The 56607-nt window shown below is 69.0% G+C and carries 50 protein-coding genes and 6 pseudogenes (1 of these 56 only partly in view); 25 read left to right on the top strand and 31 right to left on the bottom strand.

The window, feature by feature from the left end; translation table 11 throughout:
- From AC5P09_RS31740 to AC5P09_RS31730, 3 genes and pseudogenes are all read left to right on the top strand, one after another.
- Positions 1-939, top strand: the final stretch of a protein-coding gene (locus AC5P09_RS31740) for a beta-xylosidase/alpha-l-arabinosidase (RefSeq protein WP_493877177.1). The gene continues 1392 nt to the left of window position 1, outside the view; only the last 939 of its 2331 coding nucleotides appear in the window; its start codon lies beyond the left edge, outside the window; the stop codon is at positions 937-939.
- Between the two features lie 149 nt (positions 940-1088).
- A pseudogene (locus AC5P09_RS31735) lies at positions 1089-1307 on the top strand (zinc-binding dehydrogenase); the annotation flags it as partial.
- A gap of 559 nt (positions 1308-1866) precedes the next feature.
- Positions 1867-2346: a hypothetical protein gene (locus AC5P09_RS31730; RefSeq protein WP_393426430.1), complete on the top strand. Its 480-nt coding sequence runs from the start codon at positions 1867-1869 to the stop codon at positions 2344-2346.
- 525 nt (positions 2347-2871) lie between these two features.
- Here AC5P09_RS31730 and AC5P09_RS31725 read toward each other — a convergent pair.
- The 3 genes from AC5P09_RS31725 to AC5P09_RS31715 all read right to left on the bottom strand — a co-directional run bounded on the left by AC5P09_RS31725 (position 2872) and on the right by AC5P09_RS31715 (position 5864).
- Positions 2872-4281 (bottom strand): ISL3 family transposase, encoded by a 1410-nt coding sequence (locus AC5P09_RS31725; protein WP_493877176.1) that lies wholly within the window; start codon positions 4279-4281, stop codon positions 2872-2874.
- A complete protein-coding gene (locus AC5P09_RS31720) occupies positions 4278-4493 on the bottom strand; it encodes a hypothetical protein (protein WP_493877175.1) in 216 nt (71 codons plus the stop codon). Before AC5P09_RS31720 ends, AC5P09_RS31725 begins: the two co-directional genes overlap by 4 nt.
- 399 nt (positions 4494-4892) lie before the next feature.
- Positions 4893-5864, bottom strand: coding sequence for an Lrp/AsnC family transcriptional regulator (locus tag AC5P09_RS31715; RefSeq protein ID WP_493877174.1), 972 nt, complete (start codon positions 5862-5864; stop codon positions 4893-4895).
- 177 nt (positions 5865-6041) lie between these two features.
- Here AC5P09_RS31715 and AC5P09_RS31710 point away from each other — a divergent pair, with 177 nt between their 5' ends.
- Positions 6042-7361: an MFS transporter gene (locus AC5P09_RS31710; protein WP_493877173.1), complete on the top strand. Its 1320-nt coding sequence runs from the start codon at positions 6042-6044 to the stop codon at positions 7359-7361.
- A gap of 75 nt (positions 7362-7436) precedes the next feature.
- Complete coding sequence (locus tag AC5P09_RS31705; protein WP_493877172.1) at positions 7437-8471, top strand: dihydrodipicolinate synthase family protein; 1035 nt, start codon at positions 7437-7439, stop codon at positions 8469-8471.
- A 198-nt stretch (positions 8472-8669) separates the two neighbouring features.
- Here AC5P09_RS31705 and AC5P09_RS31700 read toward each other — a convergent pair whose 3' ends face one another.
- The 3 genes and pseudogenes from AC5P09_RS31700 to AC5P09_RS31690 all read right to left on the bottom strand — a co-directional run bounded on the left by AC5P09_RS31700 (position 8670) and on the right by AC5P09_RS31690 (position 11869).
- Positions 8670-9242, bottom strand: a complete 573-nt coding sequence (locus tag AC5P09_RS31700; protein WP_493877188.1) for an AAA domain-containing protein — start codon at positions 9240-9242, stop codon at positions 8670-8672.
- 221 nt (positions 9243-9463) lie between these two features.
- On the bottom strand, positions 9464-10762 hold the full coding sequence (locus AC5P09_RS31695) for a glycoside hydrolase family 32 protein (protein WP_493877171.1): 1299 nt from the start codon (positions 10760-10762) through the stop codon (positions 9464-9466).
- A 9-nt stretch (positions 10763-10771) separates the two neighbouring features.
- A pseudogene (locus AC5P09_RS31690) lies at positions 10772-11869 on the bottom strand (integrase core domain-containing protein).
- A gap of 399 nt (positions 11870-12268) precedes the next feature.
- On the opposite strand from AC5P09_RS31690, the pseudogene AC5P09_RS31685 reads away from it, so the two are divergent.
- The 4 genes and pseudogenes from AC5P09_RS31685 to AC5P09_RS31670 all read left to right on the top strand — a co-directional run.
- A pseudogene (locus AC5P09_RS31685) lies at positions 12269-12457 on the top strand (MBL fold metallo-hydrolase); the annotation flags it as partial.
- Positions 12458-12812: 355 nt separating this feature from the next.
- Positions 12813-13697 carry an ABC transporter substrate-binding protein gene (locus AC5P09_RS31680; RefSeq protein WP_493877170.1) on the top strand — a complete coding sequence of 295 codons (885 nt, stop codon included), beginning with the start codon at positions 12813-12815 and terminating at the stop codon, positions 13695-13697.
- Positions 13694-14635, top strand: coding sequence for an amino acid ABC transporter permease (locus tag AC5P09_RS31675; RefSeq protein ID WP_411148851.1), 942 nt, complete (start codon positions 13694-13696; stop codon positions 14633-14635). The genes AC5P09_RS31680 and AC5P09_RS31675 overlap by 4 nt, the downstream gene beginning before the upstream one ends.
- Positions 14632-15384, top strand: coding sequence for an amino acid ABC transporter ATP-binding protein (locus tag AC5P09_RS31670; protein ID WP_493877169.1), 753 nt, complete (start codon positions 14632-14634; stop codon positions 15382-15384). The genes AC5P09_RS31675 and AC5P09_RS31670 overlap by 4 nt, the downstream gene beginning before the upstream one ends.
- A gap of 25 nt (positions 15385-15409) precedes the next feature.
- On the opposite strand, the gene aroQ is transcribed toward AC5P09_RS31670, so the two are convergent.
- Positions 15410-15883, bottom strand: a complete 474-nt coding sequence (gene aroQ / locus AC5P09_RS31665) for a type II 3-dehydroquinate dehydratase (protein ID WP_493877168.1) — start codon at positions 15881-15883, stop codon at positions 15410-15412.
- 102 nt (positions 15884-15985) lie between these two features.
- Between aroQ and AC5P09_RS31660 the strand changes: the two genes are divergently transcribed.
- Positions 15986-17032, top strand: coding sequence for a S66 family peptidase (locus tag AC5P09_RS31660; RefSeq protein ID WP_493877167.1), 1047 nt, complete (start codon positions 15986-15988; stop codon positions 17030-17032).
- Positions 17033-17092: 60 nt separating this feature from the next.
- Positions 17093-18397, top strand: a complete 1305-nt coding sequence (locus AC5P09_RS31655) for an MFS transporter (protein WP_493877166.1) — start codon at positions 17093-17095, stop codon at positions 18395-18397.
- An 82-nt stretch (positions 18398-18479) separates the two neighbouring features.
- Here the strand turns inward: AC5P09_RS31655 and AC5P09_RS31650 are convergent, their stop codons facing one another.
- From AC5P09_RS31650 to AC5P09_RS31625, 6 genes are all read right to left on the bottom strand, one after another.
- Entirely contained in the window at positions 18480-19580 is a 1101-nt protein-coding gene (locus tag AC5P09_RS31650; RefSeq protein WP_493877165.1) for a calcium:cation antiporter, read from the bottom strand.
- Positions 19581-19860: 280 nt separating this feature from the next.
- Positions 19861-20862 carry a TerC family protein gene (locus AC5P09_RS31645; RefSeq protein ID WP_493877164.1) on the bottom strand — a complete coding sequence of 334 codons (1002 nt, stop codon included), beginning with the start codon at positions 20860-20862 and terminating at the stop codon, positions 19861-19863.
- Positions 20863-21087: 225 nt separating this feature from the next.
- Positions 21088-23325 (bottom strand): TerD family protein, encoded by a 2238-nt coding sequence (locus AC5P09_RS31640; RefSeq protein ID WP_493877163.1) that lies wholly within the window; start codon positions 23323-23325, stop codon positions 21088-21090.
- Between the two features lie 49 nt (positions 23326-23374).
- Positions 23375-23941, bottom strand: a complete 567-nt coding sequence (locus tag AC5P09_RS31635) for a TerD family protein (RefSeq protein WP_266448652.1) — start codon at positions 23939-23941, stop codon at positions 23375-23377.
- A 182-nt stretch (positions 23942-24123) separates the two neighbouring features.
- Positions 24124-26253, bottom strand: a complete 2130-nt coding sequence (gene uvrB / locus AC5P09_RS31630; RefSeq protein ID WP_493877162.1) for an excinuclease ABC subunit UvrB — start codon at positions 26251-26253, stop codon at positions 24124-24126.
- 84 nt (positions 26254-26337) lie between these two features.
- Positions 26338-27207, bottom strand: a complete 870-nt coding sequence (locus AC5P09_RS31625) for an MHYT domain-containing protein (protein WP_493877161.1) — start codon at positions 27205-27207, stop codon at positions 26338-26340.
- Between the two features lie 280 nt (positions 27208-27487).
- On the opposite strand from AC5P09_RS31625, the gene AC5P09_RS31620 reads away from it, so the two are divergent.
- The 3 genes from AC5P09_RS31620 to fdhA all read left to right on the top strand — a co-directional run bounded on the left by AC5P09_RS31620 (position 27488) and on the right by fdhA (position 30355).
- Positions 27488-28363 carry a glycerophosphodiester phosphodiesterase gene (locus AC5P09_RS31620; protein ID WP_493877160.1) on the top strand — a complete coding sequence of 292 codons (876 nt, stop codon included), beginning with the start codon at positions 27488-27490 and terminating at the stop codon, positions 28361-28363.
- Between the two features lie 77 nt (positions 28364-28440).
- Entirely contained in the window at positions 28441-28995 is a 555-nt protein-coding gene (locus tag AC5P09_RS31615; RefSeq protein WP_493877159.1) for a methylated-DNA--[protein]-cysteine S-methyltransferase, read from the top strand.
- A gap of 133 nt (positions 28996-29128) precedes the next feature.
- The gene (fdhA, locus tag AC5P09_RS31610) at positions 29129-30355 is read left to right on the top strand and encodes a formaldehyde dehydrogenase, glutathione-independent (protein ID WP_493877158.1); all 1227 of its coding nucleotides are present in this window, start codon (positions 29129-29131) and stop codon (positions 30353-30355) included.
- A 47-nt stretch (positions 30356-30402) separates the two neighbouring features.
- Here the strand turns inward: fdhA and AC5P09_RS31605 are convergent, their stop codons facing one another.
- Positions 30403-30831: a VOC family protein gene (locus tag AC5P09_RS31605; protein WP_493877157.1), complete on the bottom strand. Its 429-nt coding sequence runs from the start codon at positions 30829-30831 to the stop codon at positions 30403-30405.
- Between the two features lie 100 nt (positions 30832-30931).
- Between AC5P09_RS31605 and AC5P09_RS31600 the strand changes: the two genes are divergently transcribed.
- Both AC5P09_RS31600 and AC5P09_RS31595 read left to right on the top strand, forming a co-directional pair.
- Positions 30932-31840: a pseudouridine-5'-phosphate glycosidase gene (locus AC5P09_RS31600; RefSeq protein ID WP_493877156.1), complete on the top strand. Its 909-nt coding sequence runs from the start codon at positions 30932-30934 to the stop codon at positions 31838-31840.
- 56 nt (positions 31841-31896) lie between these two features.
- The gene (locus tag AC5P09_RS31595) at positions 31897-32832 is read left to right on the top strand and encodes a carbohydrate kinase family protein (RefSeq protein ID WP_493877187.1); all 936 of its coding nucleotides are present in this window, start codon (positions 31897-31899) and stop codon (positions 32830-32832) included.
- A 134-nt stretch (positions 32833-32966) separates the two neighbouring features.
- On the opposite strand, the gene AC5P09_RS31590 is transcribed toward AC5P09_RS31595, so the two are convergent.
- Positions 32967-33761 carry a methyltransferase gene (locus tag AC5P09_RS31590; protein WP_493877155.1) on the bottom strand — a complete coding sequence of 265 codons (795 nt, stop codon included), beginning with the start codon at positions 33759-33761 and terminating at the stop codon, positions 32967-32969.
- 257 nt (positions 33762-34018) lie between these two features.
- Between AC5P09_RS31590 and AC5P09_RS31585 the strand changes: the two genes are divergently transcribed.
- A complete protein-coding gene (locus AC5P09_RS31585) occupies positions 34019-35146 on the top strand; it encodes a magnesium and cobalt transport protein CorA (protein WP_493877154.1) in 1128 nt (375 codons plus the stop codon).
- A gap of 27 nt (positions 35147-35173) precedes the next feature.
- On the opposite strand, the gene AC5P09_RS31580 is transcribed toward AC5P09_RS31585, so the two are convergent.
- Both AC5P09_RS31580 and AC5P09_RS31575 read right to left on the bottom strand, forming a co-directional pair.
- The gene (locus AC5P09_RS31580; RefSeq protein ID WP_266441353.1) at positions 35174-35605 is read right to left on the bottom strand and encodes a CBS domain-containing protein; all 432 of its coding nucleotides are present in this window, start codon (positions 35603-35605) and stop codon (positions 35174-35176) included.
- A 353-nt stretch (positions 35606-35958) separates the two neighbouring features.
- Positions 35959-36600, bottom strand: coding sequence for a nucleoside/nucleotide kinase family protein (locus tag AC5P09_RS31575; RefSeq protein ID WP_493877153.1), 642 nt, complete (start codon positions 36598-36600; stop codon positions 35959-35961).
- A 307-nt stretch (positions 36601-36907) separates the two neighbouring features.
- On the opposite strand from AC5P09_RS31575, the gene AC5P09_RS31570 reads away from it, so the two are divergent.
- From AC5P09_RS31570 to AC5P09_RS31560, 3 genes are all read left to right on the top strand, one after another.
- Positions 36908-37609, top strand: coding sequence for a DUF2293 domain-containing protein (locus AC5P09_RS31570; protein ID WP_493877152.1), 702 nt, complete (start codon positions 36908-36910; stop codon positions 37607-37609).
- Positions 37610-37925: 316 nt separating this feature from the next.
- Positions 37926-38405, top strand: a complete 480-nt coding sequence (locus AC5P09_RS31565; protein WP_493877151.1) for an anthrone oxygenase family protein — start codon at positions 37926-37928, stop codon at positions 38403-38405.
- A gap of 154 nt (positions 38406-38559) precedes the next feature.
- Positions 38560-40047, top strand: coding sequence for a glutamate synthase subunit beta (locus AC5P09_RS31560; protein WP_493877150.1), 1488 nt, complete (start codon positions 38560-38562; stop codon positions 40045-40047).
- Between the two features lie 12 nt (positions 40048-40059).
- Here AC5P09_RS31560 and AC5P09_RS31555 read toward each other — a convergent pair whose 3' ends face one another.
- Positions 40060-40626: a carboxymuconolactone decarboxylase family protein gene (locus AC5P09_RS31555; RefSeq protein ID WP_493877149.1), complete on the bottom strand. Its 567-nt coding sequence runs from the start codon at positions 40624-40626 to the stop codon at positions 40060-40062.
- Between the two features lie 47 nt (positions 40627-40673).
- Here AC5P09_RS31555 and AC5P09_RS31550 point away from each other — a divergent pair.
- Positions 40674-41573 (top strand): annotated as a pseudogene (locus AC5P09_RS31550) (aminotransferase-like domain-containing protein); the annotation flags it as partial.
- 1028 nt (positions 41574-42601) lie between these two features.
- Here the strand turns inward: AC5P09_RS31550 and AC5P09_RS31545 are convergent.
- From AC5P09_RS31545 to AC5P09_RS31515, 7 genes and pseudogenes are all read right to left on the bottom strand, one after another.
- Complete coding sequence (locus AC5P09_RS31545) at positions 42602-42946, bottom strand: hypothetical protein (protein ID WP_493877148.1); 345 nt, start codon at positions 42944-42946, stop codon at positions 42602-42604.
- 121 nt (positions 42947-43067) lie between these two features.
- Positions 43068-43946 (bottom strand): transcriptional regulator, encoded by an 879-nt coding sequence (locus AC5P09_RS31540; RefSeq protein ID WP_493877191.1) that lies wholly within the window; start codon positions 43944-43946, stop codon positions 43068-43070.
- A gap of 189 nt (positions 43947-44135) precedes the next feature.
- Positions 44136-44312, bottom strand: a pseudogene (locus tag AC5P09_RS31535) (helix-turn-helix transcriptional regulator); the annotation flags it as partial.
- 189 nt (positions 44313-44501) lie between these two features.
- Positions 44502-44774 carry a hypothetical protein gene (locus tag AC5P09_RS31530; protein ID WP_493877147.1) on the bottom strand — a complete coding sequence of 91 codons (273 nt, stop codon included), beginning with the start codon at positions 44772-44774 and terminating at the stop codon, positions 44502-44504.
- Positions 44762-45244, bottom strand: coding sequence for a phage terminase small subunit P27 family (locus AC5P09_RS31525; protein WP_493877146.1), 483 nt, complete (start codon positions 45242-45244; stop codon positions 44762-44764). The genes AC5P09_RS31530 and AC5P09_RS31525 overlap by 13 nt, the downstream gene beginning before the upstream one ends.
- 118 nt (positions 45245-45362) lie before the next feature.
- Positions 45363-45791, bottom strand: coding sequence for a DUF8602 domain-containing protein (locus AC5P09_RS31520; protein ID WP_493877145.1), 429 nt, complete (start codon positions 45789-45791; stop codon positions 45363-45365).
- Between the two features lie 10 nt (positions 45792-45801).
- Entirely contained in the window at positions 45802-46095 is a 294-nt protein-coding gene (locus AC5P09_RS31515; protein ID WP_493877144.1) for a hypothetical protein, read from the bottom strand.
- A 245-nt stretch (positions 46096-46340) separates the two neighbouring features.
- Between AC5P09_RS31515 and AC5P09_RS31510 the strand changes: the two genes are divergently transcribed.
- Positions 46341-46883, top strand: a complete 543-nt coding sequence (locus AC5P09_RS31510) for a hypothetical protein (RefSeq protein ID WP_493877143.1) — start codon at positions 46341-46343, stop codon at positions 46881-46883.
- A gap of 497 nt (positions 46884-47380) precedes the next feature.
- On the opposite strand, the gene AC5P09_RS31505 is transcribed toward AC5P09_RS31510, so the two are convergent.
- The 6 genes from AC5P09_RS31505 to AC5P09_RS31480 all read right to left on the bottom strand — a co-directional run bounded on the left by AC5P09_RS31505 (position 47381) and on the right by AC5P09_RS31480 (position 51900).
- Positions 47381-47860, bottom strand: coding sequence for a hypothetical protein (locus AC5P09_RS31505; RefSeq protein ID WP_493877142.1), 480 nt, complete (start codon positions 47858-47860; stop codon positions 47381-47383).
- Complete coding sequence (locus AC5P09_RS31500) at positions 47860-48078, bottom strand: hypothetical protein (RefSeq protein ID WP_493877141.1); 219 nt, start codon at positions 48076-48078, stop codon at positions 47860-47862. Before AC5P09_RS31500 ends, AC5P09_RS31505 begins: the two co-directional genes overlap by 1 nt.
- Before the next feature lie 46 nt (positions 48079-48124).
- Positions 48125-48403: a hypothetical protein gene (locus AC5P09_RS31495; protein WP_493877140.1), complete on the bottom strand. Its 279-nt coding sequence runs from the start codon at positions 48401-48403 to the stop codon at positions 48125-48127.
- 344 nt (positions 48404-48747) lie between these two features.
- Positions 48748-49260 (bottom strand): hypothetical protein, encoded by a 513-nt coding sequence (locus tag AC5P09_RS31490; RefSeq protein WP_493877139.1) that lies wholly within the window; start codon positions 49258-49260, stop codon positions 48748-48750.
- 780 nt (positions 49261-50040) lie between these two features.
- The gene (locus AC5P09_RS31485; protein ID WP_493877138.1) at positions 50041-50250 is read right to left on the bottom strand and encodes a hypothetical protein; all 210 of its coding nucleotides are present in this window, start codon (positions 50248-50250) and stop codon (positions 50041-50043) included.
- An 87-nt stretch (positions 50251-50337) separates the two neighbouring features.
- On the bottom strand, positions 50338-51900 hold the full coding sequence (locus AC5P09_RS31480) for a recombinase family protein (protein WP_493877137.1): 1563 nt from the start codon (positions 51898-51900) through the stop codon (positions 50338-50340).
- A 143-nt stretch (positions 51901-52043) separates the two neighbouring features.
- Between AC5P09_RS31480 and AC5P09_RS31475 the strand changes: the two are divergent.
- From AC5P09_RS31475 to AC5P09_RS31465, 3 genes and pseudogenes are all read left to right on the top strand, one after another.
- Positions 52044-52583: pseudogene (locus AC5P09_RS31475) on the top strand (aminotransferase class I/II-fold pyridoxal phosphate-dependent enzyme); the annotation flags it as partial.
- 349 nt (positions 52584-52932) lie between these two features.
- Positions 52933-55620 (top strand): PEP/pyruvate-binding domain-containing protein, encoded by a 2688-nt coding sequence (locus tag AC5P09_RS31470; protein WP_493877136.1) that lies wholly within the window; start codon positions 52933-52935, stop codon positions 55618-55620.
- Positions 55617-56543, top strand: coding sequence for a hypothetical protein (locus tag AC5P09_RS31465; protein ID WP_493877135.1), 927 nt, complete (start codon positions 55617-55619; stop codon positions 56541-56543). The genes AC5P09_RS31470 and AC5P09_RS31465 overlap by 4 nt, the downstream gene beginning before the upstream one ends.
- Positions 56544-56607: the final 64 nt, after the last annotated feature.

The following is a 56607-nucleotide window of genomic DNA, read 5'->3' as shown; positions in this document are numbered from 1 at the left end:
CCCGACGCCTTGGTGCACAACGAGACCGGCTGCCCGATCACCGGCGACGACCGCAGCGGCATCGAAACGGCCGCGGCGGCGGCCGCGGCGGCCGACCTGACCATCCTCGTCGTCGGCGACCGCTCCGGGATGTTCGGGGAGGGAACGTCGGGCGAGGGCTGCGACGTCGGCGCGCTGACGCTCCCCGGAGTGCAGGAGGAACTGGTCGAGGCCGTACTCGACGCGGCGAACCGGACCGTCCTCGTCGTCGTCTCCGGCCGCCCGTACGCGATCGGCCGGCACGCGCGGCGAGCGGACGCGACCCTCCAGGCGTTCTTCCCCGGAGAGGAGGGCGCGGCGGCGATCGCCGGCGTCCTGTCCGGACGAGTCGACCCCTCCGGGCGCCTGCCCGTCCAGATCCCCGGCGACACGGCCGGCCAGCCGGGCACCTACCTGGCGCCGCCGCTCGCCCTCAAGAGCGACGGCGTGAGCAACATAGACCCCACCCCCGCGTTCCCGTTCGGGCACGGCCTGTCCTACACCGCCTTCACCGTCGAGGCCGTACGTGCCGACGCGGAGACCATCGCGGCCGACGGCTCGGTAACCGTCCGGGCCACGGTCGCCAACACCGGTCCCCGGCCAGGCACTTACATCCCGCAGCTGTACCTCACCGACCCGGTCGCCTCCGTCACCCGGCCCGTCCGCCAGCTGATCGGCTTCACCCGCGTCGAGCTGGCCGCCGGCGAGACCCGCACCGTGGAGTTCGAGGTCCACGCGGACCTCACCAGCTTCACCGGGCAGGACCTGCGCCGCCGCGTCGAGCCCGGTCGGGTCGTGCTGACCGTCGCGCAGTCGGCGGGGGATCCCGGCCAGTCTGTGGAGGTGGAGTTGCGAGGTGAGACCCGCGTCGTCGACCACACCCGGACCATGACGACAGCCGTAAGGGTGCTCCCGAACTGAGCCGGTCCGCCGCTTTGTTCTTCCCCGTCTTCGCTTCACAGGAGCTGCGCCATGCCCGCCGCTCGAACCCACCCCTGCATGAGACCTGAAGGGACCATGATGACGACACTCGCCGTCCGCTACACCGCCGCCCGCACCCTGGACATGGCGTCCTCGGCGGCGGGCCGGTCGGCGTCCTCATCGCGCTGGTCGCGCGAGCGGCGGGGGCCGAGGTCCGCGTGGCGGAGCTGAGCGCCCACCGACGGCTGCTCGCCGAGGAGCTGGGCCTGACCGCCTGGGGCCCGGCAGCGGATGATGTGCCGGAGCTGGTACAGCAGTGGACCGGTGGCGCGGGCGCGGACGTCGCCTTCGAGGTGTCCGGCGCGGCGGCCTGGCTGGCGCTGGAACCGCTGAGCAACGGTGAACTGCGCCTGCCCTTCGGCACCCAGCGGTTCGCGCCCATCGCCGGTTACGACGTGGCGGAGCTGTGCGCGAGAGTCCTCGTCGACCCTGCTCCGCACATCTCGAAGACGTATGCGCTCACCGGTCCGGAACTGAAGGACATGCACGGGTTCGCGGAGGACTACGCGGCTGCGCTGGGACGCCAGGTCTCCTCGTGCTGTGACCGCATTAGGTTCGCCGGGTTGGTTGGTGCCGCTTTTCAACTTCAACGCGGCAGGTCAAGCGCGTGGTCCCCTGGCGCAGAAGTCACCGTTTCGCCAGGACGTTTCGGTAAAGGAGGTCCCGGACGGCGTGGTGTCCATAGGTGAGCGGTTGTCCACAGCCAGACAGGTCGACGATCACGGGCATGCCCGTCGTGGTCCGAGCGCCAGCAGTCACCAGTGCGGCCCGTCCGTCGGCCTGGCACTCGGCAAGAGGTCCATGATCACCATGCCGGAACGTGAGGGCCGCTGGTGTCGCAGCAGTAGTTGAGACAGCATGCGGAGCATGGACTGGATGCCTCTGCTCTCCACGCTGACAGGTGCTGCTATCGGCATCGCTGCCACCCTGATCGCCGATCGCAACAGGTGGCGGCGCGAGGAAGCACGACACGCTCTGGAAGTGCGGCGCGCCGTGTACACCGAGTACGCCTCCGCCCTCAAAGACGCGGGGGAAGAGATACGGGCTGTCGCCCTGGGCGATCACATGTCCGAGTCAGCGCGTGATACGGCGGTGCGCGAAGCCTTCCGTGGAACCGGCTTGCACACGGCCAGCGAACAGCTCTGGCTCGTGGGCCCGCCGCTCGTTGTTGCGGCCGGGAACGAGGCGTTTCACAGCCTGCGTCGGATGCGCGACGCCTATGCCCGCGGGGTTGCAGTCGGCTCCGCCGAGGACAGGGCCTTCATCCAACAGCGCCGCACGGCCATGGCTGAGATGCGCCGCCGCATGCGTGAGGATCTGGGCATCGGACCCCTCGGGATCGAATGACCACCGGCCGGAGAAGATGTCAGGAATTACGCCGACCGCGAGCAGTCACCAGTGCAGGCTGTCGGCCTGGCACTCGTCAAAGGCCTGTGATCGCCGCGCCGGAGGCTCAGAAGCAGGCTGTCAGGCTGCGGTTTCGAGGAGGCGTCCGCCCCAGCGGATGCCCTGCTTTCTTGATCGTGGGTTTCGAACTGGTCATTCGTAAGATCAGCGGGACCCAGGGGCTCTGGGTATGGCTGTCATGCGGTTAGCCGTCCGATGGCTGGAAAGGCTTGGCCGCCCGGAGCCCCGCGACGACTCGACCGCCAATTGAGCTGTGTGCATCATGAAAACCGCAGATCAAGTGGGCTGGTGTGCACGCGTTTTGCCGTGCTCGCGCTGGTAAGCGGCCGATGTCCACGGTGAAGATCGTCTGAACTCCTGCGCCAGCAGCCGGCAGGACGTACGGCCGTGCTTGTCGGCGGCGGCTGAACCTGGGTTCTGGATCACTTTCAGTGCCGGAGCCACGGAGGGTCACCACGACCGCGATCATGAACGGCCCCGCGCCGCGAGGAGGACCCGCTTGCGGAGCAGGTCGAAGTTGGCACGGCCGAACATCTGCCGCTTCAACATTTTGATCTTGTTGTTGTGGCCTTCGACGGCGCCGGAGCTGTAGCGGAGGCTGAGCCCGGCGACGATGGCGTCGAGGTCCTGACCGAGGCCGTTGACGAAGCTGTGCAGGGCGGGCAGGTCATCGGCCTCGACGCGCTCGATCCACTGGCCGAGGTGCCGGCCCTGTCGGTTGTTCATCAACTCGGCGAAGGCTCGCACGTGTTCAGCGGCCCGTGCGAGCTCGGGGCAGCGGGCGAGGATCTCCTTGAGCCGCTGGTTCCGATCATCATCGAGGCTGTCGGGGTGACGCGTGAGCCAGCCGGTCACGTCCCGGACGGATGGGTTGCGGGGCGGATCGTCGTGCGGGAAGGCTTCACGGAGCCGCTGCACGTACTTCTTCACTACGCTCTCGCCGCCCGGGTAACCGCGCTCGCGGAGTTCCTCGAACAGGCGGCGGGCGACGGTGCAGCCCTCGGCCCACCGCTGATGCAGGTGGGGTTTGTAGGGATCGAGGATGCTGGTGCTGCCCGTCCACCGTCCGATCAGCAACTCGTCCGCAGTGCCCGCGCGGGCCAGGCGGCGAACTGTGTTGCGGGCCAGCCCAAGCTGGCCGGCGATGGCTCGCAGCCCAACCCCCTTCTCGAGCAGGGCGTGAACAGCCGCGTGCTGTTCACGCACACGGTCAGACAGCCGTCCCGACTGCCGCGGCTCGGGCCCGGAGCCAGCGTTCAGCTCCTCGGTCAGCAGAGGCGCAACGGCGCGAACGGGGCCGGGGTTCTCCGGCTCACGCAGGAGGGCACGATGCTGGATGACCGTCTTCTCGACGGCCTCGGCGAGGTTCTTCCAGATGTGCCAGCGATCTGCGACATGGACCGCGTCCGGGGCGCCGAGCCGTCCCGCCTCGGCGTAGGCGACGGAGCGGTCCCGGCAGATCACCTCAACGCCGGGATGCTCGGCAAGCCACCGGGAGACCGTCGCGGTGGTCCGGTCAGGCAGCAGATCGACCGGCTGCCGTGTCTCGATGTCCACCAAGATCGTGCCGTAGTTGTGTCCCTTGCGCAGCGCGAAATCGTCCACCCCGAGCACGCGTGGCGTGTGGGTTTCGGGGTCGGGCAGGCGGCGTATCAGCCGCAGGAGAGTCGACCGGCTCACACCGGCCGCGAGCGCGTGCGTCAGGCGGGCGCCGGCACGGCCCGCCAGCATCACCGCCAGCCGTTCAAGTACCGCCTGCAGCCCGGCGCTTCGCCTCCCATGCCGGAAGGTCAGACCGTTGACCTGCTCAGCGAACGTCGCCTGCGAGCAGGCGCGTCCGCGGCAGCGGAACCGGCGGACCTGTAACTCGATCACCACGGGGCGCCCGCCGACCGCATCGGCGGAGCGAGCCGGCGCACGTACCTGCTGTGCACCCGGGTAGACAGCGCACCGCAGGCCGGGCAGCTGGCCCGCTCCGCCGATGCGCGGGCCCGGACGACGATCAACTCGCTGTCGACTACGACTCTTTCGAACAGGACACCATCGACCTGGTGGAACCACAGGTCCTGAAGGAGCACATCAACCATGGCCGTTCATGATCGCGGTCGTGGTGACCCTCCGTGGCTCCGGCACTGAAAGTGATCCAGAACCAGAATTCAGGCGTCGCCGAGAGTGCTCCGCCCGCTGCCCATACACCATCGGCCCGGGACCATCGGTAGCATCCCGCCGTGAGGTCCTTGAGGGTGGTGACCGGGCAGCGCAAGGCGTGATCAGCAGATTCTGCGGACCTCAGCGCGGTAGAGCGCCCGCAGCCGCAACCGGGTATGGACGCCGCACGGCGCGCGGATCGGGCCGCTGGCCCGGCCGTCCGCGCTGTTGTCCTTCGCCGCAGCCACCGACGTCGTGCTCGCGGCACACAGCCAGCTGACCGGGACGTCAACGGGCGCTTCCGGCTTGCTCTGAGCTGGTGGGCCGACGCGCGTTCGTCAGTCCGGCGAAGCGCGGGTCGCGCGGAGATCCGCGGCCAGAACGCCACTGCGTTTCAGCGCTGTGATCACCAGCGTGGTGTCGACTGCTCTGGCTCTCGAAAGGGCCGGGCTGCACGTGACGAACTCGTGCAGGGACTGTCTGCTGGCCAGGATGACGTCAGCGATCACCTGGTATTCGCCCATGATCGCCGCGGCATACCGGACGCTGGAATGGCGCAGGAGCGACTCACCGATCATGTCCACGTCCCCCGGGGCCGCCTTGATCCACAGTACGGCCTCGACCGGCAGGCCGAGCTGCTGTGGCTCGACGACGGCCCGGATGGTCAGGATGCCCGCCTGCCGCAATGCCTCCAAGCGGCGTCGGGCGGTGGCTTCCGAGACACCTACGGTGCGGCCCAGCTTGTCGTAGGGCATGCGCCCGTCCGTGGCCAGCGCCCGCACGATGGCCCGGTCGTCGCTGCTCAGCGACGAGGCGGGAGCATCGGGTGATTGCGGGGGTGGCTGGAATTCACGCAGGGCAGCAGCCTGCTCGGCGGAGATCAGATCGGGCTGCCACTGGAAACCGGTGCGGAAGTACCTCATGACCGGCAGCGTCGACATGCCCACCAGTCCGGGCGTCCCCGGCAGGTCGTCGTAGAGCAGGGCGGGCAGCGCACCGGCCGCGGTCCGGATCTCCGTCACGCAGTCCACCGGACCCGTCAAGGTGTAGGTGAACGTGGTGTCCGGTCGGCGGGCCAGGGCCGACGCCGCGATCTTCAGGGTCTGCGGTGTGCTCTGCACGCTGACGATGGAGGCCGCGCCCGGCGTGTGCCAGCCGGCGACCACGACGGCTCCCGAGTCGAGCAGCATGGCTCCCCGGCGACTGACCGTTCGCTCCGGTTCACCGAGCACTTCGGCGATGCGGCGCCATGGCGCGCGCCCGTCGACCTGCAAGGCGCCGACGATGCGGCGGTCCAAATCCTCTAGCATCGGCCAATTATATGGCCACATCCGTCACCTGCACGGGGGTCATTGCCTGATTTCTGCTCGGCACTGGACTCTTGGGCAACCCACCCGTCCCCTTCAATGGGCGCGACTCGAAAGAGGCGCTATGTGCTGCACCAGAACAACCCCGGCGCATTCCCGCTTTGGCCTTCGGAGGACCTCATGACGACGACCGAAGCAGATCAGGCGACCGCGACACGGCCCACGCCGCTCTCCCGGATGCAACGGCGCGTCCTCGCCGGTGGCAGCGTGGGTCAGTTCGTGGAGTTCTATGACTTCACTCTCTACGGACTCTCGGCCGTCACCCTGTCCAAACTGTTCTTCCCCGGCGAGAGTGCCCTCGCCGGCCTGCTCGTCACATTCGCCACCTACGGCGTCGCCTTCGCCGTGAGGCCGCTCGGCGGGCTCTTCTTCGGCGCCCTGGGCGACAGGGTCGGCCGCCGCAAGGTCCTCTACATGACCTTGCTGTCGATCGGCATCGCCACCGCAGCGATCGGAATGCTTCCCACGCACGCGTCCATCGGAGTGCTGGCCCCCTGCCTCCTGGTGCTGTGCCGGCTCGTCCAGGGCTTCTCCGCCGGCGGCGAGTCGGTGGGCGCGCCGACCTTCGTCTTCGAGCACGCCCCGGTCCACCGGCGTGGTCTCTGGCTGAACATCACGCTCGCCGCCACCGCCCTGCCCTCCGTGGTCGCCGGCACCCTCATTCTGGTGCTCAGCAAGTCCATGAGCGACGACGCCTTCATGTCCTGGGGCTGGCGCATCCCCTTCCTGCTGGCTCTGCCGGCGGCGTTCTTCGGCCTCTGGATCCGCATGCGCACCGAGGAGAGCGAGGTGTTCCAGCAGGCCCGGGCCGAGACGACCGGCCGCAAGCGCGGCCCGATCCGCCAGGCCTTCCGCGAGAACAAGGTCCGGATGCTTCAGGTCGTCTTCGTCCTGGGCCTGACCGCCATGGGCTTCTATTCGCTGGCCGGATACTTCGTCACCTACGTGCAGACCACCGGCGGCCTCAGCCGTGAGCAGTCGCTGCTGCTCAACGCGGCGGCCATGACGGCGTACACGGTGCTGCTGCCCATCGGCGGCATCATCGGAGACAGGGTGGGCCGCAAGCCGATGCTGATCGCGGGCTCGGCGGCACTCGCCGTGCTGTCCATCCCCTGCTTCATGCTCGTCACCAGCGGATCCTTCATGCTGGCAGGTCTGGGACAGCTGCTCTTCGTGGTCCCGCTGTGCATCTACGGCGGCGGCTGCTACGCGTTCTTCGTGGAGATCTTCACCACGGAGACCCGCTTCACCTCGGCCGCCATCAGCTACAACACCGCATACGCGGCCTTCGGCGGAACAGCTCCGCTGGTCGGTACCGCCCTGGTCGGGGCCACCGGAGTCGCCGCCTCTCCCGGCTACTACCTTGCGGGGGCCGCAGTCATTGTGCTCCTGCTGGTGACGCTGACCCGGGTCCCGGAGACCCGCGGCCGAATCGGCTGACCGGCCCCGGTCCGCCGGCCCCGGCATTCATCTGTGGTCTCTCTGCCCGCCGGACGAGACCAGTCCACCGCCCCGATGCCGACGGCACCCCGATGCCTGCGTTGTCCATGGTCTCCGTGGTGCCCGTCAACCAGCCAGCAGAAAGAGAGACCCACCGTGAAGTGCAGTTCGAGGACGGGTGTCGAACTCTGGGGAGCACTGCCGACCCCTTTTCTTCCGTCCGGGGAAGTCGATGAAGCCGGCCTTCGGCGCAATGTTCACCGATGCGTCGACGCGGGACTCGACGGCGTCTACTGCAACGGACTGATGGGTGAGGGATGGGCGCTCAGCCACGACGAGCGCAAGCACATCACCGAAACCATCGTCGGCGAGGCCGCCGGCCACCTTCTGGTCACCCCCGTCACATCGGCGCCCTCCCTCGGCGAATGCATCGAGCTCAGCGCCCACGCCAGGCGAGCAGGCGCCGCCTACGCCGTCCTGGAGGTGCCCGCTTCCGCAGCATCGGACCAGGAAGTGCTCGACTTCTTCGACTCGGTCTTCGCCGCGGTGGACATGCCCTTCGTGATCTTCAATCCGGGCCAGCCGGGCACCCGGGACAGCTCGCTGTCCCCGAAGGCGTTCTCCGCTCTGTGTGAGCGCTCCAACCTGCGCATCCTGAAGACCACCGCAGATCAGGACAGTAACAACCAGCTGCGGGACATCGCCAAGGGGACCCATGTGCGGGTGTCGGACCCACTTGAGGAGCACTTCTTCGAGAACCTGCTCGAACACGGTCAGGCGCTGCTCTACTGCGACCCGGAAGGCTACCTGTACCAGTCGGCGCACTACCGGCCGATCGAAGAGTACATACGGCTCTGTGGGGAGGGCCGCATCCAGGACGCGAGGCACATCTTCGAGTCCCTGGCCGCCGTCCGCAAGGTCTACCGAAAGTGGATCATCGGCCCCCTCGAGAACGGAGAGATGCCGAATGCCGCGCTGAAAGAGTGGTGTGAGCTGATCGGTATGGCCGGAGGGGCGGTCAGGTCTCCGTTGAAGGAGCTCACCGCCGCCCAGGCCACGGAGCTGGAGCACGACTTGAGGCAGGCGCTGGGAGCCCGGTACCCGGGCTGACCAGGTCAGCCAGACGCCCGCCCAAGTTCCCGCAGCGGCCACGCAACGCGGCCGCTGCGAGCCCCACCCTCCGCCTGTTTCACCATTGCTCAACCATCGCCGCCGGCAACACGATCGTCCTCAAGCCGTCCGAGAAGGACCCTTCGGCCGCAAACTTCCTGGCCGGGAAGTGACCGGTGCCGCGGTGTCGCCTCTGGGTCAGCCGGTGCTGGTGTCGTAGAGCCTCCACGCCGGGTATCGCACGGCCTGACCACCTTGTCCGCCGCCGTCCAGGAGTTGGCGGCGACGCAGCATCAGACGCAGGTGGCGTGCTTCGTCAACGCCGTCACCCGGGCCGGAATCGAGCAGGACCGCACGGGGACCGGCAGCGTCCGGGGGCCGTACCAGTACGTCGACGGGGTGCCCGTTGACGCTCTCGCCGAGCGCCACTCTCGTTCCCGGCTGTGCGGACATGACCTGGTAGAGGCGCCGAAGCTGGTCGTCTCCCTTACGTCCGTCGATGCGAGAATCGCTTGCGGTGGCGGCGTTCAGGAGCTCGGCGGCAACACCGCCCCGCTCACGCCACAGGTTCATGTCTCCGACCACGATGAGGTGGCTGCGGGCCCGAGTGATGGCGACGCTCCAGAGATTGAGCTGGTGGTGGACCCAGCCGACCGCGCCGGCGTGCATGCCCTCACCCGCGACGAGTGAGAAGACCATGACGTCGCGTTCGCCGCCCTGGAAGGTGTGCACGGTGCCGACGCGTACGCGTTGCTGGTCGTAGCGCCTCAGGTGGTCGCGGAGTTCGTCGGCTTGGGCTTGAAGGAGGTGACCACGCCGATGGTGGCCTCGGCGGGCAGCTGCTCCAGCAGGGTGCGTACGAAGCTGTCCACCTGCCGTCTCCGCCTCTTGCGGCGCGGATGCGTCAGAAGAACTGCCTATGTCGGCGTCGCCCGCCCACTGGACCAAGAGGAGAACGAGAGCAGACGATCGACTGTCACCGGAACCGTCGTTCACAGCTGCCGCGCGTACGTGTCCTGGTATGCCACTCTCCCTCCGAACACGTTGAGGCCGATGTGTCCATCCATGTACGTCGTGTCGGTCACGTCGATGATCCGCTTGCCGTCGAGGAACACCTGGATGCGGTCGCCCTCAGCCAGGATACGGACCGGGTAGGTCGTGCCGCGGCGGACCAGGGCCGGGACGCGGGCGAGGGCGGAGCTGTCGTCGAAGTAACCGTTGGCCTTGGCGACCAGGCGGATCACCCGCAGGTCGGGGTCGATATTGAGGCAGTAGGCGTCGGCGCCGTTGGAGGAGGCGCGCCAGAGGAGGGAGAGGGCGCCGCCCGTTGCCGGGTCGGGGCCGCCGAGGCGGACCAGGGTGGTGAGGTCCAGGTCCGTCGCCGTGCGCGCCGACATCGCGTTGGAGTCCTGGTCGAAGGTTCCCGCGCGGCCCGCACTGTCCGTCGACCAGTGGCCGGCGGGGGTGACCGTGAACTCGCCGCGGTCCGAGCGGAATTCGCCGCCGGTCGGGGCGGCCGCCAACGGTCTCACGCGGTCGACCAGGCGGTAGGTGCCCTCCAGCCGGTGAACCTTCAGCGACTCGATGTGCGCGGTGCCGCCCTTGGCGTAGAAGGCCATGGTGTCAGCCTCAGGGTCGGGGAAGATCAGGCTGGTCACCGCGGCCTGTCCATCCGCGACGAATGCCTCGACCGATGACGAGTCGACATACACGTGCAGGGTCACGCGGCCGTCGGTCGCTTTCATCGGCGCGGTCGTGCGGCCCGCGAAATACTGGGTGAAGTCGCTCAGGCCCGACGCCGACCGGTCCACGAACAGTTGGCTCGCCTCGGCGTCGTATCCAACCGTCGTGTGCCGGTTGTCGTCGGCCCGGAGCCGGAAGCCGATCTCGGTGGCGGTGCCGAGGGTGACCTCGGCCTCGATCTCGTAGGCGATGCCGGTGACGCCCGCGAGTAGGTTGGCGGAGTCGGTGCCGACGGGGAGGTCCTTGCGGGTTGTCGTGGATGTGCGTAGAGCGGTCAGCTCCGGGACGGGGCGCTGCACCAGGCGTGCGCCGTCGGCGGTGTCCGTGAGGGTCAGCTCGCGGGGGATGCTCAGCTGGCCGTTCCAGGAGCCGGTCGGGGCGCTGAACGGGTAGTCCCAGTTGCTCATCCAGCCGAGCCAGACGCGGCGCCCGTCGGGCAGGCCGCAGTAGGACATCGCGGCGTAGTAGTCGCGGCCGGAGTCGGCGCGCAGGACCGTGCCCGCCGTCTGGTCGGGGGTGAAGGACGTTGCCCTTGCCGGAAACCTCATCCGGCTTGGTCACGCAGCATGCTGGTACTCGTGAAGGAGGCCGCCGAGTCGGTCGGTTCGATGTATGTCGAGGCGGGCGATTTGGTCCGGATCGGTGATCGGTTCGGGGAGCGGGTGCAGCGGGCGGGCGTTCGCGATGCCCTGGTGCGGCCGGTGCGCGTTGTAGAACTGCTCGAACTCCCGCAGTGCGTGGAGGAGATGCCGCTGGTTCCAGATCAGGGTGCGGTCCAGCAGTTCACGGCGGCAGGTCTGCACCCATCTCTCCATGATGGAGTTCATGCGGGGGATCCGGATGCCGCTGAGCACGACCTCGATCCCCGCGTCGGCGAGGATCGTGTCGAACAGTTCGGGGAACTTCCCGTCCCGGTCCCGGATCAGGTAGCGGGCCTGGCAGCCGGCGTCCTGGAGGTCCATGACGAGATTCCTCGCCGCCTGCACGACCCAGGAGGTGGTCGGGTGCGCGGTCACACCCAGGATCCGGATGCGCCGGTCGGTGTGCTCGATGAGCGCGAACACCTACAGCCGCGCCCCGGACAGGGTGACGGTTTCGAAGAAGTCGCACGCGAGGAGCGCGTCCGCCTGGGAGCGCAGGAAGTCCGCCCAGGTACTGGACGTCCGCTCGGGTGCCGGCGGGATCCCGGCGTCCTTGAGGATCTCCCAGACCGTGGACGCCGCCACTTTCACGCCGAGGACGAGCAGTTCACCGTGCAGGCGCCGGTAGCCCCAGGTCGGGTTCTCGCGGGCCAGACGCAGGACCAGGGCGCGGATGGAGCGCACGGTGCGCGGTCGGCCCCCGCGTTTCGGCCGGGACCGGGCGGCGTGGCGGCGGGCGACCAGGTCGCGGTGCCAACGCAGCACGGTGTCGGGCCGCACCAGCAGCCGCATCCGACGCAGCACCTCGGGCGGCAGACCCTGGAGCAGCGCCGCCAGGAACGCCCGGTCGCCCGCGTCGAACCGCACCCACTGCCCGTTCAGCTGCCGCTCCAGCACCGCGATCTGATGGCGCAGAGCCAGGACCTCCACGTCCATGTCCCGATCGCTCATCGGCAGCAGCCGCAGCATCGCGAAGGCGCTCGCCATGCCCAGGTACACCAGTCGCAGCAGCATGGTCGGTCATCATGCCTGGGTGATCGCCAGTCGTGCCAGAGTGGTCGACGCCGGCGAAGCGGCCGACATCCCGCGAACCGTCGCGCACCGGCTCCAACCAGCGCGGATGACGTTATCGGCAAGGGCAGGGTTGCTGGGCCGCGGCGATGGCGGCCTCCATAAGCGCGTCGTACTTCGGGCGCTCGGTCCCTGAGTGGGCGCTGATGTCGTTCTCGATGTACTCGGCGCCGATCTTTCCCAGACGTTGTCTGCAGCGAAGGCTCGGAGGTCGTCCATCTGTCGGTTGACACCGCGCTTCAGGTCGCGGGGGTCCTCGCTGATACGGGCGTACAGAAACGCCACGGTGCGGGCGGGGGCAAGGTTGGCGGTCACATTTGCCGTGTTACCCGGTGAGCTTTGGTGTTCCCGGGCGGCGTGGGCAACACCCGCAAGGACCCGAAGGCGTTCGCCAGCCTGATCCACGACGTCGAGACAAAGATCTTCGACGTGCTCCCGGACGAGACCTGGGTGTATCCCGGGCACGGCAACGACACGAGCCTGGGCGCGGAGCGACCGCATCTGCCGGAGTGGCGCGCGCGGGGGTGGTGAGCACCGCCGAGCGGTGGTGAACAAGGGGCGCCCGCCGATGAGTGCGCGCCCCGCGCACAGTTTCCACCGCACGCGGGCGCGTACGCGCCCCGTGTGAACCCTTCACACACGCCGGTGCCACGCGCGCGCTCCCGGCGCACGTGGTTGCGCGGTCAACTGGCAGCAGCCCCGCAGCAGGATGACGGCTCCTGCGCGGTACGGGCCGCCGGCCTTTCGATCCCCGCCCTCGGCCGGCGGCCCCGGCGAACGGCGCGTCGCGGGACGCGTTCACAAGAATGCAACACCCGTTCCCACCATGCGGACGATTCATGCCGTGACCTCGACAAACGGGGCGGCGGACTGTCACTCTCCCGCCATGCATCTTGCCTCGCGCGCGCTGCACCGCGCCGTCGCCGCCGCGACCACAGCCCTGCTCGCCACCGCCGTCGGCTGCGCTCCGCAGCCGGAGGAGAAGGCCGCCGACACGCCGTCGGGGTCGGCCGGGACCACCTGCGCCAAGGGCAAGTTGGCCACCGAAACCTCCGGCAAGCTGACCATCGCCACCGACGAGCCCGCCTACGAGCCATGGTTCAAGGACGACGAGCCCACGAACGGCAAGGGCTTCGAGTCGGCGGTCGCGTACGCCGTGGCGAACGAGCTGGGCTACGACAAGAGTGCCGTCGTCTGGCAGAGCGTCCCCTTCAACAAGGCCTTCGCGCCCGGTGAGAAGACCTTCGACTTCGACATCAACCAGGTGTCGATCAGCGACGAGCGCAAGAAGGCCGTGGACTTCTCCTCCGGCTACTACGACGTGCGCCAGGCCGTCATCGCCCTCAAGGACAGCAAGGCCGCGAAGGCGACCAGCCTCGCCGACCTCAAGGGCCTCAAGCTGGGCGCCCAGGTCGGCACGACCAGCCTCAACTACATCAACGACGTGGTGAAGCCGACGCGGGATCCCGCCGCCTACGCCAAGAACGACCAGGCCAAGTCCGCGCTGAAGAACGGCCAGGTCGACGCCATCGTCGTCGACCTGCCGACCGCGTTCTACATCACGGCGGCCGAGGTGACGGACGCGACGATCGTGGGGCAGTTCGAGAACCAGGGCGGTACGCCGGAGCAGTTCGGGCTCGTGCTCGACAAGGGCAGCGCGCTCACCGCGTGCGTGACGGACGCCGTCGACACCCTCCGCGAGAACGGCACGCTGGCCAGGATCGAGCAGCAGTGGCTGTCCGACGCCGTCGACGCCCCGGTACTCAAGTGACGCTCACCAAGGACGAGTCCGGCCAGGAGGACGCGGACGGCAAGGGCGACCTGACCGGCTCCGGTGAGCCGGACCGCCCGGGAGCCGGCGAGGGGTACGTCCCCTCGCAGCGGCGGATCGACCGCGAGGCCTACAAGCGCGCCCGCTCCCGCCGTGCCACCGCGATCGCCGCCCTCTCGACCCTGGTCACGGGCGTCGTCCTCTACCTGGTCGTCGTCAACGCGCCCGGCTGGTCGCGCACCAAGGAGACATTCTTCAGCGCCGAGTACGCGCGCGAGGCGTTGCCCAAGGTCCTCGAAGGGCTCTGGCTCAACGTCCGGCTGCTGCTGATCTGCGGCGCTGCCGTCCTCGTCCTCGGGATGCTCATCGCCGTCGCGCGCACGCTGCGCGGCCCGGTGTTCTTCCCGCTGCGCGTGCTGGCCGCCGCGTACACGGACTTCTTCCGGGGCCTGCCGCTCATCATCAACCTGATGATCGTGGTCCTCGGCGTCCCCGCGCTGCGTCTGCAGGGCGTGACCGTCGACCCGGTGCTGCTGGGCGGTACGGCGCTGACGCTGACCTACTCGGCGTACGTCGCCGAGGTGTTCCGGGCCGGCATCGAGTCCGTCCACCCCTCGCAGCGCGCCGCGGCCCGCTCGCTGGGCCTCAACAACCGACAGGCGCTGCGGTACGTCGTCCTGCCCCAGGCGGTACGCCGCCAGGTGCCGCCCCTGCTCAACGACCTGGTGTCGCTCCAGAAGGACACCGGGCTGGTGTCGATCGGCGGCGCCGTGGACGCCGTACGGGCCGCCGACATCATCGTCGGCCGCAGCCTCAACTACACGCCGTACATCGTCGCGGGCCTGGTCTTCGTGGCGCTGACCATCCCCATGACACGGTTCACGGACTGGGTGACGGCCCGGATGGACCGTAAGCGGGCCCAGGGAGGATCCCTATGAACGACGCCCCCGTGCTGCGCATGGAGTCGGTCCGCAAGACCTTCGGTGAGTCGGTCGTGCTGCGGGACGTCGATCTGGAGGTCGCTCCGCACACGGTGACCGCGCTGATCGGGGCCTCCGGCTCCGGCAAGTCGACGTTGCTGCGGTGCGCGAACCTCCTGGAGGACATCGACGACGGCGCGATCTGGCTGGACGACGAGGAGATCACCGATCCGCGTGCCGACCAGGACGCGGTGCGCCGCCGTATCGGCGTGGTCTTCCAGGCGTACAACCTGTTTCCGCACATGACGGTCCTCGAGAACATCACCCTGGCCCCGCGCCGCGTGCACGGGGTGCCCCGTGCGGAGGCCGAGGCACGCGCGCGTGAACTGCTGGAGCGGCTCGGCCTCGGCGGCAGGGCGGGCGAGTACCCGGACCGGCTGAGCGGCGGACAGCAGCAGCGGGTCGCGATCGTGCGCGCCCTGGCCGTACGTCCCCGGCTGCTGCTGCTCGACGAGGTCACCGCCGCCCTCGACCCGGAGCTGGTGGGCGAGGTCCTGGCCGTCGTGCGCGATCTGAAGGACGACGGCATGACCATGGTGCTGGCCACGCACGAGATGAGCTTCGCCCGCGAGGTGGCCGACCAGGTGTGCTTCCTGGACGGCGGTGTGGTCCTGGAGCGCGGCAGCGCCGAGCAGATCTTCGGCGACCCGCAGCAGGAGCGCACACAGCGCTTTCTGCGGCGGATCGTGGAGGCGGGGCGGCTGTAAGGGGCGTCCGCCTGGACAGCGGGACTTACGCCTCGGCCTGCCCCGCCCCCACCAGCGCCGCGACCCGCTCCACCCCGAACACGTACCCCTGCACTCCGCACCCCGCGATGACCCCGTCGGCACGCAGCGAGACGTACGAGTGGTGCCGGAACGTCTCGCGCTGGTGGATGTTGGAGATGTGGACCTCCAACACCGGAAGGCCGTCACAGGTGTTGAGCGCATCCAGGATCGCCACCGAGGTGTGCGAGTAGGCACCGGGGTTGATCACAATCCCGCAGTGGTTCAGCCGCGCCTCGTGGATCCAGTCGACCAGCTCGCCCTCGTGGTTGGACTGGCGGAAGTCCACCGTGCTGCCGTGCGCGGCCGCCGCCTTGGCGCACAGGGCCTCGACGTCGGCGAGCGTGTCGGAGCCGTAGATCTCCGGCTGGCGCTGGCCGAGCAGGTTCAGGTTGGGGCCGTTGAGGATCATGATCGGGGCGTTGGCCAGGGTGCGGGGCACGGTTCCTCCGGTCCGTTCAGGGTGGGCGATCCTTTGAGGACCGCTGCTCGGACCCGGTTTATCACGGTGCGCGGCCGGACCCACGGCCCGTACCCTCCCCGCATGACGACGATCTCCTACCCGCCCAAGCCGTCGCCCGGCGACCGTATAGCCGTGATCTCGCCGTCGGCCGGTCTGCCCGGCCTGTTCCCGCGCCCCTACGAACTGGGTCTTGAGCGGCTGCGCAAGGAGTACGGGCTCGAACCGGTCGAGTATCCGGCGACGCGCACCATGGGCTCCACGCCGCGGGAGCGGGCCGCCGACATCCACGCCGCGTTCGCCGATCCGGACATCAAGGCGGTGATCGCGTCGATCGGCGGTGACGACCAGATCACCGTACTGCCGCTGCTGGACCGGGAGTTGATCGCCGCGAACCCGAAGCCCTTCTTCGGGATGAGCGACAACACCAACCTGCTCGCCTATCTGCGCAATGCCGGAATCGTGAGCTACCACGGTGCGTCCGTGATGTGCGAACTGGGCCGTCCCGGCGCCATGCACCCGCAGACCGCCGAGTCGCTGCGCGCGGCGCTGTTCACCTCGGGTGAGTACGAGTTGAGGCCCGCCGAGCGCTGGAACGACGTCAACCGCGACTGGGCGGACCCGGCGACCTTCGACACGGAGCCCGAGACCCGGCCCGGCACCGGATGGACCTGGGTGAACGCCGACCGGGTGGTCGAGGGCCGGAGTTGGGGCGGTTGCCTGGAGATCCTCGGCTGGCTGCTGATGGCCGACCGCGAAGTCGCGCACGACCTGACGGAGTACGACGGCGGAGTGCTGCTCCTGGAGACCTCGGAGGACATGCCGAGTGCCACGGAGGTCTTCTGGACCATGCGCAACATGGGCGAGCGCGGCCTGCTCCAGCGCTTCTCCGCACTGCTGATGGGCCGAGCGAAGACCTGGTCCTTCGAGCGCCCCAACAGCCCGCGGGAGGCCGCTCGTTACGCCGCCGGGCAGCGCGAGGCCGTGCTGCGCGCCATGGGGGCGTACGCCCCCGAGACCCCGATCGTCCTCGACGTCGACTTCGGGCACACCGACCCACAACTCGTCATCCCGTACGGCGGCACCGTCCGCGTCGACGGCCCTTCCCGGCGCATCACCGTCACGTACTGACGCGGGCCGCGCGCCCGCGCGCCCCCGTAACCGGCGATCACCGTGGGTAGTTGACGCGGCATGCACGACGTACGCACCGTAAGGGCCCCCTCCATGCTGCGGCTCGCGGCCGCCTCGCTCGCCGGGACGGCCATCGAGTTCTACGACTTCTTCGTCTACGGGACCGCGGCGGCGCTCGTCCTGGGGCCGTTGTTCTTCCCGACGTTCTCACCGGTGGCGGGGACGCTGGCCGCCTTCGGGACGTTCGGCGTGGGGTTCATCGCGCGGCCGCTGGGATCGGTGCTGTTCGGGCACATCGGCGACCGGCGCGGGCGCAGGCCGGTCCTGGTCGCCTCGCTGCTGCTGACCGGCGCCTCCACGGTCGCGGTCGGCTGTGTACCGACGTACGAGACCATCGGTGTCGCCGCTCCCGTACTGCTGCTCGTGCTGCGCTTTCTGCAGGGGCTCGGGCTCGGCGGGGAGTGGGGCGGGGCCGTCCTGCTGACCGCGGAGCACGCGCCCCCCGAACGGCGGGGCCTGTGGTCGAGCTTCCCGCAGGTCGGGCCCGCGCTGGGCTTCCTGCTCGCCAACGGCGTGGTGCTGGCACTGTCCGCGACGCTGACCGAGGCGCAGTTCGCGCAGTGGGGCTGGCGGGTGCCGTTCTGGGCGGCCGGGGTGCTGGCCGTGGTGGGGTTGTGGCTGCGTTCCTCGCTTGTCGAGAGCCCCAGTTTCCTCGAGATCGACGACCACGCGCGCGTGCCGCTCGCCGAGGTGGCGCGTGACCACTGGCGGCTCGTCCTGCTGACCGCGGGGGCGCTCGCCATCGGGTACGCGATCTTCTACGCCGTGACGACCTGGTCCCTCGCGTACGCCACGGAGCGGCTCGGAGTGAGCCGTACCGTCATGCTGACCTGCATCATGGCCGCGGTGCTGGTGAAGGGCTCGCTGACGCCGGTGGCGGCGCTGCTCGGTGACCGTTACGGGCGGCGGCCGTTGTGCCTGGCCGGGTGTGCGGGCGCCGCCGTGTGGATGTTCCCGATGGTCGCGCTCCTCGCCACGGGCGAGCCGTTGCTGATGTTCCTCGGCTTCCTGGGGGCGATGCTCGCGTTCATCACCATGTTCGCCGTGATCGCCGCGTATCTGCCGGAGCTGTACGAGCCCCGGGTGCGCTGCACGGGCGCCGCGGTCGGCTACAACCTCGGCGGGGTTGTCGGGGGCGCGCTCACGCCCCTCGTGGCGACCGCGCTCGTCGAGCAGGGCGGCCGGGTGCCGTGGGGTGTGGGCGCGTATCTGACCGGGATCGCGCTGCTCAGCCTGGGGTGTTTCGCGTTGTTGCCCGAGACGCGGCCGGTGCCGGTGGTGGCGGCGGAGCCGGCCACTGGCTGAACCCGCGGTGCGTAAGCGCTCGCGCAAGCGTTTACGCACCGTCTGGGGATCATCCCGCTGGGGATTCCGGTAGGGATTCCCGCTAGGGATTGATCGCCAGCTCCAGATACGCCGCGAACACCACCAGGTGGAGTCCTCCCTGGAGCGGCGTGGCCCGCCCCGGCACCACCGTCAGGGAGCTCACCACCACAGTCAGCGCGAGCAGCACCATGTGGGTGGAGCCGAGGCCGAGGACAAGCGGGCCGGAGAGCCAGATCGAGGCCAGGGCGACCGCCGGGATGGTGAGGCCGATGCTGGCCATCGCGGAGCCGAGCGCGAGGTTGAGGCTGGTCTGCACCCGGTCGCGGCGCGCGGAGCGCAGTGCGGCGATGGTCTCGGGCAGCAGCACCAGAAGGGCGATGATCACGCCGACGACCGCGTGCGGCAGGTCGGCCGCCTCCACACCGGACTCAATGGTCGGCGACACGCCTTTGGCCAGGCCGACCACGCCGATCAGGGCCAGGCCCAGCAGTCCGAGGCTGACCAGGGCGGTGCGCGCGGACGGCACGCCGGCGTGTTCTTCGACGGTGATCACCTCGCCCTGGCGGGTGATCGGGAGGAAGTAGTCGCGGTGCCGCACGGTCTGGGTCGCCACGAACAGGCCGTACAGGACCAGCGAGGAGATCGCCGCAAAGGTCAGCTGCACGCCCGAGAACTCCGGTCCCGGCTTGCTCGTGGTGAACGTCGGCAGCACCAGGCTGAGCGTGGCCAGGGTGGCGACGGTCGCGAGGGCGGCGCCGGTGCCCTCGGGGTTGAAGACCGCCGTGCCGTGGCGGAGGGAGGCGACCAGGAGACTCAGGCCGACGATGCCGTTGCAGGTGATCATCACGGCCGCGAAGACCGTGTCCCTGGCCAGCGTCGAGCTCTTGTCGCCGCCGTCGGCCATCAGGGTGACGATCAGGGCGACCTCGATGATCGTGACGGCGACGGCCAGGACGAGGGAGCCGAAGGGTTCCCCGACCCGGTGGGCGACCACCTCCGCGTGGTGCACGGCCGCCAGGACGGCCCCGGCGAGGATCACCGTCACCAGCGCGACGACCGCGCCGGGCAGGTCTCGACCCCACGTGAACAGCAGCATGACGATCGCGAGCACCGGTACCGCAGACGTCCACTGTGTCGTGAGCGACCCGACCCGAGCGATCATGCAGTGATCGTCGCAGAGGCGAACGGGCCCCGCACTCCAGGAGTACGGGGCCCGTCGGCGTCACGTGGACTCGGTCATGTCCAGCACGTCGCAGTCGGTGAAGGACGGCGGCCTGGTACACAACGCGGCCATCTGTTCCGCGAACCTGGTGGGCGCCTCCCACCCGGACCCGGGGCGTCCCCGGGCGGGGAACGCTCGGTCCCAACGAAGCACCGGGAGCGGTGGTCGGCAATTCGCCGACCACCGCTCCCGGGGGGTGGTTGTCCTACGTCCGAGGTGGTCAGGCCTCGATGCTGTCCTTCGGAGCGCCTTCGTTCGGCTCCTGCGCCGCCTCGGCCGCCGCCTGCTTCTTGGACGCCCGCAGGCTGGTGATCGTGGTGACGATCAGGACCGAGCAGATCACGCCGAGGGAGACCGGGATGCTGATCTCCGGGACGTGGACCCCGGACTCGTGCAGCGCGTGCAGCACCAGCTTGACGCCGATGAAGCCCAGGATGATCGACAGGCCGTAGCTGAGGTGGACCAGCCTCCTGAGCAGGCCGCCGATCAGGAAGTACAGCTGCCTCAGGCCCATCAGCGCGAACGCGTTGGCCGTGAAGACGATGTACGGGTCCTGGGTCAGGCCGAAGATCGCCGGGATCGAGTCGAGCGCGAACAGGACGTCTGTCGAACCGATCGCGAGCATCACGACCAGCATCGGGGTCATGACCCGCTTGCCGTTCTCCTCGATCCACAGCTTGGTGCCGTGGTAGCGGTCGGCCACGCCGAAGCGGCGCTCGACAGCCTTGAGCAGCTTGTTCTCCTCGAACTCCTCGTCCTCCTGGTCGGCCCGGGCCTCCTGGATGAGCTTCCAGGCGGTCCAGATCAGGAAGGCGCCGAAGAGGTAGAAGACCCACGCGAAGCTCGCGAGGATCGCGGCGCCCGCTGCGATGAAGATCGCGCGCAGGACGAGGGCTATCAGCACACCGATGAGCAGCACCCGCTGCTGGTACTGCGAGGGCACCGCGAACTTCGCCATGATCAGGACGAAGACGAAGAGGTTGTCGACGCTCAGGGACTTCTCGGTGATGAAGCCCGCGAAGAACTCGCCGGAGGGCTGGCCGCCGGCGAAGACGAGCAGGCCGAGTCCGAAGAGTCCGGCCAGGACGATCCAGACGATCGTCCAGATTCCGGCTTCCTTGATGGACACGTCGTGCGGCTTGCGGCCGATGAAGAAGTCGACCGCGATGAGGGCGGCAAGGCCCACGATCGTCAGGACCCACAGGGTCAGGGAAACATCCACTGCGCCTCCGGCAGTACGTAACGGCAAGTAACCAGCGTCGTCGCGCTGCCGGAGGTCTCTTCCACCCAGGATGGGCCGACGCCCCGGGATCTGGCCAGATCCGTATTGACGGGTACGCCGCAGTCGACAGGGAGTACTCCCCTCCGTGGGAACAACCGTACCCAATCACCAAGGAAAGGTAAAGCGCTTGGCAAAAGAAGGGTCAAAACACCTGGTCGGGCGGCTTTACGTGTACTTGGTGCGGGCCCTCGCGACCTGGCTGAGCACCTGCTGGAGCACCTCGCTGCCGGGCGGCACGAGCGAGGGCTCGTACGTCCAGGCATGCCCGACCCACGGGTCGGCGAGGTGGTCGTCGGGCACCGGGGTGAGGCGCAGCAACGAACGCCACAGCGGGTCGAGCAACGGGCCGTAGCCGGCGGCCTCCTCACGGTCCGCGACCATCATCAGGTGGACGCCGACGGCCGGGCCCTCGTCCGCGAGGTAGCGGAGCTGGGTCACGGCGCGGTCGTCGAAGCCGTGCGGGAAGTCGTTCACGATCAGCAGTTGCTCGGCGGTGTCGAGGCCGGGCGGCAGCGAGTCGGCCGCACCCGCGCGCACCGCCATCTGCACCAGGTCGACGCGCTCGGTGAGCCGCGCCAGGACGTCCGCCACCCCTGCCGCCCCTACGGCGGGCGGGGCGGCGAGCACTCCCGTCCGCACCAGTGGGGTGAGCGCCTGCGCCGCCGAACCGGCGGGGTCGATGACGTGCACGGTGAACTCGCCCGCCGGGTGGACGGCGAGCAGCCGCGCCGCGTGCGCCACCGCCGTCTCCATCGCGAGGCGTCCCAGGTCGTGGGAGTCGGTGAACGAGCCGTCGAGTGATCCGGCGCGCCCGCTGTCGATCCACAGACCGCGCTCCAGCGGCAGGCGGACCAGCAACGGTATGCGCAGCTCGGGGGCCTCCGGCAGGTGAAGATCGCCCATGCGCAGGGCCATCGGCACCTCCATCGGCACGCGGTAGCCGTGCCACACGGGGTTCTCCCAGCGCGCGTACGCCGGCGGCAGCGCGGGCTCGACGACCTCGGCCTCGGCGGTGAGCTGGGCGAGGTCCCGGTCGAGGACCGCTCTGGCCTGGTCGACGAGCTGGGCGTACTTGGCCCGGGCGGCCTCCCGCGCGGCGTCGCCCTGTCCGCCGAGCCGGCTGCGCGGGTCGGAGAGGACCTGGTCGAGTTCCTTCTCCATCCGCGAGTCGGCGAAGTCGACGGCACTGCGGTACGCGGCCATGGTGCGGGCCAGGTCCTCGAACATGCCCCACACCTGGTTGTAGAGCCGCTCGTCCATGGACCACCCGGCGGCGTCCCCCGCGACCGGTGGCTTGGCCTGCCCGGGCGGGGGCGGCTGCGGAGCCGCGCTCTGACGACGCGGGTGGGCGTAGTCGATGGGGGCGCCGGGCGGCTGGGCGGCGGAGGTGGAGTCCGCGGGTACGGCCCCCTGGGGCTGGCCGGGCTGCGGTGTGGAGGCGGCCGGGGTGCTCTGCGCGTCGTAGGGGGAGATGGCGTGTCGCGGTGTGCCGGTCGCGGGGGTGCCCGGTGTGCCGTGGGGCGGGGTGGGCGGCTGGGGAGCACCGGCCGCCGGCGTGCCCTGCGGTTCGTACGGAGAGGCGGGTTGCGGCGAGACACCCGGAGCCTGCGCACCGTACGGAGACGTGGGCTGCGGCGAGACACCTGGAGCCTGCGCACCGTACGGAGACGTGGGCTGCGGCGGGACGCCCGGAGCCTGGGCGCCGTACGGGGGTACCGGCTGGGGGGGTACGGCGCCGGAGGCGCCCTGGGTCGCGGGGCCGCCCTGGTCGCCGCCGAGGGCCGGTGCGGCCGGTCGGCGGGAGCGGTCGGGGTCGGTGGGGCGTGACGGGGCCGGGAGCGAGCGGGCCAGGCCCTGGGCCACCGCCTCGTTGATGCTGGTCGCCAGGTGATGGGCCTCGGGCAGGCCCTGGTCGGTGAGGAGCTCGGCGAGTCCGCCCCCGTACCCCTGGCCGACCGCACGCACCTTCCAGGCGCCCTGGCGGCGGTAGAACTCCAGGGCGACGACGGCCGACTCGGCGTCCAGACCGGTGATCGTGTAGCTGGCGAGCTCGGTGCCGTCGAGGTCGGTGACCGCGACGAACGGGGCGGCGACGGCGCCGAAGCTCGCCGGTCCTCCCCCGCCCGCCGCGGGCAGGGCGAGCAGCACATCGACCCGGTGCACGGCCTCCGGAACGGCGCCGAGGTCGACCGCGAGGCGGTGGTCGGCGGCCGCCTGACGGGAGACCTCGAGCCCCGGCAGCGTGGGGGCGCCCGGGTGAGCGACCCACTCGACGCCGGGCACCTTGCCGTGCTCGTCGCCGAGCGTGGCCCCCACCACGATCGGCGTGCCGGCCGCGATCCGAACCTCGAGACGGGCCTGGGAGAGCGGGTGATTCTGCCCTCGCACCAGCTCGGCCGTCATCGCCTTCTCCCCCTGTGTCGATGTGTCGCGTGCTGCCCGCCGCGCTGTCCTACAGGTGCGGCAGGATCGCCGGCATCAGGTCCTGGAAGGTGCGACCGTTGGCCGGAGTGCCGAGGGCCGTCATCGTCCAGCCCGGGCCCGTGCGGTGCACCTTGGCCATGATCTGAGCCGTGTACGCGCCGCCGCCCGCGAGTGTGTAGCGGGCGAGTTCCTGGCCGTTGGTCTCGTCGACCAGGCGGCAGAACGCGTTCTGCACCTCCTGGAAGGTCTGGCCCGTGAAGGAGTTCACGGTGAAGACGATCTGGTCGATGTGGACCGGCACCCGCCCCAGGTCGACGAGGATCGACTCGTCGTCGCCGCCCTGGCCCACGCCGCCGACCAGGTTGTCGCCGGTGTGGCGCACCGAGCCGTCGTCGCTCACCAGGTGGCGGAAGAAGACGACGTCGACCGGCTGCTTGTCCGCGAACAGTACGGCCGAGGCATCGAGGTCGACCTCCCGGGTGCGCGAGCCGAACAGGCCGCGCCGGGGGGCCGCCTGCCAGCCGAGACCCATGCGCACCGCCGTCAGCGTGCCGCCGTCACGCTTCTGCAGACTGATGGCCTGACCCTTGGTCAGATTGACGCCGCCGCCGGGCGCGCCGCCCTTGGATACGTCCACCACGGGCTGGTCCCCTCTCGTATTTCCCCTGTTGCCGCGGGATCCGCGGATGACCAGAACCCTACGCACGGCCACTGACAGTGCCGTACCCCGGTCCGCCCTTTGTGTCGGTCTTGCAACACAGCGCGTATGCGCGGGCGTCAGGCCAGTCCGGCCTCCTTCATCTGGCGGAGTTCCTTCTTCATTTCGGAGACCTCGTCGCGCAGTCGGGCCGCGATCTCGAACTGGAGGTCGGCGGCGGCTGCGCGCATCCGCTCGGTCATCTCCTCGATCTGCTCGGCGAGCTCGGCCGCGGGGCGGTCGGTCGGCACCGTCTCCTTGGTCTTGCCCTTGACGGCCTTGGCCGCCTTGCTGCCGAGGGCGGGCACGGGAGCCTTGGCACCCTTGCCCTCCTTCAACTTGCGGTAGCCGGAACCGAGCAGCTGCTCGGTGTCGACGTCCTCGCGGGCGATCTGCGCGACGATGTCGTTGATCTTCTTGCGGAGCGGCTGGGGGTCGATGCCCCGCTCCGTGTTGTACGCGACCTGCTTCTCCCGGCGGCGGTTGGTCTCCTCGATGGCCTTCTCCATCGCCGGGGTGATCTTGTCGGCGTACATGTGGACCTGGCCGGAGACATTGCGCGCCGCGCGGCCGATGGTCTGGATGAGGGAGGTGCCCGAGCGCAGGAAGCCCTCCTTGTCGGCGTCGAGGATCGCCACCAGGGACACCTCGGGCAGGTCGAGGCCCTCGCGGAGGAGGTTGATGCCGACCAGGACGTCGAACTCGCCGGACCGCAGCTCGCGCAGCAGCTCGACCCGGCGCAGGGTGTCGACGTCGCTGTGCAGGTAGCGCACCTGGATGCCGAGCTCCAGGAAGTAGTCGGTGAGGTCCTCGGACATCTTCTTGGTGAGGGTGGTGACCAGGACGCGCTCGTCCTTCTCGGTGCGCTTGCGGATCTCGTGCACCAGGTCGTCGATCTGGCCCTCGGTGGGCTTGACGATGACCTCGGGGTCGATCAGACCGGTGGGGCGGATGATCTGTTCGACGGCGCCGTCGCCGCGCGAGAGCTCGTACTTGCCCGGGGTCGCGGACAGGTAGACGGTCTGGCCGATGCGCTTCTGGAACTCCTCCCACTTCAGCGGGCGGTTGTCCAGCGCGGAGGGCAGCCGGAAGCCGTGGTCGACGAGGGTGCGCTTGCGGGCGGCGTCGCCCTCGTACATGGCGCCGATCTGCGGGACGGTGACATGGGACTCGTCGATGACGAGCAGGAAGTCGTCCGGGAAGTAGTCCAGCAGGGTGTTCGGCGGGGAGCCGGGCTCGCGGCCGTCGAAGTGCATCGAGTAGTTCTCGACTCCGGAGCAGGAGCCGATCTGGCGGAGCATCTCGAGGTCGTACGTCGTGCGCATGCGCAGCCGCTGGGCCTCCAGGAGCTTGCCCTGCTTCTCCAGTTCGGCCAGGCGCTCGCCGAGCTCCTTCTCGATGTCGTTGACGGCCCGCTCCAGGCGCTCGGGGCCCGCGATGTAGTGGGAGGCCGGGAAGACGTACAGCTGCTCGTCGTCGCTGATGATCTCGCCGGTGAGCGGGTGGAGGGTGGACAGTGCCTCGATCTCGTCGCCGAACATCTCGATGCGGACGGCGAGCTCCTCGTAGACCGGGAAGATCTCGATGGTGTCGCCGCGGACGCGGAAGGTGCCGCGGGTGAACGCCATGTCGTTGCGCGTGTACTGGATGTCCACGAAGCGGCGCAGCAGCTGGTCGCGGTCGATCTCCTCGCCGACCTTGAGGGGGACCATGCGGTCCACGTACTCCTGCGGAGTACCGAGGCCGTAGATGCAGGAGACCGAGGCGACCACGACGACGTCGCGGCGGGTGAGGAGCGAGTTGGTCGCGGAGTGGCGCAGTCGCTCGACCTCCTCGTTGACCGAGGAGTCCTTCTCGATGTAGGTGTCCGACTGCGGGACGTACGCCTCGGGCTGGTAGTAGTCGTAGTACGAGACGAAGTACTCGACGGCGTTGTTCGGCAGCAGCTCCCGGAACTCGTTGGCCAGCTGGGCGGCCAGCGTCTTGTTCGGCGCCATCACGAGGGTGGGGCGCTGGAGCTTCTCGATCATCCACGCGGTGGTGGCGGACTTGCCGGTGCCGGTCGCGCCGAGCAGAACGACGTCCTTCTCACCGGCCTCGATGCGCCGGGCGAGCTCGGCGATGGCCGCGGGCTGGTCGCCGCTGGGCTGGTACGGGCTGACGACCTCGAAGGGCGCCACCGTGCGTTCGATGTGGGAAACGGGCCGCATGCCATCAACCGTACGACCCCCCACTGACAACGGGGCCCGATCAGCGGTTTTGCAGGGTGCGAGGCCCCGGTGGCCAGGGGCGGATCAGCGGTTCTGCGGGGTGCGGGAGTCCCGGTGGGCCGGATTCCGGCGGGTGCGGAGGGAGGGGCGGCGGGCGGCGGGGTGGGAGACCAGCTCCCGAGCGGGGACACCCGGCTTGTTCTCGACCGGGGTCCAGACCGGCTTCCCCATGACCATCAACGGGTCGAACATCACGACGACTGCCGCGAGGAGCAGGAAGGCGAGCGGGCCGATCATCATGGGCGCCAGCAGGGAGGCTGCCGAGTCGCCCCCGGTGGGGGCCGTGGACCTGTGCAGATGGACACTGAGGGCGGCCATGCCCGTGTAGTGCATACCGGTCACGGCGAGCCCCATGACGAGGCTCGCGCCCACGCTCCACAGGAAGCCCCGCACCTGTCCGGCGGCCCACAGGGCGACGGTGGCGGCGACGACGGCTATGACGACGGAGGCGGCCACGGTGAGGGTGTTGTACTCCAGCTTGCCGTTGAGACGCATGCCGGCCATGCCCAGGTAGTGCATCGAGGCGATGCCCAGGCCGGTGATGGCACCACCGGTCATCAGGGCCGTTCCCTTAGCCCCCCGGTAGCCGACGATGAAGATCCCGATGCCCACCATGACGATGGCGACGCCCAGACTCGCGAACGTCATCGCCCGGTCGTAGTGGATCGGTGCCTGCTCGACCTTGAAGCCCATCATCGCGATGAAGTGCATGGTCCAGATGCCCGAACCGATCGCGGCCGCGCCGAGGGCGAGCCAGCCGGGCCGCCAGGAGTTGCTGACCAGCATGGATCTGGTGGTGCAGCGCAGGCCGAGGGCCCCGCCCAGGCAGGCCATGAGGTAGGCCACCAGCGGTGTGACGAGTCCGTAGCTGAATCCGTCGACCGTGCCTTGCATGCGCGGCTACCCTTCCGCCCTCTTGCTTCCCGGAATTCCCTGATGTGCGCCCCTTCCCAGGACCGCCCGAGCGGTCAGGGTTGACGCAGAGAGTATGACTCCCACCGGAATGGTCGAACGATTTTCCGGCAAAGAAACACGGCCTTGCCCCAGTTGTGCGGCATCAGTGAGCGGACTCGGGACAACCTCATTCAACTTGTGGCCATTCTGCACCCGCCTGCTGTTGACCCTCTGCTGTCACAGTTGTGCTGTCCGTGATCGCTCGACGCGAGGAGTACGCATGCACGCGCGCGCACTTGCCGCCACGACCACCGCACTCCTGGGAACCGCCGCCTTCCTGCTTCCCCCTTCCGACGTCCGGGCCGACGAGGACGGCAAGCAGCCCACGGTCATCGCCCATCGGGGCGCCTCCGCCTACGCGCCCGAGAACACCCTGGCAGCCGTCGACAAGGCGGCCGAGCTGGGCATCGACTGGGTCGAGAACGACGTCCAGCGCACCAAGGACGGCGAGCTCGTCATCCTTCACGACGACAATCTGCGGCGCACCACCGACGTCGAGGAGGTCTTCCCCGACCGGGCGCCATGGAAGGTGCGGGACTTCACCTCCGCCGAGATCGCGCGGCTCGACGCGGGGAGCTGGTTCGGCCACGCGTACGCGGACGCGCGCGTGCCCACGCTCAAGCAGTACGTGCGCCGCGTCGAGGTCCACCACCAGAAGGTGCTCCTGGAGATCAAGAACCCGGACCTGTACCCGGGCATCGAGGGCCAGACCCTCAAGGTCCTCGGCAACGAGGGCTGGCTCGACCGGCAACACCTCGCGGGTCGGCTGATCGTGCAGAGCTTCAATGCCGCCAGCGTGCGCGCGGTCCACGAACTGAAGCCCGGCGTCAAGACCGGCTTCCTCGGTACGCCGCCGGTGGCGGACCTGTCCGGGTACGCGGCCTTCGCCGACCAGATCAACCCCTCGTACGGCTCTCTCTCCAAGGGATACGTCTCCGCCGTCCACGCCTTCACAGGTCCGCATGGCAGGCCGCTGGAGGTCTTCACCTGGACCGTGGACACCGCGGCCACGGCCCGTCTGGTCGCCGGGTACGGCGTCGACGGGGTCATCACCAACAAGCCGGACGTGGTGCGCGCCGCGCTGCGCGGGTTCTGAACCCCGGCCGGCCGAGGGCCTCGGATCCCCGGCCACTTCCCCGGGCGTTGTCAGTGGCGGGTCGTACGGTGGGTCGCATGAACAGCCATGGGCAGGACGAGCAGCAGGTCGTGTGGTCCGTCGTCGCCACCGACATCGGTCCGCTGCTGCTGGCCGCGACCCGCGAGGGTCTGGTCAACGTGGTGTTCCACGCCACGGACGCGGTGCGCGACAAGGCGCTGGACCGGCTCGCGTCCCGGCTGGGCGGCGAGCCCGTCGAGGCGCCCGGCTCCCCGCTGCTGGCGGAGGCGATACGCCAGGTGGAGGCGTACTTCGCGGGTGAGCGACACGACTTCGAGCTGCCGCTGGACTGGTCGCTGATCTCGGGCTTCAACCGGCAGGTGCTGCGCGAGCTGGCCTCCGGCGTCCCGTTCGGCAAGGTGGTCGGGTACGGCGATCTGGCCGGGCGCGTGGGTCAGCCGGGCGCTGCCCAGGCGGTGGGCGTGGCGATGGGCTCCAATCCGCTGCCGGTCGTCGTGCCCTGTCACCGGGTCGTGGAGAGCGACGGCGGTATCGGCGGGTTCGGGGGCGGCCTGGAGACCAAGCGGAAGCTGCTGGCACTGGAGGGCGTGCTGCCCGAACCGCTGTTCTGAGCAGTCGGGCGGCACGGCCCGCGCGCGACGGCTGGCCGGAAGGCCGAGGCGGTAGCAGACTCCGCCATGCGCACAGCCGCTGGCATCCGACTGGCATCCGCAAGACGCGGAGCCGAAGGGACGGCGATCACGCATGAGCGGAAACAGGGCAGTCGCATATCTCAAGCCGGGCGCGGTGGAAGTAAGGACCATCGACCACCCGACGCTGGAACTCCAGGACGGGCCGGGAGTCGCCACCGAGAACGTCGGTCGAAAGTGCCGACACGGGGTGATCCTCAAGGTGCTCGCCAGCAACATCTGCGGAAGCGACCAGCACATGGTGCGCGGGCGGACGACCGCGCCGGAGGGGCTGGTCCTCGGACACGAGATCACCGGAGAGGTCGTCGAACGGGGGCCGGACGTCGAGTTCATCGAGGTCCGCGACATCGTCTCCGTACCGTTCAACATCGCCTGCGGGCGCTGCCGCAACTGCAAGGAACGCAAGACCGGCATCTGTCTGAACGTCAACCCCGCCCGTCCGGGGGCGGCTTATGGCTATGTCGACATGGGCGGCTGGGTCGGCGGTCAGGCCGAGTACGCGCTGATCCCGTACGCGGACTTCAACCTGCTGAAGTTCCCCGACCGGGACGAGGCGCGCGAGAAGCTGCTCGACCTGACCATGCTGTCGGACATCTTCCCGACCGGCTTCCACGGCGCGGTCACCGCCGGCGCGGGCGTCGGCTCGACGGTGTACGTCGCCGGGGCCGGACCGGTCGGCCTGGCCGCTGCCGCGTCGGCGCAGCTCCTGGGCGCCGCCGTGGTCATCGTGGGTGACCTCAACGCCGAGCGTCTCGCCCAGGCGCGCAGCTTCGGCTGCGAGACCGTCGACGTGTCGCGCGGAAGCGTGGAGGAGCAGATCGCCGAGATCCTCGGAGAGCCCGAGGTGGATGCCGCGGTCGACGCGGTCGGCTTCGAGGCACGGGCCCACGGCAAGGACGCCCCTGAGGCGCCCGCGACCGTCCTGAACTCGCTGATGGGCCTCACGCGCGCGGGTGGCGCCCTGGGCATCCCCGGGTTGTACGTCACGGACGACCCGGGAGGCGTCGACGAGGACGCGAGGAGCGGCACGTTGAAGGTGCGGTTGGGGCTCGGCTGGGCCAAGAGCCACCGCTTCACCACCGGACAGTGCCCGGTGATGACGTACAACCGGAGCCTGATGATGGCGATCCTGCACGGCCGCGTGCACATCGCCAAGGCCGTCAACGCGACCGTCATCGGGATGGAGGACGCCCCGCGCGGCTACGCCGAGTTCGACCAGGGCGCGAGCCGCAAGTACGTGCTGAATCCGCACGGCGCGCTGGACGGCGTACGGCCGGTCTGACGTCGCTCAGGGGGGCCACGGCCACGCGCGCGTGGCCCCCGTGCACGCTAGTCGTAGTGCCGCGCCTCGAAGACGTTCCCGTCCGGGTCGCGGAAGTAGAAGCTCCGCCGGGCCATTCCACGGGCGCCGAAGGAGTCGTACGAGAAGTCCGAGACGGGAACCGACCGTTCCTCCAGGCGGGCGCGCAGTGTCTCGAAGTCGTCGCCGGGCAGGGCCAGGCAGACGTGGTTGACCGGGTGGCCCGCGCTGTCGGCGGAGCCGGGCAGCATCTTCATGCGCTCCGCCATGGAGAGCGGCATGAGGTCGAAGATGGTCTCGTCGTTGAGCCGTACGGAGGGAAAGGGCTCCGTCCCCGCGGCGAATTCGGTGAGCCTCAGGGGGGCCATGCCGAGTGCCTTCTCGTAGAAGTCGGCCGCCGCCACCGGGTCCCGCACCCAGAGAACGACATGATCGAGACGTGTCGTGTTGTCCGTCATGCACCCCAGGCTGGTGTCCTCCCCCACAGGCCGCAAGTGTTTGACCGGCCGTGCGGCCCGCCAGACATGAGGGAAGACCGAACCGACAGGAGGCAGGCCCGTGGTGCTGGTGGTGTCCGAGGAAGTGCGCGAGGCGATCGACGCGCGTCGACCCGTGGTGGCCCTGGAGTCCACGATCATCGCGCACGGGCTGCCGCGCCCGCGCAATCTGCAGGTGGGGCTGGAGCTGGAGGACGTCGTACGGCAGGAGGGTGCCGTGCCCGCGACGATCGCCGTGCTGGACGGGCGGCTCCATGTCGGCCTGGACAAGCAGCAGTTGGAGCGGGTCGCGAACGAGGACGGGATCCGCAAGCTGGGCCACCGCGACCTGCCGCTCGCGGTGGCCTCCGGGGCGAGCGGGGCGACCACGGTGTCGGCGACCGCGCTGCTGGCGGCCCTCGCAGGGGTACGCGTGTTCGCCACAGGTGGGCTCGGCGGGGTGCACCGGGAGTGGACGGTGACGCAGGACGAGTCGGCCGACATCGGTCTGCTGGCCCGGACCCGGATCACCGTGGTGTGCGCGGGCGTGAAGTCGATCCTGGACGTGCCGGCGACCCTGCAGCGGCTGGAGACGCTGGGCGTCGCGGTGGCCGGCTACGGCACGGATCGCTTCCCCGGCTTCTACCTGTCCGACTCGGGACACCCCGTGGACTGGACGCTGGACAGCCCCGGGCAGGTGGCGGACGTCATGCGGGCGCAGGACGCGGTCGGCGGGCCCGAGTCGGCGCTGATCGTCGCCAACCCCGTGCCCGAGGAGAAGCAGCTGGATCCCGAGCTGCACGCGCGCGTGCTCGCCGACGCGCTGTACGCGTGCGGGGAGGCGGGGGTCACGGGGCAGGGCGTCACGCCGTTCCTGCTGAACTACCTGGTGCAGCACACCGACGGCGCCTCGCTGACCGCCAATCTCGCGGCGGTCCGCGGCAACGTACGGCTGGCGGCGCGGATCGCGGCGGCCTGGGCCGGGGCGTGACGCCCCCACGGCCTGGGCTCGGTGCGGCCGCCGAGGCGGAGCACCGGCACGGCGGAGTGCGCCCGGACGGCGCGCTGCTGGTCGTCGGGGACGTCATCACGGACGTCGTGGCCCGGCACCGGGGGCCGCTCGCGGCGGGTACGGACACGGCGGCGACCATCCGGATGGTGCCTGGCGGCGCGGGCGCCAATGTGGCCTGCTGGGCCGCTCAACGGAGTGGCACGGAGGTGCGGTTGCTCGGACGGGTGGGCTCGGACTCGGCTGCCTGGCACGAGCGGGAGCTGGTCGCGTGCGGCGTACGGCCCCGGCTGGTCGTCGACCCCGAGGCGCCGACCGGGACGGTGATCTGCCTCGTCGACACGGGTGCGGCTGCCGAGCGGACGTTCCTCACGGACAGCGGCGCGGCGCTGCGGTTCGCGCCCGAGGACTGGTCGGACGCGCTGCTCGACGGGGTCGCGCGGCTGCATCTGTCGGGCTACCTGCTGTTCTCCGAGCCGAGCCGCGCGCTGGTGGCGGTCGCGCTGGCGGCGGCACGCGCGCGTGGAGTGCCGGTGAGCATGGACCCGGCGTCGGCCGGTTTCCTCGTGGAGCTGGGCGTCGACCGTTTCCTGGCGCTCGTCGAGGGCGTGGACATTCTTCTGCCCAGCCGTGACGAGGCCTGCCTGCTCACGGGGTTGCCCGATGCGGCGGACGCGGCGGACGCGGCGGACGCGGCGGACGCGGCGGCCAAGCTGAGCCGCCACGTCCCGCTGGTGGTCGCCAAGCAGGGCGCGGAGGGCGCGCTGGTCGCCCGCTCCGGCACCGTGGTCGCCCACGTCCCCGCGGTACCCGCCACTCCCCGTGACACCACCGGAGCCGGCGACGCCTTCACGGGCGCCTTCCTCGCCGCCCTCCTCACGGGCACCGGTCCCGTGGCCGCGGCGGCGGAAGGGTGCCGGGCGGGGGCGGCGGCGGTGGAGCGGGTGGGGGGCCGACCGCCGGTGGAGCGCTGACAGGGGGGTCGGCCCCGGGTCGACCCGGGGTGAGCGGCTGACGGCGGCCGGCGGTGTCGGATCGCCGTGCTGCCCAGGCGGGCCCCTACCGCCGCGCCGGGCGCCCGCGTCAACTCCCCCTCTCGTCCCATGACTTACGCCTTACGTCCCCACGCCGAGATCATGGGTGCCGTGGCGAGGTCCATGCCGCCGGAGGCGACGTTCGCGAGGTGGCGGTCGATGTCCTGGTCCGTGGCGAGGCCCGCGGTGACGAGCTGGTCGCGGATCTGGCGGATCGTGGCGGATTCCAGGGCGGCGCAGGCGGGCGAGGTGACCGGGAAGTACGCGTCGGCCTCCACCCGGCGCAGGCCGGCCTCGCGGAGCAGGCGCGGCAGCCTGCGGCCGTAGGCGAGGTCGGCGCCGCGGTCGGCGAGCAGTTGACGGAAGCCCTGCCGCAGCCGGTTGGCCAGCTGCTGTTCGGGGCCGTGGTCGTCGGGACAGAGCAGGGGCTGCAGGGCGGGATCGGCGTCCTCGACCAGGATCCGTCCGCCGGGCCGCAGGGCCTTGACCATCGATCGCAACGCCCTTTCCCGGTCTGGCACATGAACGAGTACGAGCCGGGCGTGGACCAGGTCGAAGCCGTCCCCGGGCGGCTCCTGGGCGGCCACGTCGTGGACGCGTACCTGGACCGGCGGGCGGGCGGCCGCGGCGAGGCGCGAGGTCTCGATGTCGGTCGCGACGACCCGTCCGGTCGGGCCGACCTTCTTGGCCAGCCAGGACACCACGGAGGTTCCGCCGGCACCGACCTCCCAGCAGCGCCAGCCGGGTCCGACGCCGAACCGTTCGAGGTGCCGGAACGTCGTGGGGTCGAAGAGGGTGGCGAAGGCGTCGAAACGCTCCGCCGCCTCGGTCCGCCGGTTGTCGAGGAGATACCCGTCACTTCGCGTCATGCCGCGATCATCCCAGTTGTCTCCCTTGTCCGGAGCGGTTGACGCGGCGCCTACGACGAGATGGCGCACTCCCGCCCGGCGGATCCCCGCGTCCACGGCCGCATCCGTTGTCCACAGCGGCATCCGTTGTCCACAGCCGGGAACAAAGCGGAACGGCCTGTTCCCACAGGCTTGCACGACTCTCACCGCGAACTGGCAAACTGGCTCGCCAGGGCGCGGAAACGCGGCGCGAGGGAGATCCACGCAAGGAGATCCAGATGTCCATGGCAGGGAATCTGCGGAAGGTCACGAGCCTCAGCAGGGTCGGCGGCCTCCGCAAGGTGGCACGGCTGGCACGGCGGCGCCCGCGCGTCGACCTGAGCCACCCGGCCCGGTCCCCGCTGGGCTCCTCGGTGGTGAACTGCGTGACGTACCGCGACGGCGTCCGGCTCCCGGCCGGTGTCGACCTGGTCGACTCCGTGGAACGGGTGCGCAAGAACCGCGACGGCTTCGTCTGGCTCGGCCTCCATGAGCCGACCGACCAGGAGTTCTCGGGGATCGCTGAGCTCTTCGACCTGCATCCGCTGGCGGTCGAGGACGCGGTCGAGGCCCACCAGCGTCCGAAACTGGAGCACTACGGCGAGACGCTGTTCGCGGTGTTCAAGACGGTCTGCTACGTCGAGCACGAGGAACTCACGGCAACCAGTGAGGTGGTCAACACCGGCGAGATCATGGTGTTCGTCGGCCACGACTTCGTGATCACGGTACGACACGGGCGGCACGGCTCACTGGGCCCGCTGCGCGAGGAGCTGGAGGCCGCTCCCCAGCAACTGGCCAAGGGACCGGCCGCGGTGCTGCACGCGATCGCGGACCATGTGGTCGACGACTATCTGAACGTCACCGACGCCGTGCAGGCGGACATCGACCTGGTCGAGATGGCCGTGTTCGCTGACAACGGCGCGCGGGTCGACGCGGGACGCATCTACCAGCTCAAGCGTGAACTCCTGGAGCTGAAGCGAGCCCTGGTCCCGCTCGGCCGACCGCTCGAGGAACTCGCCACCCGGCCGATCCGGGTGGTCGATCCGGAGATACAGGCCTACTTCCGTGACGTCTCCGACCATCTGCTGCGGGCCAAGGAACAGCTCGCCGCGTTCGACGAGCTGCTCAACTCGATTCTGCAGGCGCACCTCGCGCAGGTGACGGTCGCTCAGAACGAGGACATGCGGAAGATCACGGCGTGGGCCGCGATAGTGGCGGTACCGACGATGGTCTGCGGGGTGTACGGCATGAACTTCGACCACATGCCGGAGCTGCACTGGCGGTACGGCTACGGCATGGTGATCGCGGTGATATCCGTCGCGTGTCTGGCGCTGCACCGCGGCTTCCGGCGCAACGGCTGGCTCTGAGGTCCGAGGCCGCCGGGTTCGACGGGGTCAGTGGCGGCCCGGGGTCCTGGCGTAGACGCTCTCGGCCCAGGTCCCGATCTGGTCCTCCGGCAGGTGCTGGGCCAGGTCTGCCTCGCTGATCATGCCGACCAGGCGCTTGTTCTCGATGACGGGGAGCCGGCGGATCTGGTGTTCCTGCATCTCGTGGAGCACCTCGCTGACATCGGCGTTCGCGTCGATCCAGCGGGGGGTGCCGTGGGCCATCTCGCCCGCGGTGACCTTGGCCGGGTCGTGGCCCAGGGCCACACAGCCGACGACGATGTCGCGGTCGGTGAGAATGCCGCAGAGCCGCTCGTTCTCGTCACTGATGGGCAGGGCTCCGACGTTGAGCTCGCGCATCAGCTGGGCGGCGCGGTCCAGGGTCTCGTGGGCGGGGATCCACTGGGCGCCCCGGTGCATGATGTCTCCGGCGGTGGTCATAAGTGCCTCCCGGTGCCGGGCGGCCGGCGCGGCGCGAGGAAGAGCACCGCAAGTCCCGGCGCCCTACATTCTCGCCGCGCGGCCGTACGCACGCACCCCGGGCTCGGAGCCTGTCCGGCGGATCACGCCGAGAAGCCCACGATCTTCCGCGGGCCGACGTGGATGATCATGCGGACCTCGTCGCCCCTTCTCCCCCGGCGGGTCGAGGCCGAGGTACTTGTGCGAGTGGCCGTCCGGGAGCCGCTTGGCCTTGTCGGGCTCTTGTCGGGCTCTTCTCGGGGAGGATCTCGGCGGTGCCGCGGACCTCGACCGAGGTACAGCGGTTTGGCGGATCACTCGGACGCCGGTTCGGATCAGCCGTTCCACGCCGGGTGGCGGGGATCGTCGGCGCGTACCAGGACGTCGGCCGTGCCGGCCGGGTCGGTCTCGTCCTCGTAGCGTTCGAAGGCGGGGAGGGTCCAGTGCTCGGCCTCGGGGGTGCGGCGGCGCAGGGCGCCGGGTGAGAGGAGGACGTGGACGGTCAGGTCGAAGGGGAACCAGTGGCGCAGCAGGAGAGGGCCGTGCAGCAACAGGAAGCCGCCGGGCGGGAGTTGGACGTAGGGGCTGCGGGTGGCGCGGTCGGTGGTGGGGTCCCAGAGGTCGGGCAGGACGCGGCCGTCGCCGCCGGGTTCGAGGGGGCCGAAGACCTCGCGCCAGAGGGAACCGGTGTCGAACCAGCCGTCGTAGTAGGCCTCCACGTCCTGATGGCCGTACTCGAGTCGGAGCGAGGCGGCGCGCAGGAAGCCGTCCGTGCCGACGACCAGCGAGGGGCGGCCGCGTATGCGCAGGGCCTCGGAGACCCGGTCGGCGAGGTCGCCCGGGCGGGCGGCCGGGGCGCCGTCGAAGGCGATGCGCGGCCAGGGGCTGCCGTCGGCCGGCTTCAGGTCGAGCAGTCGCTCGGCAAGGAGGTCGCCGAGCCGGTCCCAGGTGATCGCTTCGAGTCGCACACGGCCCATGATGCGTCAGGCCCGGGTCAAGCCGCGTTCCGCTCGTGGGCACGGCGGGCGGCGAGCAGATCGGGAAGGTGGGTTTCGCTCCAGGCGCGGGCGGCTTCGAGGAGGGGGAAGGGGCATCAGGGTGCGGCCGAGAGGGGTGAGGGCGTATTCGACGCGGGCGGGTTCTCGTCGTACGCGGTGCGGGTGAGGAGGCCGTCGCGTTCCATCGCGCGCAGGGTCTCGGTGGTCGCTGCCGGCGGTGCGGGCGGGTTGGCCCAGAGGCCGGAAGGCGGAGTTCGGGCATGTCGGCAGCGGGAATGAACCCCGTATGGCGTCGCTCGCAACTCCCCCGCTCCGGACCGGACTTCTCGTCATCCAGCCGCTGCGGCGACGGCACTGCGCCGAGTGCTGCGGCGGGCCGTTGTCGCTGCTCGTGCTGGAGGACGGTGCGCCGCGGTGCCTCGACTGCGCGGATCTCGGGCACCTGGTGTTCCTGCCGCGCGGCGACACGGCGCTGACGCGCCGGTCGCGGGAGGAGAGCGCGTTGTCGGCGGTGGTCGTGCGGTTCAACCGACGCAGGGGCCGTTACGAGCGGCAGGGCGTCCTCGTCGAGGAGGCGGGGCTCTCCCGGGCCGAGGCGCGGTGCCTCGTGGACGCGGAGGTGCGCCGGCGGCGCCGGGTGCGGGACGCGGCGCGGCGGGCGGCTCAGGACATGCGGTTCGCCGATGCCTTCGCGGCGGAGATACGGCGGCTCTTCCCCGGGTGCCCGGCGGACCGGGCACGGGCGATCGCCGAGCATGCCTCGGTGCGGGGCAGCGGACGGGTGGGGCGGAGCGCGGCGGGGCGGGCGCTGTCCGAGGGGGCGGTGATCTCGGCGGTCGTGGCCTCCGTACGGCATGTGGACACGCGATACGACCAGTTGCTGATGAGCGGGGTGGCACGGCACGAGGCGCGACGGCGGATCTCGGCCGGGGTGGAGACGGTGCTGCGGGGATGGCGGGCGGAGGGGGCGGAAGCGGAGGCCGGCTGAGGGCGGTTGTTCGACGCCACCGGGCTACCGAGCTGCCGACCTGCCGGGCCGCACCCTCATGGTGAGGTGAGGCACCGAGCAAGCGAACCGGCACGCGGCGTTCGCACCCGGCGTTCGCACGCACCACCCGCACTCGCCTCGACGTCACGCGTCCCCCGTCCCCGTCCCGGGGCCCCGCCCCTCACCCCGGCCGACCTGGACGCTCACGTATGCCCCCGCGCGGTTCGGGCATGGTTCGAAGGGCTGGGCGGGGATTCACTTGGGGTGACGGTGGAGCCGGGTGGGAGCTCGGCCGGATGCGGGAGTGGGTGTCGGGATGATCGAGGGACCGTATTTTGTGCTGACCGTGCTGGGTGTGCTGGGGACCGGGCTGGTGGCCGGGGTCTTCTGCGGCTTCTCGACCTTCGTGATGCAGGGGCTCGCCGCGTTGCCGCCCGCGCAGGGCGTCGCCGCGATGAACGCGATCAATGTGAGCGCGGTGCGGCCGGCGTTCATGCTCGTGTTCGCCGGGCAGGCGGTGCTGAGCGCGGTGATCGCGGTGGTGACGTTCGTGCTGTGGCCGGACGAGGGGACGGTGGAGCTGCTGGTCGGCAGCGGGCTGTACCTGTTCGGCGTGTTCGGGCTCACCATGATGGCGAACGTGCCGCGCAACGACGCGCTGGCGAGGCTGGATCCGGGCACCCGGGAGGCGGCCGCCTATTGGCCGACGTACGTGCGCGAGTGGACGCTGTGGAACCACGTCCGCACGGTCGCCTCGGCCGCCGCGGCGGTGACGTACCTCCTGGCCCTCACCTAACGGAATCGGGCCGCTGAGAAAGCGCTGTCCGACGCTCTGCGCGAGTGACCGACGGGACGTATCGTGGCCGGAAGGAGTTCGCAAGAGTGCCGCCCGATGACGCACGGCCACGTCGGACGCGCAAGCGTCGCACGCGTAAGCAAGGAAGACGCCCATGGCCGATCCCAAGGGATTCATGACCACGCCTCGCCAGGACTGGCCGCGCAGGCCGGTCGAGGAGCGGGTCCGGGACTGGGACGAGGTGTACGTCCCCGGGGCGCTGCTGCCGATCATCAGCAAGCAGGCCGACCGTTGCATGGACTGCGGCATCCCCTTCTGCCACGAGGCCTGTCCGCTCGGCAACCTGATCCCCGAGTGGAACGACCTGGTGTCCCGGGAGGACTGGCGTGCGGCCGCCGACCGGTTGCACGCCACCAACAACTTCCCCGAGTACACCGGCCGGTTGTGCCCGGCACCCTGCGAGTCGGGGTGTGTGCTGGCCATCAACCAGCCCGCGGTGACCATCAAGAACGTCGAGGTCGCCATCGCCGACCGAGCGTGGGAACTCGGGTTCACGCCGCCACGGCCGCCGGATCGGCTGTCCGGGCGGACGGTCGCGGTGATCGGATCGGGGCCCACCGGGCTTGCGGCAGCACAGCAGTTGACCCGCGCGGGGCACACGGTCGCCGTGTACGAGAAGGACGACCGGCTCGGCGGGCTGATGCGGTACGGGATCCCCGAGTTCAAGATGGAGAAGCACCATCTGGAGCGGCGGATCGAGCAGATGCGGGCCGAGGGCACCAAGTTCCGGACGTCGACCGCGGTCGGGCGGGACATCGGTGCCGCCGAGCTGCGTTCGCGCTACGACGCCGTCGTGATCGCCACCGGAGCTACGGCGTGGCGTGAACTGGACGTATCGGGGCGGGAGTTGACCGGCATCCACCAGGCGATGGAGTACCTGCCGCTGGCCAACCGGGTGTGCGAGGGGGACCTGGCGGTCTCGCCGCTGTCCGCCGCCGGGAAGCACGTCGTCATCGTCGGCGGCGGTGACACCGGGGCCGACTGTCTGGGCACGGCGGTACGGGAAGGCGCCGCGTCCGTGACGCAGTTGGACATCTACGCGCAGCCGGGTGGCGAGCGGGACGAGGACGTCGATCCCTGGCCGACGTACCCGAAGATCTACCGGCTGTCGGCCGCGCACGAGGAGGCCGGCGAGCTGCGGACGGCCCCGGCGGCGAACGCCGACGCCCGGCTGTTCGCGGCGTCCACGCTCCGCTTCACCGGGGACGCCGACGGGCACGTACGGTCGCTGCACCTCGTCGAGGTGGACGCGCAGCGACGGCCCGTGCCGGACACCGGGCGGACGCTGCCCGCCGACCTCGTGCTGCTCGCCCTCGGCTTCTCGGGCCCAGACAAGGAGGACGGGCTCATCGACCAGCTGGGACTGGAGCTGGAGCCCCGCGGGACGCTCACTCGGGACGCCCGCTTCGCGACGAACGTCCCCGGCGTGTTCGCCGCCGGGGACGCCGCGCGCGGTCAGTCACTGATCGTGTGGGCCATCGCCGAGGGGCGGGCGGTGGCGGCGGCCGTCGACCGCCATCTGACGGGGAGTTCACGACTGCCCGCGCCGATCGGGCCGTACGACCGCCCCATGGCCGTATAGGCCACCAGCGGACTAGCGGCGCTCGTCAGTCCCCGCCACCTTGCCCGTCGCCAGTGCCACCCGGTTCCACGTGTTGATCGTGAGGATCAGGGCGAGGACGTGAGCCAGTTCCGCCTCGTCGAAGTGGGCCGCGGCGCGGGCGTAGACCTCGTCGGGAACCCCGTCGTCGGCCACCAGGGTCACCGCCTCCGTGAGGGCGAGGGCCGCCTGCTCCTTCTCGGTGAAGAAGTGGCGGGCCTCGCGCCACACGGCGACCAGGTGCAGCCGGTCCTCGCTCTCGCCGGCCTTGCGCGCGTCGTTCGTGTGCATGTGCAGGCAGTACGCGCAGTGGTTGAGGTGCGAGGCGCGGATCTGGATCAGCTCGACGAGGGCGGGGTCGAGGCCCTCGCGGGCGGCGGCGTCGAAGCCGACGATGGCGCGGAAGACCTTCGGGGCGGACTTCGCGAAGTCCAGGCGGGTCCGTCGGGCCTCCGCCTCGGCGATCGTGGCGGCGGGGTCAACGGTCGTGGCGCCGGCGGTCGGGGCGGCAAGGGGCGTCGTGGTGTCGGTCGTGTTCGTCGTCAGGTGCGTCGTCGTCATGTGCATCAACCTACGAGCCGGATAGACCCTCTGTAGGGTGCATTTTTGTGGATGAATCGTGGGTCAATTACGCGGAGCGGATCGGTGCCGACCTGCATCTGGAACTGTCCGGCCCCGGCGGGCGACGGGCCGCGCTGATCCGGTCGCTGCGTGAGGCCGTGCGGGGTGGGCGGCTCGCTCCCGGTACCCGGCTGCCGCCGTACCGCTCGCTCGCCGCCGACCTCGGCGTGGCCCGCAACACGGTGGCCGACGCGTACGCGGAGCTGGTCGCGGAGGGCTGGCTCACCGCCCGGCAGGGCTCGGGCACGCGCGTCGCGGAGAGGGCCGAGCCGCTGCGACACGCCGCGCGGGTGCCTCGTAAGGCACCTCCACGCGCGCGTGGACCACGGCACGACCTGCGGCAGGGCACCCCGGACGCGTCGTCGTTCCCGCGCGTGGCATGGCTCGCCTCCTACCGGCGGGCGCTCCAGCAGGCGCCCAACGAGGTGTTCGGGCCGGGCGATCCCGCAGGCCGCGTCGAGCTGCGGGAGGCGCTGACCGAATACCTGGCACGCGCGCGTGGCGTACGTACCGAGCCGGGCCGGATCGTGATCTGCTCCGGCTTCGCGCACGCGCTGCGGCTGCTGTTCGGCCAGGACGGCGGCGGGGGCGGCGGGGTGCTGCGCGGTCCGCTGGCGGTGGAGGCGTACGGGCTGGGATTCCACCGGGAGCTGCTCGTCGCCGCCGGTGTGCGGACCGTGCCGCTCCCCCTGGACGAACAGGGCGCGCGGATCGAGCGGTTGGGGCGCGAGCGGGCCGTGCTGCTCACGCCCGCGCACCAGTTCCCGACCGGCGGTCCGCTGGATGCCGCGCGCCGGGCCGCGGTGGTCGACTGGGCACGCGCGCGTGGAGGTGTGATCGTCGAGGACGACTACGACGGGGAGTTCCGCTACGACCGCAAGCCGGTAGACCCTACACCCTGGGAACTCAGAAAGACCACAGGTCAGCGGGCATGCGGAAGCCCCCGCCATGTGTCACAGCGACGCACGACGGGGGCTGTCTGGTGTCTGCTCAAGGTCTATGCGCCCACCTCCGCTGAGGCGAACGCAGAGCCGGGGAACGGGGCACCCTCGTACGTGTAGGGGTAGTCAATGCCCACGGTGGCAAGTGCGGCAGCCCGGCGACGCTGGCGAGTCAAGTTGAGTTCCATGGTCGTATCGGCTTGCTGCCGGAACAGCTCTTGAGCCTGCGCTTTGGTCGGTCCGGTCCACGGTTGGGACCACGGACTGACAGGGACGGGATCGATGCACTCAGCGAGGAATGCGGCGGAATGGCGTCCGGGGTTGCTCCGGCGGGTCCATGGCAGTACGGAGAGCACCCAGAGAAGGGCGCAGGCGATAGCATCGCGCATGGTCGTTCAGCTCCTATGCAAGCTGTTCGGCAAGCCCCGATGGACCGGGCCTAATCGGTCTGTCGGGGCGCTTCAGTGGTTCGGGATTACGGGGAAGACATGGAAGCCCCGCCCATGCGCCACGGGGGTAGCACACGGACGGGGCTCGTTGGCTAGCTCTCACCGCATGCGGATTGCGGCACCCCAGCTAAGGGGCGGACCGGGGCGAGAGGGACACGTCTGTCTCTCGGGGCTTGTCCGGTCGGGAGCGTCGCCACCCGGAGCGCTGAACGTCGGCATCCAGCATTCCGGAGCTTTAACCCCAGCGGATTAGTTCTGCGTTTCCGCCGACGCACGTGGGGCACTGGCGTTTGAACGTCCAGCCGCACAGCGCACAGCCATCGAACCCGCAGCACCCGTCACACCAAATCTCACGGTGACCGGCGCAGGTTCCGCAAAGGTCCCCGTACTTCCACAGCGACCATTGAGGCTCCCCGCCCGTGCGTCCGGCGCGTGGCTTCGGGGGAACCGGGGTTTGATCCGCTGAGCGCTTCCGGATGGGCGCTATTCGCCGTGGAGCGACCCGGGGACGTTCCGGCGCTGTTGTCATCCCAGCGCCTCATCGGGCTTCTGCGCGTCGTTCTCGTCGTCTTCGTCGTCCGGGATGGGCAGGCGCATTCCACGCGACTCAGCGACCCTCAGCGCGTCGCTCAGGCACTCGGCCAACCTGATAGCCGCGTACCGCACTGCCGCATTCGGGGACGTCGGGTCAGCGAGCACCTTCCGCGCGCTCTCCAGCACTTCGCGCCCCATGGACAACTGAGCGGCTTCCATGTCGTCCGCAAGTCGGCTCAGCACACTTCCTGAATCGCCGTTGGTGCTCAAGAAGCAAGGCTTGCCCTCAGTGGTCCACGGCAACAGGCGCCCCTGAGTGCCGTCACTCGTGATCATGGCTTTGTCCCCCTTCACGGCTTCGTCAAGGGGGACGTTACGAGCGCCTAAACAGCCAATCCACGTGCGCTGAGCGGTAGTTGAGGCACATGGGTCACCGAACTACCCCGCAGCGTGGTACTTACCCGGCAACGCCCAGGTGAGCGGCCATCTCTCGCATTTCTTGCGTCAAGGTACGCTTCCGGGTTGCGAGAAGATCACTCATGATGTGCCGCGCCATGGGCTGATGGGTGATCCATCCTTCTGCGCGCTGCCGGATCTGCATCAGTTCGCACATGGCTTCATGGTGCTCCCCAGTCGTGACATACGCCTTAGCCACGTCCAGCCGGTGACGGTTCCAATTGTTCGACGTGACCCCACCGAGACTACGCAGACCGCTAGCGCTTACGGGGCCTTCATCGGCACGCCGTAGCACTCCGCGCATGTCCCCAGTCAGCGACAGATCTTCAATGGCCTTCATCTCCACCGTAGCCGGACCGAATCCGCCCCAGTGGTTCGGGAATCCGCTGTCTTCTCGGCCCATGGCGCTTGCTGCCGTCGCTGCCATCCTGCGGGCTTCCTGCGCCACGTCCGGGCGGTTGTTCCGCACACTGGACGCTGCGACCCTCAACCATAGCTCACCCCACACGGCCAGTTGATTTGTGGTCGCCTCAGACAATCGGGGTTCAATCTCCGCTGCTGTCTGCGCTGCCAATTGCTCGCATTCGTCGAACCGGTCTTGCCGTAGCAACAGCCAGCACATACCGACCACGCCGGTAGCGGCCGTGAGGGTCTGCCCGTTCTCCCGCGCAAGGCGGATCGCTTCCGCCAGCGCGTAGTAAGCCATGTCGTACTGCCTCACCTGAGTGAGGAACTGCCCAGTCATCAGCAGCACTTGAGAACGCGCGACTACGGCGTGTTGCTGCTCTTCTCCCTCAAGGACGTTGACGGCAGCCTCAGACGAACGAAGCAGCGACGGCAGCAACTTGGCAACAGAGGAGTAGCGGTCTTGGTCGTACAACGCCCTAGCGTCCCGGACCTTTTGGCGCGTCGCGTCCAGTCCCCCGGGCTCCGTTGGCTCCCCCGCGAGAGGGGCGGCAAGCCCGATGGGTGGCATGAGCGCGCGGCGCAACTCCACCAGGTGACGCCGGTTGGCATCGTCCTGGGGACCAACCACAGACCGGGGCGCCTCAGTGGCGAACAGCGCAGACGTGGACACCCCCAGCGCGCGGGCAAGGGCATGCAACGTCTCAACGCGTACGTCTCCGCCTTGCTCCACCTTGCGAACGGTGCTCAGCGACAGGTCAGCCGCTTCCGCCAACCCCTCTTGGCTCAGTCCGGCCGTACGCCGAAACTTCCTGATGTTGTCGGGCAACCCTGTGGACATCGGCACTCACCTCACGTCAAGGGTATGCCCCCGCCCTAGCTGAGCAACGCGAGTTGGTCAAGCCGGAGTCGACTAGAGATCATCTGACGCATCGTCATAATGCAGATAGCCCCGTACCGGCCACCGATCAGGCAGCGGGTACGGGGCTCAAGATCACGGGCGCTACCGGTTAAGTGGACCGGCGCGCTCTCAGTCTTCGAGCCGTCGCCATATTTCATCGTCCGGCATTCCCGTCAGCGGAGTACGGCGGATACCGGGAATCTCGCAAGGGTCGTTGTCTAGCAGCGTCACCAGGTGCAGCGCTGCCGCTCGATATGAGCTAATCAGCCGTGCCCGCTTATCAGGCTCCGCGTCGCTCAGGCGCGTAATACTGCGCGCAAGCATTGCGGCCCACCCGGTTACGTAATCGTCGTACATGAGCGTCAGTTCACCGCTGGTTGGCTCCGCCATCAGGAATCCCACAGCCCGTCATCGTCGCTGTCAGCGGTAGCCGGGCGAGTAATTCGGGCGGCAGTCGCAGGGCTAAGGCCAAGTTCCTTGCGCAGCGCCGTAATCTCGCTGGCATAGCCAGTCCGCACGGTGTGAAGTGGGTTCTTGACCAGTTCGCCGGTACGACCCTTGAGTAGATTTCCCGTCCGGCTGATCTCCCGAGTAACCGCCCAATAGTTGGCCACGGCCACACAGAACATGGTCAGGGTTTCCCGCTGAGCGTCGGTCAGACCAGCGGAAAGGGAAAGAGCCGGGGCAGTGCGCGACCACAGTTCAGCGGCATCCTTGCGAGACTTCTTGGCCTCAGCGCTGGTGCCCGGTAGTAGGTCGGTCCACTTAGGCTCAACCAGGTCAGTGGGCGGCAATACAACCTTGTCACCGTGGCGGTCTTCGCGGTATGTGCCGCTTCTGACATGCTCATGAATGGGGCGAACAGCACCCATGGGTGAACTCCTGTCTATCCAAAAGGGGGAAACGTTGGCACTCTGGCTTTTCCTCTCCCGCCCGCGCTCCTGTCAGGCCCGGAGGGGGTCACCCCCCAGGGGGCAGGCTCAGCGGATATCAGAACGGCGGAACGTCGTCAGCCCAGCGCCGGTATTCGCGCTCTGCCGCTTCTTGCTGTGAGCGCTGTTCGGCGTAGAAACCGCCTGGTTCACGCTTAGGCCGTTCCTTGGCATCACATGGCTTGCACAATGGTCGAAGGTGCCTAAAGGCATCAGGGTTCGGATCCCCCTTGGCCACAAGGACAGTTCGACTCACAGGGAAATGGTCGGCAACAGTTGCTTGCCTTCCACACAGCGCACACCACGGATTGCGGTAGATGAACTGAGGTTGCACTACTCGATTCCAGCGAGATCCATAAGCAGAACCACCACGGTTCTCACGCTGGCTCGCTCGCTGTCTCGTGTGCTCTTCGCACGTGCTGTCTCTGCCGCGTACCAACTCAGGGCAACCAGGCTGAGCACAGGGGCGCGGGGGCTTACTTGGCATAGGGGGCCACCTACGAAATTTCGGAGGTGGGGGTTTCGGTGATGGCACTGAATAGCTCCGTATCGCTGAGCCCATGGATTGCCGCCACAGCGTCTATCTCCTGCTGTACGTCGTCCAGTGGGTCTAGCTCATCTTCCGCAGCACACAGCATGTTCCGAATGGCTTGCACTAGGTGCGCTGCCCGTTCAGGATCGGCGTTGCCGTCAGCGAGCATGAGCCGCAATTCGTCGGCATTGTTGAGCGCATATCTCAGAGACTCAGTCAGCGAATCGGCATGCGAGGGTGCGCAGTCGTCGGCCAGCATGGGCTTCCTTCCCGCCAGCGAACACGCCAGCGAAGTTACGGTGCGACATAAGCACAGGTCAGGAAACGGGCAGGTTTTCGCCGGCTTCGGGTGCCTGGTTGCCTCAGCACATCCCGGGGAGGGACCCCCTTGCCGGTCCATAGACGCGCGACAGGGAGGGGAAAACCTGGCATGGCTAATTGAAGTGTTTGCGCGGAGCGTATGCACCCTTGACCCGCTGTCCCGCCCTGCCTGACCATGACGCCATGGATGCAGGATTGGCCGCCGTGCTCGGCGCGTTGGCAGGGTCGGTAGCGACGATTGGTGCGGCGCTGGCAACAGGCTGGGCTCAGCGGGAAGGCGCTCGAATCACGGCCCGGTCAGAGCACCGGAGACAAAGACGAGAACCCCGACAGGCCATCTATCGAGAGTTTATAGAGGTCGGCTCGAAAATGCACGGCCATATGTCACTCTACAGCCTGGGCGAGCAGTACATTCCAGACGTCCTGGAAACGGAGGTTCGCCATAGCATTTATGAAGTCGCACAGAATGTAAAGCAAAAGGCATTTGATGTTGCTCTAGCGGGGCCTGAAAAGGTCACTTCAATAGCCATGAAATTTGAGCACTTGAGTTGGGAGTTGGCTGCCATTTTGAGCTCCCTCGACCAACTGAACATTCCTGGTGAGGAGCCGAGGCGGCAACGAATACGCGCACACGTGGTGCGTGTTTCTGCCGATCTGACTAGCCAATTGGATTCCTTCGTCTTGGCAGCACAAAAGGCGCTCGATGATGACGGCACCCGAAAATAGGTTCCCTGTGCGGGCGGAACACAGGGAACCTTTCGTCAACGGCCTTTCAACGCCCGGTAACAAGCCAGACAAAGCGACTTCCGGTAGCCCGGGTAATCCGGCCGAACACCACGGGCGACTAGCTGAGCGCGCGTCAGCGGATAGAAGACGGATACGGAAGCCGGGTTTTCAGTGTTCTTCTCTGTCCGGGGGCACAGCTCACAGAACGGACTGTCAGGCATAGCGGTCAGCCCACATCTGCCGTAGCAAGTCCATCGGAATGGTTGGCGGAATCAGCGAATTACCGTCAGCATCACGGGGTGTCAGATCAATCAGCACGCCCCGTTGACGAACCATGCCCCGGATTACCGGCGCTGCAGCAGGCTGAGGAAAGACCACGTCCGCCGGACCATGTATGTCAGCGAAGCACGGGGCTCCATTCGCGTCCCGGGGCCAAACCAGATAGGCAGGCTGGCCGTTGTAGTCCGGCCCCGGGTCGAGTAGGTCGTACGGCACGGCTACGCCTCCCCGCTGATGAACCGTTCGCGCTTAGCCTCTAGTTCATCTGCGTAGTCAGCGCCATTACTGCGGGCAGCCGCATCCGTTGCCGCGACGAGAAGAGACAGAATCGGGGAATCGGCACCACCAGGCTTGAACCCGTTGTGCAGGGTCTCCCCTGTCGTGCGCACATTCGCGTTGTTGGCGAACTGGATTAGGTGGTAAGACTCTGTGCCAGCCGTACGCGCCTCAACGTATGCCTGAAACCAGGGCTCTTCGCTCAGTAGCTCAGTGAAGCGCTGCATAGCGTCGGCGTACTTGCTGTGAAGGCGCTTGTTCTCTGCCTCCCATGTGTCCATGGTGCGATGGTCGAATTCCTTCGAGCGCTCTTCTCGCCGCTGGTGCTCCTCCGCCTGTGCAGCCGCTAGGGCAGCCTCAATCTCAGCAGCCTTCTTCTCAGCCTCAACGACCTTCGCGCGCAGCGCCTCAACATTCGGCATCAGATGTTCTCCTTCCCGGAAATGTCACGGCTAAGTTCCTTCGCAGCCGCCCGCGCTGTCTTGTAGCTACCAAGCGACATCTTGACCATGGGGTTCATAGCGTCGTATCGATCCGGATGCGTCTGCTGTAGCCGCTCAATGGCTTCCATCTGTGGGTTGTACTGGAAGGTGTCTGCAATGCTGGTGCGCCGGTCCGGGCGCGGCTCGTTGCTGTACATGTGTGGCCTTTCAGGTTGGTAGGCACTTCCGAAATTTCGGAGGTGACTAGGTGCGGTAGTAGACCCGGTTATGAAGCGCCGGGCTTTTGGGGCGAAGTCCTACGTAGCGCTTGCCGTAACGCCGGTCAGTGCGCTTGTAGCCTGTGGCGCGTAGCAGACGGTCAAAGGTGCCCAGCGGGATGAAGCTGGGGCCACTGACTTCCTTGCATGCATCGAAAAGGAGCTGTGTGCTTGCGTCCGCATTCGGGCACTCTTCGAGAGCTTCACCGACAATTCGCGCGAACTTGTCGACGTACGCCCGGTCAGCGTCAGTGAGATTCGACATGGTTACCGCCTAGCGCGAGGATGCGAAGCACGGCCAGCGCCGCGAACAGCTCATCTCGCTGTCGCTCATCTCTTGGCACGATTGCGTGTTCTTCGAGAATTTCTATGGCCTGCGAGGCCCCGACAGCATCCATAGGAATTACTCCAAATTTCGTTGGCAAGGGGGTCAGCCGGCTTGGATTTCATGGATTTTCCGAACACGGCTTAGAGAAAAGGAGGGCAGGGGGCCGCCCCATGTCCATTGCGGCCCCCTGCCCTGGTCTTAGATAACGCCTGCCGCCTGGTAGATCAGGCCCACCAGGTAGGCCATGACGGCTATCTCTGCGAAGCACTCAGCGCGAGTCATCAGCGGTCGCCAGCCCAGCGCACCCAGGAATCCCGTAGCTCTTCCGGGGAAATGCCAGACGGCCCGTGCGCGTAGGCACGGCTCATCAATTCCTCAGTGGCTTTCGCTGCGGCAATCTCAGCGACAGAGCGCCGTTCCTTACGACCAGCCAGCGCGCTTTCACGGGCACGCCAGGAAGAGTCAGCCGAAGCCTCAACAATCTGCCGCCGCTCTTCGTAGTGGTCCCGTGCAGCTTCACGTAGCGCCTCAGCGACAGCGGGAAGTGCCGACTTGCCGTGCTTCCGGAAGGCCCGGTCATAGGCCCTGTGGTCGCGTACGCAGAGGGGCCGGTAGTGCGTGGTGTTTTCGCTCCACAGGAACCCATCACGGAATATCTCCGCCGGGTCCAGATGGTCATAGGCGTAGTCAGTCGCGAAGTTGCCGCAGAATTCGCAAGGGTGGTGTCTGGCCGGTCCTTTGACCTCGACAGCGCGCCTGTGAGCTGCCCTGTATTCGCTACGTGCGGTAGGCATGGTGGAAGACTTCCTGTGTGGCTGCCCGCGCATTGCGCGCGTACACGAAAAAAGCCCCCAGACACGGGGAGCAAGAGAGGGGGCAGCCACGCGCCCTCAATTACTCGACCCATGCCCGGGGGCTGGTTTTCGCTACGGTATTGAACCCCCGTAGCAGGGTGCTCATGTTCGCGGGTCTGGTGTGGCTGCCACCCGCTGAGGCGGTTTCCCTGCCCTCAAGATGTAACTAGGGAGTGGAGCGCCCACAAAGCATTTCAATTCAGGCATGCTGGACAGGTGAATTTATGTGACGTGCGCCACACGGGAATTGCTTGGAATTTCGCTAGTCCTGGCATCTGAAAATCGCGAGAAATGCAGTTCCCCGGCGCGGTTTGCAGGGGAAGGCACTTGAACACCCCTTCTGACCTGCAAGAATGTCGAAGTGTAGGAACGGGGGTCGGTTCGGCATTTGCGCTCTATATACGGGACTTAGATTGGAAGTGGGGGTCACTTCTACACTTCGACATTTATGCAGGTCAGATGGGGTGTTCTGACGGTGTGTCAGAAACCTATCTACACTGAGGCTGGTTTCTCGCCCATTCCGCGCTGACTCCTGCTGTGGGGCAAGGGAAGCCCTGAGCCCCCGCCCGAGCCGTTCCGTCGCCTTGCCCGCTCCCCGGGGGCAGCGGATACGCCATAGACGCTCACAGGGGCGCTGACGGCTTCTCAGGACAGTAGAAAACCCCGCCGGGCAAGTCCACAAAGGACGCCTGACGGGGCCAGAGTTGGGGTGCTGGGGTGCTACGCGGCTAGTACCTCCGGGTAGCCCTGTAGTGCCGCCTGCAAGGCTTCCAGCCGCCCTATGCGCTGCCTGGTGTAGGCGGAGCTGTCCCCGCCCCTCATGGCGCCGTACAGGGCTTCGAGCTGACGTGTGATGCGCTGCCACTCCACCTGACGGAACCAGGCTGCCTCTTCGGCTTCCTGTGCCGCGTCCCATTCTTCACGTGACATGATGCTGTCTTCCCTTTTGAGAGGGAGGCCGGTCAGGTCTCTTCCGCCAAGTCGTGGCCTGACCGGTCCCATTGATTTTGATGCGGCTTACGCGGCTTGCGTCAGTTCCCCGACTTCAACGGGATTTGCCCATTCGATCGTCACGCGCTCATCCCCCTTGAACCGCACGCCCTGTTTCGGTGCCCGGGTAACCGTGATTTTTTCAACGGCCAACCCGAACAGGTCTCGCCTCAGCGCTTCGTCTGCGTCTTCCCACGCTTCCGGGGCGTCGCCATTGAGCAAGAACGAAATGTCAATTGGTCCGCCGGACAATTCCGATACTCGCTCTTCGACTGCCGTTAGCCGGTCTTCGGCTTCTTTCTTCGCTGGCATCCGGTACTTGGCCGAACGGCCGGAGTAGAAGCCTGCCCGGTCGTCTGCATGGAACTTGTCTAGGGCCGCCTCAGCCGCTTTCAGCGTCGCCATGGCGTCCTGTAGCTCCGCCGACTCCTCCGGCTCCGCAAGAGCCGCCCAGCGCTGAGCAACGGCGTGCATCAGTGGGTCGTCAATCTCGGCAGCATGCATGCGGGCAAGCCAGCGGCCTACGGCGTACGCCTCTAGCGATTCACGCCACACTGACGCCGGGTTCTCACATGCTCCGCCGGAAGCCCGAAGCTGACAGTTGTACGACTTTCCGTCAGCCACCATCGCATTTCCGCATGATGCGCAGCGAAGCCGACCAGCCAGCAATGCCTTTGCGCGTCCCGGGCGGGGGGTGTTGTCAATGATCTGATGCCCGCTAAGGACACGGCGCGCTTTGGCGGCAAGCTCAGCCGGAATCATGTGCGGCAGCACTTCGTCAGTCACGCACCGGACACGTTCCCCAGCATCGTTGAGGTAGTGAACCGGTGCCTTGTGCGACTTCCCGCCGGGGGACACCGTGAGCCACCCCTCAAAGACAGGGTGAATGACGATTGCCCGGATGGAGTCCGCGCGCCATGTCTTGCCCGTCGCTGACTTGACGCCTTCGGTGTTGAACTTCCTTGCCAGCGCGCGTGAGGACGTACCTTCGGCAATCTCCTTGAAGATTCGGCGGGCCACATCCCACGGGGAATAGTCCTTGCCCTTGATAAGGGTTGTTTTCGGGGACAGCTTCCGTGCCTTGTCGGCAACCAGCCCGAATGGTGCGCGGGCAAGCCAACGCCCCTCGTTCCGCTGCCGGTTCTTCGTGTTCCGTACGTTGTACGAGAGTCGCTGTGAGTACTCCCGCGCGTCTTCCGCTCGCTGAATGATCCAGCGCCGGTCACGTTCGTTGGACGAGTCAAGTTGCTCGTAGTCGAAGATGACGCGCGCCGTACCGAGAATCGGTCCGATGGCCTCAATGCCCTTACGGCTGAACCTGTCCAGTGCGTAGCACCACAGCGCGGGCACTTCCCCGTCAAGAACGGCTTTCATGGCAGCGTCGTACTTCGGGCGCTCAACGTCGCTGTAGGCGCTCAGGTTCTCGCGCCATACCTTGCGGACGGTGTAGCCGTTCTCGTCTGCCCAGCGTCGCCCCCGCTCTTCCTGTGCCCGGAGTGAGAGCGCGTTCTCACCTTCGCGAACGATCTTCGACTTCCTGACCAACAGGTCAAGTTCTGGCCCGTCGTCCTTGCTCTGCGTTCCGGGCATCGTGCCCCCATGTGCCGAAGTGGAATCCTCAGACACGCGTGAGTGAGTGGAATGCCTGACCGCGCTGACTGCCATGGCCGGTCACCCTTCTGACCAGCGGAAACGGCCCGCTAACCGGAAGGTCCCAGGGTGTTGGACCTACACCGGTCGGCGCGGTCCAGGGGCTCGATCCCGAGCGCGTGATCTTCGTCGGCTCGGTCAGCAAGAGCCTGTCCCCGGCGGTGCGGCTGGGCTGGATGGTCCTTCCGCAGCGGTACGTCGACAACGTGCTCGCGGCCAAGGGCGAGCGGGAGGCCTGGGCGAGCGTCCTGGACCAGCTGAGCCTCGCCGACTTCATCTCGCGCGGGTCCTACGACCGTCACGTGCGGCGGATGCGGCAGCGGTACCGGAGTCGCCGGGACCGTCTCGCCGCGGCGCTCGCCGCGCACGCGCCGCACGTCGAGGTCACCGGTGTCGCGGCCGGACTGCACGCCGTGCTGCGGCTGCCGCCCGGCACCGAGCGTTCCACGGTGAAGGCCGCCACCTGGCAGGGCGTCGCCCTGGACGGCCTCGCCGAGTTCCGGCACCCGGACACCGACATGGCGGCCCGCGACGGTCTGGTCGTGGGGTACGCGACGCCCTCGGAGCACGCGTACGGGGCGGCGCTGGAGGCGCTGTGCGGGGTGCTGCCGCCGGGTGAGTGACCGGGTGAGTACCGCGGGCGAGTACCGGGTGAGTGATCGGAGGGCTCCTGCCTCCGGATGAGCGGGCCCACGCGGTGTCCTGCCCGCGGAGGAGCCGACGGCTGCTGCTGGCGGACGAGCCGGTCGGGGTGCCGTCGTACCGCCGCACTGAATCTCCCCTCAGGTGTCCGAAAAGTGGCTTACGGGCTACATGGATCGGAACTGTGGTGGGATCATCGGAACAGGAGGTGTGCTGTCACCGCGCCGGATTCCCGGTCGGCAGCGGCCCGCCCCATCCTTCGTTCCGCCGTCAGGCGCAGGGCCACCCCGCGCGTCCCCCCTGTTGGCGGTCGGTCCTGGAGGGTGATCGATGACGACACTCGACGAACGTCACGGAGAAGGCGCGCAAGAAGGGGAAGAGGTCCGGGGCCGGAGCGTGTTCGGCCTGGTCGGGGCCGTCGTCCCGGCCGCCGTCCCGCTGGACCGGCCCAGCGCCGCGCTCCCGTGGCTCACAGGGTCCAAGGCCGCGAACCTCGCCCGCGCGGCCCGCGCCGGACTGCCGGTGCTTCCCGGCTTCGTTATTCCGCCCAGAGGGCGAGGCGACACCGTCGCCCTGCGGCGAGCCTGGCACGAACTCTCGGAGGGGGGCGCCCGCCCGCTCGTCGTGCGCTCCTCGTCACCGCAGGAGGACACGGAGGAGTCGTCGCTCGCGGGCCAGTTCGCCTCCGTGCTCGACGTGCGCGACTGGCCGGACTTCCGTACGGCCGTACAGACCGTGCTCGACTCGGCGCGCCGGCCCGACGGATCCACGGCACCCATGGCGGTGCTCGTGCAGCCGATGCTCCCGGCCCGGGTCGGCGGGGTGCTGTTCGGCGCCGACACCGTCGAGGGGCGGGCCGACCGCATGCTGGTGAGCGCGGTGCGCGGCGGCCCGGACAGCCTGGTCAGCGGCGAGCAGGGCGGGGCGAACTACTGGCTGAGCAGGCGCGGCCGGGTCCTGCGGACGGAACGACCGGAGACCGACGGGTCGCCGCCCCAGACCCACCCCGCGGACACCAACGGGTCGCCGCACCACACCCACCCCGCAGAAACCAACGGATCGCCGCACCACACCCACCCCACGGACACCAACGGGCCGTCACCCTCCCGCTTCGGCCTCGCAGACGCCGATCCGTCGCCGAGCCGCTTCCGCCTCGCGGACACCGAACCACTGGTCATCCGCTCCGACGTCTCCGAAACCGATGCGCCGCTACCCCGCTCCGTTCCCCAGGAGACGGACTCGCCGCGCACCCGCTCCGTTCCCCAGGAGACGGACTCGCCGCGCACCCGCTCCGCTCCCCAAGAAACCGATCCACCGCTCACCCCCTCCGCTCCCCAAGACACGGACTCGCCGCTCACCCGCTCCGAACTATTCCGGCTCGCGCGGCTCGCGCGGCGTGCGCGGCGGGTCTTCGGCGGGCCGCAGGACATCGAGTTCGGGTTCGACGAGGACGGGCGGCTGTGGCTGTTCCAGAGCCGGCCGATCACGGCGATGGCGGCGCGGCCGGCCCGCCGGGCGCGGCTGCTCGGACCCGGTCCGGTCGCGGAGACGCTGCCGGGACAGTTGCTGCCGCTGGAGGAGGACCTGTGGGTGGCGCCCATGTCCCGTGGGCTCGCCACCGCGCTCGACATCGGGGGCACCGCGCCGCGCCGGCTGCTGCGGACGGTGCCGGTGGTCACGACGGTCGGCGGGCGGGCCGCCGCCGACCTGCGCCTCCTCGGCACCGCCACGCCCCGGCACCGCTGGCTCGCGCTGCTCAACCCGGCGCCGGGTGCGCGCAGGCTCGGTGCGGCGTGGCGGATGGGCCGGCTCACCGCGGCGCTGCCGGGCCTCGCGACGGACCTGGTCGCGGACGTCGACCGCCGGCTCACGGAGATCCCGTCGCCGGCCACCCTCTCCGGTCCCGACCTGGCCGCGGAGCTCCGCTGGACGCGCCGGGTCCTGGTCTCCTTGCACGCGCAGGAGACGCTCGCGGGTGCCTTGCTGAGCGAGCCGCCCAGGAGCCGTACGGCGGCGGGCACGGCCCTCACCGCCCTGGCGGAGGCCCGCGCCCAGGGCGTGCCCGACGACCGGGTGGTCGCCGCGGACCCCGTGGTCCTGGCGCTCACCGCACCGAGCCTGCGGGGACGGGAGCGGCTGCCGCGGCCGGTCGTACCGAGCCAGGAGGATGCCGCAACCGGCCGGTGGGAAACAGCGCCGCCGCCTGCCCAGGTAGCCGCCGACCCGGTCCGAATCACCCCCCTCACCCACGAACGGTCGACGGCCACCACCCCCGACCGCCCCTCTCCCCGCACCACCGCCGCCCTCGCCCTCGCCCTCCCCCTCACCGAACGGTCTGTCCCACGTCGGTCCCCCACCGCGGCATCCGCTTCAGCGACCACCGCCACCCTCCAACCCCGCGGAGCCCTCCAACCCCGCGGAGCCCTCCTGCCCCGCGAAGCCCTCCAACCCCGCGAAGCCCTCCGGCTCCGCATTCGCTGGGTGCAGGAACTCCAGGTCCGGCTCGTACGGGAGACCGCGCGGCGGATGGGGCTGGGCATGGAGCGCGTCGGACTGCTGAGCTGGCGGGAGCTGATCGTCGTCCTCGAAGGAGGCCCGCTGCCGGGCGATCTGCACGCGCGCGTGCCGCAGCCCCAGTCGCCTCCGCTGCCGGACGCCTTCCGGCTCGCGGAGGGCGGCGTGGTCGTCGCCGAGCGCGACCGCAGGCGCGGTGACGGGGTGCGGGGCGTGTCCGGCGGGCGCGCGGCAGGGACGGTCTGGGACGGGACGGGCACCCCGCCGTCGGACGCGGTGCTCGTCGTGCGCACGCTGGACCCGGCGCTCGCCCCGTTGCTGCCCGGCCTCACCGCATTGGTCGCCCAGACCGGCAGTCCGCTGTCCCATCTCGCGGTGCTGGCGAGGGAGTTCGGGCTCCCCGCGGTCGTCGGCGCCACGGACGCCGTACGCCGGTTCCCGCCCGAGTCCCGTCTCACCGTCGACGGCACGACCGGCGACGTGGAGCTGGGGGAGGCGCCATGAGGAAGATCGCCTTCGTCTTCGGAAGCCTCGCCGCCGTCGGCGCGGGGTCGTATCTCGTCGTCTACCTGTACCGCTGGCAGTGGCAGCGGGCCCTGCTGTGCGGGGTGCTGCTGGTGGTCGTCGAGGTGATGCTGCTCGGACTCGTGCTGGTGGGCCGGCTCGCGCGGATCGAGGAGCGGGTGCGCGACTCCGACCGTCGGCAGCGGGAGCTGGCCGCCCGGCAGGACGACGTGCTGGCCCGGCTGCGCGCCGAGCCCGAGCCGGAGCTCAGCGGCGGCGGACGGTTCCGCTGGCTGGAGGACCCCGCGGAACGCACGTATGTCTTCGTGCCGGTCCTCATGGTCACCGGTGTACTGCTGTCCGGCCTCGCCTGGCTGGTGCAGCGGATCGCGTCGGCCACCGCCCGCCCCGCCGAGCGGCGGCTCGCCGGACGGCTGGCGGTCCTCGCCGCACCCGACCCGGCCGCCGCCCACGACGACCTCGACGACATGCCGCCCTCCGGCGCAGGCCCGTCCCGGGGTCGTACCGCGGGCGTGACCGCCGTCGGCGTGCTCGGCGTCGCCCTGGTCGGCGCGCTCGTGGTGGAGCTCGCCGATCTCACCCAGACCCGGGACGACGGCGCGAACGACAGCGCGGCGACTTCCGTGGTCGTCCAGGTCGACATGCGGGGCCCGGACCTGACCGCCGAGCGGCGGTCCCTCGCCGCGCAGCAGGTCTGGGAGCGCTGCCGGGACTCCACATCCGTGCCGCTGCACCACGCGGCCCTCGGCGACCTGGGCGACGGCCTGTACGCCGGAGTCGTCCGGCCCGCCCTCGCCGATCACGACCGGCTGCGGCTGCGCGGCTGCCTGGAGGACGCGACCCTCGAACGCGCCCACCTCACGGTCGTCGGCATCGGCGACGCGGACAAGGACGATTCCTAATCGGGATGTCAAGCCGTGAGGGTGACGGGCGGTGTGGGCTGGTAGCACCGTCCGTCACGCAGGA

Source organism: Streptomyces sp. a15 (genome assembly GCF_059026085.1).
This window is presented reverse-complemented; position numbering and strand designations above follow the sequence as displayed.

Coding starts and splice junctions, on each gene's coding strand:
- AC5P09_RS31560 (WP_493877150.1), top strand. CDS start 38,560: ATGGCCGATCCCAAGGGATTCATGACCACGCCTCGCCAGGACTGGCCG.
- AC5P09_RS31720 (WP_493877175.1), bottom strand. CDS start 4,493: ATGGTTGATGTGCTCCTTCAGGACCTGTGGTTCCACCAGGTCGATGGT.
- AC5P09_RS31715 (WP_493877174.1), bottom strand. CDS start 5,864: ATGCTAGAGGATTTGGACCGCCGCATCGTCGGCGCCTTGCAGGTCGAC.
- AC5P09_RS31615 (WP_493877159.1), top strand. CDS start 28,441: ATGAACAGCCATGGGCAGGACGAGCAGCAGGTCGTGTGGTCCGTCGTC.
- AC5P09_RS31620 (WP_493877160.1), top strand. CDS start 27,488: ATGCACGCGCGCGCACTTGCCGCCACGACCACCGCACTCCTGGGAACC.
- AC5P09_RS31470 (WP_493877136.1), top strand. CDS start 52,933: ATGACGACACTCGACGAACGTCACGGAGAAGGCGCGCAAGAAGGGGAA.
- AC5P09_RS31465 (WP_493877135.1), top strand. CDS start 55,617: ATGAGGAAGATCGCCTTCGTCTTCGGAAGCCTCGCCGCCGTCGGCGCG.
- AC5P09_RS31570 (WP_493877152.1), top strand. CDS start 36,908: ATGGCGTCGCTCGCAACTCCCCCGCTCCGGACCGGACTTCTCGTCATC.
- AC5P09_RS31695 (WP_493877171.1), bottom strand. CDS start 10,762: ATGAGGTTTCCGGCAAGGGCAACGTCCTTCACCCCCGACCAGACGGCG.
- AC5P09_RS31605 (WP_493877157.1), bottom strand. CDS start 30,831: ATGACGGACAACACGACACGTCTCGATCATGTCGTTCTCTGGGTGCGG.
- AC5P09_RS31580 (WP_266441353.1), bottom strand. CDS start 35,605: ATGACCACCGCCGGAGACATCATGCACCGGGGCGCCCAGTGGATCCCC.
- AC5P09_RS31505 (WP_493877142.1), bottom strand. CDS start 47,860: ATGCCGAATGTTGAGGCGCTGCGCGCGAAGGTCGTTGAGGCTGAGAAG.
- AC5P09_RS31515 (WP_493877144.1), bottom strand. CDS start 46,095: ATGCTGGCCGACGACTGCGCACCCTCGCATGCCGATTCGCTGACTGAG.
- AC5P09_RS31490 (WP_493877139.1), bottom strand. CDS start 49,260: ATGCCTACCGCACGTAGCGAATACAGGGCAGCTCACAGGCGCGCTGTC.
- uvrB (WP_493877162.1), bottom strand. CDS start 26,253: ATGCGGCCCGTTTCCCACATCGAACGCACGGTGGCGCCCTTCGAGGTC.
- AC5P09_RS31640 (WP_493877163.1), bottom strand. CDS start 23,325: ATGACGGCCGAGCTGGTGCGAGGGCAGAATCACCCGCTCTCCCAGGCC.
- AC5P09_RS31480 (WP_493877137.1), bottom strand. CDS start 51,900: ATGCCCGGAACGCAGAGCAAGGACGACGGGCCAGAACTTGACCTGTTG.
- AC5P09_RS31590 (WP_493877155.1), bottom strand. CDS start 33,761: ATGACGCGAAGTGACGGGTATCTCCTCGACAACCGGCGGACCGAGGCG.
- fdhA (WP_493877158.1), top strand. CDS start 29,129: ATGAGCGGAAACAGGGCAGTCGCATATCTCAAGCCGGGCGCGGTGGAA.
- AC5P09_RS31625 (WP_493877161.1), bottom strand. CDS start 27,207: ATGCAAGGCACGGTCGACGGATTCAGCTACGGACTCGTCACACCGCTG.
- AC5P09_RS31730 (WP_393426430.1), top strand. CDS start 1,867: ATGGACTGGATGCCTCTGCTCTCCACGCTGACAGGTGCTGCTATCGGC.
- AC5P09_RS31705 (WP_493877172.1), top strand. CDS start 7,437: ATGCCGACGGCACCCCGATGCCTGCGTTGTCCATGGTCTCCGTGGTGC.
- AC5P09_RS31565 (WP_493877151.1), top strand. CDS start 37,926: ATGATCGAGGGACCGTATTTTGTGCTGACCGTGCTGGGTGTGCTGGGG.
- AC5P09_RS31500 (WP_493877141.1), bottom strand. CDS start 48,078: ATGTACAGCAACGAGCCGCGCCCGGACCGGCGCACCAGCATTGCAGAC.
- AC5P09_RS31545 (WP_493877148.1), bottom strand. CDS start 42,946: ATGATCACGAGTGACGGCACTCAGGGGCGCCTGTTGCCGTGGACCACT.
- AC5P09_RS31555 (WP_493877149.1), bottom strand. CDS start 40,626: ATGACGACGACGCACCTGACGACGAACACGACCGACACCACGACGCCC.
- AC5P09_RS31495 (WP_493877140.1), bottom strand. CDS start 48,403: ATGTCGAATCTCACTGACGCTGACCGGGCGTACGTCGACAAGTTCGCG.
- AC5P09_RS31520 (WP_493877145.1), bottom strand. CDS start 45,791: ATGCCAAGTAAGCCCCCGCGCCCCTGTGCTCAGCCTGGTTGCCCTGAG.
- AC5P09_RS31650 (WP_493877165.1), bottom strand. CDS start 19,580: ATGATCGCTCGGGTCGGGTCGCTCACGACACAGTGGACGTCTGCGGTA.
- AC5P09_RS31660 (WP_493877167.1), top strand. CDS start 15,986: ATGACGACGATCTCCTACCCGCCCAAGCCGTCGCCCGGCGACCGTATA.
- AC5P09_RS31680 (WP_493877170.1), top strand. CDS start 12,813: ATGCATCTTGCCTCGCGCGCGCTGCACCGCGCCGTCGCCGCCGCGACC.
- AC5P09_RS31670 (WP_493877169.1), top strand. CDS start 14,632: ATGAACGACGCCCCCGTGCTGCGCATGGAGTCGGTCCGCAAGACCTTC.
- AC5P09_RS31525 (WP_493877146.1), bottom strand. CDS start 45,244: ATGGGTGCTGTTCGCCCCATTCATGAGCATGTCAGAAGCGGCACATAC.
- AC5P09_RS31575 (WP_493877153.1), bottom strand. CDS start 36,600: ATGGGCCGTGTGCGACTCGAAGCGATCACCTGGGACCGGCTCGGCGAC.
- AC5P09_RS31585 (WP_493877154.1), top strand. CDS start 34,019: ATGTCCATGGCAGGGAATCTGCGGAAGGTCACGAGCCTCAGCAGGGTC.
- AC5P09_RS31655 (WP_493877166.1), top strand. CDS start 17,093: ATGCACGACGTACGCACCGTAAGGGCCCCCTCCATGCTGCGGCTCGCG.
- AC5P09_RS31710 (WP_493877173.1), top strand. CDS start 6,042: ATGACGACGACCGAAGCAGATCAGGCGACCGCGACACGGCCCACGCCG.
- AC5P09_RS31485 (WP_493877138.1), bottom strand. CDS start 50,250: ATGTCACGTGAAGAATGGGACGCGGCACAGGAAGCCGAAGAGGCAGCC.
- AC5P09_RS31510 (WP_493877143.1), top strand. CDS start 46,341: ATGGATGCAGGATTGGCCGCCGTGCTCGGCGCGTTGGCAGGGTCGGTA.